Origin of the sequence: Acidovorax sp. Root267, assembly GCF_001429215.1 — a bacterium.
GTDB classification, from domain to species: domain Bacteria; phylum Pseudomonadota; class Gammaproteobacteria; order Burkholderiales; family Burkholderiaceae_C; genus Acidovorax; species Acidovorax radicis.
Genome location: NZ_LMJC01000031.1, coordinates 280171 through 335321 on the forward strand (window position 1 = coordinate 280171; position 55151 = coordinate 335321).

At 67.1% G+C, this 55151-nt stretch carries 53 protein-coding genes and 1 pseudogene (2 of these 54 only partly in view); 34 read left to right on the forward strand and 20 right to left on the reverse strand.

Features of this window, described 5'->3' with window-relative positions:
- The 15 genes from ASE39_RS21695 to cobT form a co-directional block, all read left to right on the forward strand.
- Positions 1-698, forward strand: the 3' portion of a protein-coding gene (locus ASE39_RS21695) for an ABC transporter substrate-binding protein (RefSeq protein ID WP_057272483.1). Its footprint begins 205 nt before the window's first position; only the last 698 of its 903 coding nucleotides appear in the window; its start codon lies beyond the left edge, outside the window; the stop codon is at positions 696-698.
- Positions 699-913: 215 nt separating this feature from the next.
- Positions 914-1939: an iron ABC transporter permease gene (locus tag ASE39_RS21700; protein ID WP_057272484.1), complete on the forward strand. Its 1026-nt coding sequence runs from the start codon at positions 914-916 to the stop codon at positions 1937-1939.
- Positions 1936-2754: an ABC transporter ATP-binding protein gene (locus ASE39_RS21705; RefSeq protein ID WP_057272485.1), complete on the forward strand. Its 819-nt coding sequence runs from the start codon at positions 1936-1938 to the stop codon at positions 2752-2754. Before ASE39_RS21700 ends, ASE39_RS21705 begins: the two co-directional genes overlap by 4 nt.
- On the forward strand, positions 2751-3218 hold the full coding sequence (locus ASE39_RS21710) for a hypothetical protein (protein WP_008906167.1): 468 nt from the start codon (positions 2751-2753) through the stop codon (positions 3216-3218). Before ASE39_RS21705 ends, ASE39_RS21710 begins: the two co-directional genes overlap by 4 nt.
- Complete coding sequence (locus ASE39_RS21715) at positions 3215-3601, forward strand: DUF2149 domain-containing protein (protein ID WP_057272486.1); 387 nt, start codon at positions 3215-3217, stop codon at positions 3599-3601. The genes ASE39_RS21710 and ASE39_RS21715 overlap by 4 nt, the downstream gene beginning before the upstream one ends.
- Positions 3598-7821 (forward strand): cobaltochelatase subunit CobN, encoded by a 4224-nt coding sequence (gene cobN / locus ASE39_RS21720; protein ID WP_057272487.1) that lies wholly within the window; start codon positions 3598-3600, stop codon positions 7819-7821. The genes ASE39_RS21715 and cobN overlap by 4 nt, the downstream gene beginning before the upstream one ends.
- A 28-nt stretch (positions 7822-7849) precedes the next feature.
- The gene (gene cobO, locus ASE39_RS21725; RefSeq protein WP_057272488.1) at positions 7850-8419 is read left to right on the forward strand and encodes a cob(I)yrinic acid a,c-diamide adenosyltransferase; all 570 of its coding nucleotides are present in this window, start codon (positions 7850-7852) and stop codon (positions 8417-8419) included.
- A gap of 72 nt (positions 8420-8491) precedes the next feature.
- On the forward strand, positions 8492-10609 hold the full coding sequence (locus tag ASE39_RS21730) for a TonB-dependent siderophore receptor (protein ID WP_057272489.1): 2118 nt from the start codon (positions 8492-8494) through the stop codon (positions 10607-10609).
- Between the two features lie 27 nt (positions 10610-10636).
- On the forward strand, positions 10637-12184 hold the full coding sequence (locus ASE39_RS21735) for a PepSY domain-containing protein (protein WP_057272490.1): 1548 nt from the start codon (positions 10637-10639) through the stop codon (positions 12182-12184).
- Positions 12172-13173 carry an adenosylcobinamide-phosphate synthase CbiB gene (gene cbiB / locus ASE39_RS21740; protein WP_199864319.1) on the forward strand — a complete coding sequence of 334 codons (1002 nt, stop codon included), beginning with the start codon at positions 12172-12174 and terminating at the stop codon, positions 13171-13173. The genes ASE39_RS21735 and cbiB overlap by 13 nt, the downstream gene beginning before the upstream one ends.
- A gap of 65 nt (positions 13174-13238) precedes the next feature.
- Positions 13239-14255: an aminotransferase class I/II-fold pyridoxal phosphate-dependent enzyme gene (locus ASE39_RS21745; RefSeq protein ID WP_082615543.1), complete on the forward strand. Its 1017-nt coding sequence runs from the start codon at positions 13239-13241 to the stop codon at positions 14253-14255.
- Complete coding sequence (locus ASE39_RS21750; protein WP_057272492.1) at positions 14252-15046, forward strand: HipA family kinase; 795 nt, start codon at positions 14252-14254, stop codon at positions 15044-15046. Before ASE39_RS21745 ends, ASE39_RS21750 begins: the two co-directional genes overlap by 4 nt.
- On the forward strand, positions 15033-15425 hold the full coding sequence (locus ASE39_RS21755; RefSeq protein ID WP_057272493.1) for a DUF3037 domain-containing protein: 393 nt from the start codon (positions 15033-15035) through the stop codon (positions 15423-15425). Before ASE39_RS21750 ends, ASE39_RS21755 begins: the two co-directional genes overlap by 14 nt.
- A gap of 35 nt (positions 15426-15460) precedes the next feature.
- A complete protein-coding gene (locus ASE39_RS21760; protein ID WP_057272494.1) occupies positions 15461-16942 on the forward strand; it encodes a cobyric acid synthase in 1482 nt (493 codons plus the stop codon).
- 63 nt (positions 16943-17005) lie between these two features.
- A complete protein-coding gene (gene cobT, locus ASE39_RS21765) occupies positions 17006-18076 on the forward strand; it encodes a nicotinate-nucleotide--dimethylbenzimidazole phosphoribosyltransferase (RefSeq protein WP_057272495.1) in 1071 nt (356 codons plus the stop codon).
- A gap of 23 nt (positions 18077-18099) precedes the next feature.
- Here cobT and ASE39_RS21770 read toward each other — a convergent pair whose 3' ends face one another.
- A complete protein-coding gene (locus ASE39_RS21770; protein WP_035197279.1) occupies positions 18100-19230 on the reverse strand; it encodes a GGDEF domain-containing protein in 1131 nt (376 codons plus the stop codon).
- Between the two features lie 246 nt (positions 19231-19476).
- Between ASE39_RS21770 and ASE39_RS21775 the strand changes: the two genes are divergently transcribed.
- The 6 genes from ASE39_RS21775 (at position 19477) to ASE39_RS21800 (ending at position 25516) form a co-directional block, all read left to right on the forward strand.
- Positions 19477-20577 (forward strand): ABC transporter ATP-binding protein, encoded by a 1101-nt coding sequence (locus ASE39_RS21775; protein WP_057272547.1) that lies wholly within the window; start codon positions 19477-19479, stop codon positions 20575-20577.
- Positions 20578-20647: 70 nt separating this feature from the next.
- A complete protein-coding gene (locus tag ASE39_RS21780; protein ID WP_057223381.1) occupies positions 20648-21940 on the forward strand; it encodes an extracellular solute-binding protein in 1293 nt (430 codons plus the stop codon).
- Positions 21941-22138: 198 nt separating this feature from the next.
- Entirely contained in the window at positions 22139-23053 is a 915-nt protein-coding gene (locus tag ASE39_RS21785) for an ABC transporter permease (RefSeq protein ID WP_057272496.1), read from the forward strand.
- Between the two features lie 31 nt (positions 23054-23084).
- Positions 23085-23978 carry an ABC transporter permease gene (locus ASE39_RS21790; protein WP_057272497.1) on the forward strand — a complete coding sequence of 298 codons (894 nt, stop codon included), beginning with the start codon at positions 23085-23087 and terminating at the stop codon, positions 23976-23978.
- Between the two features lie 13 nt (positions 23979-23991).
- The gene (locus ASE39_RS21795) at positions 23992-24753 is read left to right on the forward strand and encodes a GntR family transcriptional regulator (RefSeq protein ID WP_010460732.1); all 762 of its coding nucleotides are present in this window, start codon (positions 23992-23994) and stop codon (positions 24751-24753) included.
- Between the two features lie 16 nt (positions 24754-24769).
- Positions 24770-25516 carry an aspartate/glutamate racemase family protein gene (locus tag ASE39_RS21800; protein ID WP_057272498.1) on the forward strand — a complete coding sequence of 249 codons (747 nt, stop codon included), beginning with the start codon at positions 24770-24772 and terminating at the stop codon, positions 25514-25516.
- A 130-nt stretch (positions 25517-25646) separates the two neighbouring features.
- On the opposite strand, the gene nth (ASE39_RS21805) is transcribed toward ASE39_RS21800, so the two are convergent.
- The gene (gene nth, locus ASE39_RS21805) at positions 25647-26285 is read right to left on the reverse strand and encodes an endonuclease III (protein ID WP_057272499.1); all 639 of its coding nucleotides are present in this window, start codon (positions 26283-26285) and stop codon (positions 25647-25649) included.
- Entirely contained in the window at positions 26282-27244 is a 963-nt protein-coding gene (locus ASE39_RS21810) for a LysR family transcriptional regulator (RefSeq protein ID WP_057272548.1), read from the reverse strand. Before ASE39_RS21810 ends, nth (ASE39_RS21805) begins: the two co-directional genes overlap by 4 nt.
- Positions 27245-27340: 96 nt before the next feature.
- Between ASE39_RS21810 and ASE39_RS21815 the strand changes: the two genes are divergently transcribed.
- Together ASE39_RS21815 and ASE39_RS21820 are read left to right on the forward strand one after the other, a co-directional pair.
- Positions 27341-28840 (forward strand): amidase, encoded by a 1500-nt coding sequence (locus ASE39_RS21815; protein ID WP_242421530.1) that lies wholly within the window; start codon positions 27341-27343, stop codon positions 28838-28840.
- A gap of 67 nt (positions 28841-28907) precedes the next feature.
- Positions 28908-29894 carry a tripartite tricarboxylate transporter substrate binding protein gene (locus ASE39_RS21820; RefSeq protein ID WP_057272500.1) on the forward strand — a complete coding sequence of 329 codons (987 nt, stop codon included), beginning with the start codon at positions 28908-28910 and terminating at the stop codon, positions 29892-29894.
- Between the two features lie 69 nt (positions 29895-29963).
- On the opposite strand, the pseudogene nth (ASE39_RS21825) reads toward ASE39_RS21820, so the two are convergent.
- The 4 genes and pseudogenes from nth (ASE39_RS21825) to ASE39_RS21840 form a co-directional block, all read right to left on the reverse strand.
- Positions 29964-30409 (reverse strand): annotated as a pseudogene (nth, locus tag ASE39_RS21825) (endonuclease III); the annotation flags it as partial.
- 222 nt (positions 30410-30631) lie between these two features.
- Entirely contained in the window at positions 30632-32209 is a 1578-nt protein-coding gene (locus ASE39_RS21830; RefSeq protein ID WP_057272501.1) for a tannase/feruloyl esterase family alpha/beta hydrolase, read from the reverse strand.
- A 326-nt stretch (positions 32210-32535) separates the two neighbouring features.
- The gene (locus ASE39_RS21835; RefSeq protein WP_082615540.1) at positions 32536-33237 is read right to left on the reverse strand and encodes a Crp/Fnr family transcriptional regulator; all 702 of its coding nucleotides are present in this window, start codon (positions 33235-33237) and stop codon (positions 32536-32538) included.
- Positions 33238-33438: 201 nt separating this feature from the next.
- Positions 33439-33915 (reverse strand): GyrI-like domain-containing protein, encoded by a 477-nt coding sequence (locus ASE39_RS21840; protein ID WP_057272503.1) that lies wholly within the window; start codon positions 33913-33915, stop codon positions 33439-33441.
- A 122-nt stretch (positions 33916-34037) separates the two neighbouring features.
- On the opposite strand from ASE39_RS21840, the gene ASE39_RS21845 reads away from it, so the two are divergent.
- A complete protein-coding gene (locus ASE39_RS21845; protein WP_057272504.1) occupies positions 34038-35228 on the forward strand; it encodes a PLP-dependent aminotransferase family protein in 1191 nt (396 codons plus the stop codon).
- Positions 35229-35235: 7 nt separating this feature from the next.
- The gene (locus ASE39_RS21850) at positions 35236-35463 is read left to right on the forward strand and encodes a SlyX family protein (protein WP_057223410.1); all 228 of its coding nucleotides are present in this window, start codon (positions 35236-35238) and stop codon (positions 35461-35463) included.
- 14 nt (positions 35464-35477) lie between these two features.
- Here the strand turns inward: ASE39_RS21850 and ASE39_RS21855 are convergent, their stop codons facing one another.
- A complete protein-coding gene (locus tag ASE39_RS21855) occupies positions 35478-36113 on the reverse strand; it encodes a TetR/AcrR family transcriptional regulator (RefSeq protein WP_010460744.1) in 636 nt (211 codons plus the stop codon).
- 98 nt (positions 36114-36211) lie between these two features.
- Between ASE39_RS21855 and ASE39_RS21860 the strand changes: the two genes are divergently transcribed.
- On the forward strand, positions 36212-38275 hold the full coding sequence (locus ASE39_RS21860) for an NADPH-dependent 2,4-dienoyl-CoA reductase (protein WP_057272505.1): 2064 nt from the start codon (positions 36212-36214) through the stop codon (positions 38273-38275).
- 66 nt (positions 38276-38341) lie between these two features.
- Here the strand turns inward: ASE39_RS21860 and ASE39_RS21865 are convergent, their stop codons facing one another.
- The 3 genes from ASE39_RS21865 to pstS all read right to left on the reverse strand — a co-directional run bounded on the left by ASE39_RS21865 (position 38342) and on the right by pstS (position 41814).
- Positions 38342-39025 carry a 3'-5' exonuclease gene (locus ASE39_RS21865; RefSeq protein ID WP_057272506.1) on the reverse strand — a complete coding sequence of 228 codons (684 nt, stop codon included), beginning with the start codon at positions 39023-39025 and terminating at the stop codon, positions 38342-38344.
- An 83-nt stretch (positions 39026-39108) separates the two neighbouring features.
- On the reverse strand, positions 39109-40644 hold the full coding sequence (locus tag ASE39_RS21870) for a CYTH and CHAD domain-containing protein (protein WP_057272507.1): 1536 nt from the start codon (positions 40642-40644) through the stop codon (positions 39109-39111).
- A 99-nt stretch (positions 40645-40743) separates the two neighbouring features.
- Positions 40744-41814: a phosphate ABC transporter substrate-binding protein PstS gene (gene pstS, locus ASE39_RS21875; protein WP_057272508.1), complete on the reverse strand. Its 1071-nt coding sequence runs from the start codon at positions 41812-41814 to the stop codon at positions 40744-40746.
- Between the two features lie 295 nt (positions 41815-42109).
- Here pstS and ASE39_RS21880 point away from each other — a divergent pair, with 295 nt between their 5' ends.
- The gene (locus tag ASE39_RS21880; protein ID WP_057272509.1) at positions 42110-43762 is read left to right on the forward strand and encodes a methyl-accepting chemotaxis protein; all 1653 of its coding nucleotides are present in this window, start codon (positions 42110-42112) and stop codon (positions 43760-43762) included.
- 63 nt (positions 43763-43825) lie between these two features.
- A complete protein-coding gene (locus tag ASE39_RS21885; protein ID WP_057223430.1) occupies positions 43826-44029 on the forward strand; it encodes a hypothetical protein in 204 nt (67 codons plus the stop codon).
- Positions 44030-44039: 10 nt separating this feature from the next.
- On the opposite strand, the gene ASE39_RS21890 is transcribed toward ASE39_RS21885, so the two are convergent.
- Entirely contained in the window at positions 44040-45302 is a 1263-nt protein-coding gene (locus ASE39_RS21890; protein WP_057272510.1) for a sensor domain-containing diguanylate cyclase, read from the reverse strand.
- Positions 45303-45393: 91 nt separating this feature from the next.
- Here ASE39_RS21890 and ASE39_RS21895 point away from each other — a divergent pair, with 91 nt between their 5' ends.
- Positions 45394-45738, forward strand: a complete 345-nt coding sequence (locus ASE39_RS21895; protein ID WP_010460762.1) for a DUF6172 family protein — start codon at positions 45394-45396, stop codon at positions 45736-45738.
- Positions 45739-45789: 51 nt separating this feature from the next.
- Here the strand turns inward: ASE39_RS21895 and ASE39_RS21900 are convergent, their stop codons facing one another.
- Entirely contained in the window at positions 45790-47079 is a 1290-nt protein-coding gene (locus tag ASE39_RS21900; protein WP_057272511.1) for a DEAD/DEAH box helicase, read from the reverse strand.
- 234 nt (positions 47080-47313) lie between these two features.
- On the opposite strand from ASE39_RS21900, the gene ASE39_RS21905 reads away from it, so the two are divergent.
- The 3 genes from ASE39_RS21905 to ASE39_RS21915 are packed head-to-tail and all read left to right on the forward strand — an operon-like array spanning position 47314 to position 48411.
- Positions 47314-47784 (forward strand): DUF2721 domain-containing protein, encoded by a 471-nt coding sequence (locus ASE39_RS21905; protein ID WP_010460766.1) that lies wholly within the window; start codon positions 47314-47316, stop codon positions 47782-47784.
- A complete protein-coding gene (locus ASE39_RS21910; protein ID WP_010460769.1) occupies positions 47781-48143 on the forward strand; it encodes a translation initiation factor Sui1 in 363 nt (120 codons plus the stop codon). The genes ASE39_RS21905 and ASE39_RS21910 overlap by 4 nt, the downstream gene beginning before the upstream one ends.
- Before the next feature lie 40 nt (positions 48144-48183).
- Positions 48184-48411: a DUF3820 family protein gene (locus ASE39_RS21915; RefSeq protein WP_010460770.1), complete on the forward strand. Its 228-nt coding sequence runs from the start codon at positions 48184-48186 to the stop codon at positions 48409-48411.
- Between the two features lie 144 nt (positions 48412-48555).
- Here the strand turns inward: ASE39_RS21915 and ASE39_RS21920 are convergent, their stop codons facing one another.
- Positions 48556-48762: a hypothetical protein gene (locus ASE39_RS21920; RefSeq protein ID WP_010460772.1), complete on the reverse strand. Its 207-nt coding sequence runs from the start codon at positions 48760-48762 to the stop codon at positions 48556-48558.
- A gap of 191 nt (positions 48763-48953) precedes the next feature.
- Between ASE39_RS21920 and ASE39_RS26945 the strand changes: the two genes are divergently transcribed.
- Complete coding sequence (locus ASE39_RS26945; protein ID WP_010460774.1) at positions 48954-49127, forward strand: DUF5668 domain-containing protein; 174 nt, start codon at positions 48954-48956, stop codon at positions 49125-49127.
- A 49-nt stretch (positions 49128-49176) separates the two neighbouring features.
- Here the strand turns inward: ASE39_RS26945 and ASE39_RS21925 are convergent, their stop codons facing one another.
- Both ASE39_RS21925 and ytfE read right to left on the reverse strand, forming a co-directional pair.
- On the reverse strand, positions 49177-49638 hold the full coding sequence (locus ASE39_RS21925) for a group III truncated hemoglobin (RefSeq protein WP_057272512.1): 462 nt from the start codon (positions 49636-49638) through the stop codon (positions 49177-49179).
- On the reverse strand, positions 49635-50402 hold the full coding sequence (gene ytfE / locus ASE39_RS21930; RefSeq protein ID WP_057272513.1) for an iron-sulfur cluster repair protein YtfE: 768 nt from the start codon (positions 50400-50402) through the stop codon (positions 49635-49637). Before ytfE ends, ASE39_RS21925 begins: the two co-directional genes overlap by 4 nt.
- Before the next feature lie 90 nt (positions 50403-50492).
- Here ytfE and ASE39_RS21935 point away from each other — a divergent pair, with 90 nt between their 5' ends.
- Positions 50493-51035, forward strand: coding sequence for an Rrf2 family transcriptional regulator (locus tag ASE39_RS21935; RefSeq protein ID WP_057223453.1), 543 nt, complete (start codon positions 50493-50495; stop codon positions 51033-51035).
- A 52-nt stretch (positions 51036-51087) separates the two neighbouring features.
- Here ASE39_RS21935 and ASE39_RS21940 read toward each other — a convergent pair whose 3' ends face one another.
- From ASE39_RS21940 to ASE39_RS21955, 4 genes are all read right to left on the reverse strand, one after another.
- The gene (locus ASE39_RS21940; RefSeq protein WP_241776897.1) at positions 51088-52116 is read right to left on the reverse strand and encodes a helix-turn-helix transcriptional regulator; all 1029 of its coding nucleotides are present in this window, start codon (positions 52114-52116) and stop codon (positions 51088-51090) included.
- A 31-nt stretch (positions 52117-52147) separates the two neighbouring features.
- Entirely contained in the window at positions 52148-54256 is a 2109-nt protein-coding gene (locus ASE39_RS21945) for a molybdopterin cofactor-binding domain-containing protein (RefSeq protein ID WP_057272514.1), read from the reverse strand.
- On the reverse strand, positions 54253-54717 hold the full coding sequence (locus ASE39_RS21950) for a (2Fe-2S)-binding protein (protein ID WP_057223459.1): 465 nt from the start codon (positions 54715-54717) through the stop codon (positions 54253-54255). The genes ASE39_RS21945 and ASE39_RS21950 overlap by 4 nt, the downstream gene beginning before the upstream one ends.
- Positions 54718-54883: 166 nt before the next feature.
- Positions 54884-55151: the final stretch of a redoxin domain-containing protein gene (locus ASE39_RS21955; protein WP_057223460.1), read on the reverse strand. The gene runs 317 nt beyond the window's last position; only the last 268 of its 585 coding nucleotides appear in the window; its start codon lies beyond the right edge, outside the window; it ends in the stop codon at positions 54884-54886.

The window sequence follows — 55151 nt, forward strand, 5'->3', positions numbered from 1 at the left end:
ACCGGCTGGTGGGGGTGGACCGCTATTCCAACTGGCCCGAGGCCGTGATTGGCAAGCTGCCCAAGGTGGGAGGCGGTATCGACCCGAGCATCGAGGCCATCGTGGCGCTCAAGCCGGACCTGGTGCTCATGTCCGTCAGCTCGCGCGCCAGCGACCGGCTGGAGGCGCTGGGCCTCACGGTGGTGCAACTGGAGCCCAAGACCCATGCCGATGTGCGCCGCGTGCTGGGCACCGTGAGCGACCTGCTGGGCGTGCCCCGTGCGCAGGGCTCCGACCGCCTCTGGCGCGTGATCGATGCGGGTGTGTTGGCGGCGGCACAGTCCCTGCCACCCAAGGCCAAAAATGCGCGCGTGTACTTCGAGGTGAGCCGGGGGCCTTACGCGGCGGGCGAGGCGTCGTTCATCGGCGAATCGCTCACCCGGCTGGGGGTGCGCAACGTGGTGCCGGCGTCGCTGGGCCCGTTTCCGCGCCTGAACCCCGAGTTCGTGGTGCGCGCCAACCCCGACATCATCATGATCGGCAACCGCAGCATGCAGGCCATGGTGCCGTACCCCGGCTGGGCCAGCATGCGCGCCATCCGCGACAACCGGCTGTGCGTGTTCGGCCCCGGCGATTCCGACGTGGTGGTGCGCCCCGGCCCCCGCATGGCCGAAGCCGCCCGCATCATGGCGCGCTGCCTGGTGGAGAAAGCTCCATGAAGCAACCTGAGTCGCATGGCGCCTCCGTGCAGCCGCCGCAGACGGCAGCTCTTCGGGCCGTCCAAGCCTGCGCGGGCAGGCTTGGAGCCGCGGCCCTCAGCCCCTCTCCCTGCGGGAGGGGGACGCACCCAGTGGCCTGGCAAAGCCAGTTCCCCGGGTGCCCTGGCCTCGGCCGTGCCTGTCGCAGCCGCTGCCAACGTTGGAAATAGCGGCAAGTGAATTCATCCACCAATTACGTCGAGCAAAGCCGCCGCGCGGCATGGTGTGCCGCCTGGCTACTGCTTGCGAGTGTGATCCTGGCCGTGTGTGGCGCCAGCGTGGGCAGCACGGGTTTTGACAGCGTGCTGCGCATGCACGGCGACCCTGTCGCCTGGCAGATCGTATGGGACATCCGCCTGCCGCGCACGCTGGGTGCGTGGCTGGCGGGCGCGCTGCTGGGCCTGTCAGGCGCGGTGGCACAGGGGCTGTTTCGCAACCCGCTGGCCGATCCGTACCTGCTGGGCAGCGCCTCGGGCGCAGCGCTGGGCGGGGCTGTCGCCATGGCGCTGTTCGGGGTGTCGCCGGTGGCGGCGCAGTGGCTGGCCCGCATCGGCATCACGGGCATGGCTTTTCTGGGCGCGGCGGGGGCGGTGGTGCTCACGCTGCTGCTCGCCAAGGGCGTGCAGCACACGCTGCGCCTGCTGCTGGCGGGGGTGATTGTGGGCGTGGTGCTGGGCGCGCTGCGCGACCTGGTGGAGCTGGCGTCACCCGACATCCTGCAGGCCATGCAGGCGTTCACGCTGGGCAGCACGGCCTTCGTGGGCTGGATGGCGTGTGTGCTCATGGCCGTGGCCTGGGGGCTGTGCTCGGTGGTCGCCTGGATGCTGGCACGCGCGCTGGACGGCCTCACGCTGGGCGAGGCTACGGCTGCCAGCCTGGGCCTGCCGCTCATGCCCATGCGCGTCGGTCTGGTGGCCGCCATGGCGCTGGCCACGGGCACGGCCGTGGCGCAAACGGGGCTCATCGCGTTTGTGGGGCTTGCCGCGCCGCACCTGGTGCGCTCTATCGTGCGCGTGACGCACGAGCGGCACATCGTGCTCGCAAGCCTGATGGGCGCCGTGCTGCTGCTGGCGGCCGACATCCTGGCGCGCTGGCTGCTGGCGCCGCAGGAGCTGCCCGTGGGCGTGCTCACGGCGGCGCTGGGTGGGACCTACCTGCTGTGGCTCATGCACCGGCGTACGTCTCAAGGCGGTGCGCTATGAATTCAATAGCTATCAGCGCTTGCCAGGTAAGCGCCAGCATCGGAAATCACTTGATATTGCAGGGCATTGACCTGCAGTTGCCCGCCGGGCGCTGGACCAGCATCGTCGGCCCCAACGGTGCGGGCAAGTCCACTTTGCTCAAGGTGTTGGCCGGCCTGCTGCCGCGCGCTGCGGTGCAGGGCGATGTGTTGCTGCTGGGCCGCCCGCTGGCGCAAATCCCGGCGCGCGAACGCGCCCGGCAACTCGCCTGGCTGGGCCAGAACGAAGGCTCGGCCGACGACCTCACAAGCTACGACGTGGCCATGCTGGGCCGCCTGCCGCACCAGGCCTGGATGGCGCCGCCGGGCGCTGCCGACCACGCGGCGGTCGAGCAGGCGCTGCGCACCACGCAGGCCTGGGACTGGCGCCACCGCCCGCTGTCGCAGCTGTCGGGTGGCGAGCGCCAGCGCGTGCTGCTGGCCCGCGCCCTGGCCGTGCAGGCGCAGGTGCTGCTGATGGACGAGCCCCTGGCCAACCTCGACCCGCCCCACCAGACCGACTGGCTGCACACCATGCGCGCGCTGGTGGACGCGGGCGGCACGGTGGTCAGCGTGCTGCACGAGGTGTCGCTGGCGCTGCAGGCCGACGACATGGTGGTGATGGCACAGGGCCGCGTGCTGCACCAGGGCGCTTGTGATGCGCCCGATACCCACGCCGCGCTGGAAAGCGTGTTTGACCACCGCATCCATGTGCGGCATCTGGACGGCATGTGGATGGCGCTGCCGTCGCTGCAACGCAAGAACAACCACCAAGGAATGAAGGAAGTGCAAGCATGAACATCGAATCGGGTTTTTCGCAGGTCGCGCAGTCGTTGCTGTGGCCGGTGCTGGTGCTGGTGGGGCTGGCGTTTGTCTACGCGCTGTGGTCGGGCGGCGCCACGCTCATGGAGGCGTGGCAACGCTGGCGCCAGCCGCAGTACCGCTCGCTGCGCGTGGCCCCTGGCTTGTCGATGGAAGAGCTGGAGCTGCAACTGGTGCGCCAGGTGGAGCCCGTGCGCCTGCTCAGCCGCCTGTCGCCCATGCTGGGGCTGATCGCCACGATGATCCCGCTCGGCCCCGCGCTGCAGAGCGTGGCCGCGGGCAACGGCCAGCAGGCCCTCGCCGTTTTCAGCGGCGCGTTTGCAGGCGTGGTGCTGGCGCTGGCCGCCGCATCGGTGGGTCTGGTGGTGTACTCGGTGCGCCGCCGCTGGCTGCTGGCCGAGCTGCTGGTGGTTCGCAAGGAGCGCGGGGTGGCGCAATGAGCTTGAAGCACCTGAATGTGCTGGCCGAGGACGACGACGATCCGATGCTGTCGGCCGTGAACCTGGTGGATGTGTTCCTGGTGCTCGTGGTGGCGCTGCTCACGGCCGTGGCCGTGCAGACCCAGACCAGTGCTCATGAGAGCGTCACCATCATCCGCAACCCCGGCCAGCCTGACATGGAGGTGGTGGTGCGCGAGCAGGGCAAGGAAGTGCGCTTCAAAGGCGCTGGCAGCGCAGCGCAAGGGCAGGGCGTGCGTGCGGGCGTTGCCTACAAGCTCGAAGACGGCAATATCGTCTACATCCCTGAAACGGGCGCTGCTCCAGCTGGCGCTTCGGCCGGTGGCGCGGGTGGCGCAGCCACACCGGTACCTGCCAAGCCATGAAGGCGCTGATCCTGCGTGCGGCACTGTGGTGCCTGCTGCTGGCTGCGCCGCTGGTGCATGCCGTCCAGGCTGAGAAGACCCAAACAGCGGGCGGCGCCGATAAAACAGCGCCCGTGCTGCTGTGGCTCACCTCCGATATCACCACGGCCACACGCACGGCCATGGTGCAGCGCCTGGCCACCGAGGCGGGCCTGGGCTTTGCGCACATCGACTATCCGCTCGCCGGGCCGGCGGTGCTCGACACAGCACAGGCCCAGAAGCTGGAGCGCGCGCTGGCGGGCGCTGCGCTGGTGTGGGTGGATGCGCCGCATGCCAGCGTGGAGGCTCGCCTGCGCCGCATGGCGGGGGCGCAGCTCGATGCCCGTGCCACACGTTTCCCCGGCCGCGTGGTCTGGGTGCCTGCGGGCACCCCCGCCGCCGACCTGACCGCGCTCGATGCGCCCGCCCGCATGGTGGCCTACCTGCAGGCCGGCGGCCCGCGCAATCTGAAGAGCGCCATCGCCCTGGCGCGTGCCACCGTGGCGGGTGTTGCCATGCCCGTTTTGCCCGCGCCGGAGATCCTGCCCACCCGGGGTATCTACCACCCCGACGCGCCCCGCCTGCTGCCCAACGCCGCAGCGCTGGAGGCCTGGCGCCAGGGCCAGCCCGCGCTGCGGAGCCTGCCCGCAGTGGCCGTGCTGGTGCACCGCCACCATTTTGTCGATGGCAGCACCGAATGGCTCGATGCCTGGCTGCGCACCTTCCGCCAGCAAGGCCTGTTCGCCTATGCGGCCTTTGGCCAGCAGGTCACGGCGCAGACGCTGGCCGAGGTGCTGGAGCTGCCCCCCGAGAGCGGCACCGGACCCGGCCGCCTGCACGCCTCTGTCCTGGTGCTGCACCAGCTTGTGCCCCAGGCCGCTGCGCTGCAGCCGCTGCTGGCCCGCTGGGGCGCACCCTTGCTGGGCACGCAGCCTTACCGTGCGGGCGATGTCGCCGCGTGGGAGGCCAGCGACACGGGCTTGTCGCTGTCCGATGTGCCGTTCTATCTGGCGCAGCCTGAGGCGGCGGGTGCCATCGACCCGGTCCTGGTCGCGGCCCACGGCGCCGAGGGCCGGGACTTTCGCCTCATCGAGCGCCAGGCCCAGGCCGTGGCGGCCAAGGCGCGGCGCCTGATCGCGCTGCAGACGAAGCCTGCTGCCGACAAGCGCCTAGTGGCCATGGTCTACAACTACCCGCCGGGCGGCACCAACTTCGGCGCCTCGTTCCTCAACGTGCCGCGCAGCCTGGAGCAGGTCTCTGGCGGCCTGGCCCAGGCGGGCTACCGTACCGAGCGTGTGCCCGAGCAGGGCTGGATCGATGGGCTCAAACCGCTGCTGGCCGCCTACTACCCCGGCGCCGATGTGCGCGCGCTGCTGCAAAACGGCCAAGCCGCCGCGCTGCCGCTGGCGCGCTACGAGCAGCACCTGGCCACGCTGCCGAAGGCCGTGCGCGAGCGCATGAACGCGCACTGGGGCGCGCCCGAAAAGAGTCGCTACGTGGTCGAATGGCAGGGCGAAAAAGTGTTCGCCATCCCGCGTCTGCAGGTGGGCAAGCTCTCGGTATTGCCCCAGCCCCCGCGCGAAGAAACGCTGCGCCTGGGCCAGAACCCGTTCATGCACAAGTCCAAGGCGCCGCTGTCGCACCATTACCTGGCCGTGTACCTGTGGGCGCAGCTGGAGGCCGATGCGCTCATCCACTTCGGCACCCACGGCACGCAGGAATGGGCCGGTGGCAAGGCGCGTGCGCTGGATGTGCACGACGACGCGCTGCTGCCCCTGGGCGACCTGCCCGTGGTCTATCCCTACATCGTGGACAACCTGGGCGAGGCCCTCACGGCCAAGCGCCGGGGCCGCGCCGTGCTGGTGAGCCACCGCACGCCGGTGTTTGCCCCGGCGGGCTTCGAGGCGCGCATGGCCCACATGCACGAGGTGATGCACGAATGGGAAACCGTGGACGAAGGCCCCACGCGCCGCGCGCTCGAAAAGCAGCTGGTGGCGCAGTTTGTGGAGCACCAGCTGCACCGCGACCTGGGCTGGAGCGCCGCGCGCATTGCGGCCGACTTCAGCGGATTTCTTGAAATCCTGCACCCCTACCTGGACCAGCTCGCGCAAAGCTCGCAGCCCAAGGGCCTGGCCGTGTTCGGCCGCGTGCCCGCGCCCGAGCAGCGGCGCGAGACCATTCTGCAGGCGCTGCGCAAGCCGCTGATCGAGGCGCTGGGCGAGGACATCGATGAGGCTTTTCTCATCAAGCACGATGCGGTGCTGGCAGCGCGCCCCGCGCGCTGGCTGGAAGTGGCGCTGACCGACGCGCAGGCCGCCAGCGTGTTGGACCTGCGCCCCGTGCTGCCAGCGCAGGCTGCAACGCCGGGTGCAGCGGGTGCCTCCGACGTGGTGCGCGCCGAAGACCATGTGCCCAACCGCGCCGCGCGCAAACCCATCGACACGCCCGCGCTGCTGCAGCTGGCCCAGCGCGCGCAGGAGCTAGAGCGCCTCTTGGCCACCGAAGGCGAAATGCCCGGCCTGCTCGCGGGGCTGGAGGGCCGGTTTCTCACCGCTGCGTACGGTGGCGACCCCATCCGCAACCCCGAGAGCCTGCCCACGGGCCGCAACCTCACGGGGCTGGACCCGAGCCGCCTGCCCACGCGCCAGGCCTATGCCGTGGCACAGACGCTGTTCAACGACTGGTTCAAGGACTATCAGGCGCGCCATGGCGGCCAGGCGCCGCAGCGCATGGCGCTGTCGTTGTGGGCGGGCGAAACGCTGCGCCACCAGGGCATCATGGAAGCGCAGGCGCTCGTGGCGCTGGGCATGCGCCCGGTGTGGGACGACTCGGGCCGCCCGGTGCGCGTGGAGACCATTGCCGCCGATGAGCTCAAGCGCCCACGCGTCGATGTGCTCATGAGCATCACTGGCTCGTACCGCGACCAGTTCCCCGCGCTGATGGCGCTGCTCGACCGCGCGGTGGCCCAGGCCGCCACGGCCGAGTCCGGCAATGTGATTGCGCGCAATACCGAGCAGATCGGCCAGGAGCTGCGCAAGCAGGGCGTGCCCCGCGCACAGGCTGAGCAACTGGCACGCGTGCGCGCGTTCGGCAATGCGGTGGGCGACTACGGCACTGGCCTGTCCGACGCGGTGCAAAGCGACGGCCTGCAAACCAACGATGCGCGCCTGGGCCAGATGTTCCTCGAGCGGATGAGCCAGCCTTATCTGGAGGGCGAGCCGGTGACGGGGGTTGCGGGCGGCACGGCGGCGAAGGCGCTGGGAGCGCACCTGCGCCGCACCGACGCAGCCATCCTGTCGCGCAGCTCGAACCTGTACGCCATGGTCAGCTCGGACGACCCGTTCCAGTACCTGGGTGGCCTGTCGGCCGCAGCCCGTGTGGCCGGCCGGCCGCAGGGGCTGGAGCTGCATGTGGCCCAGCTGCAGGATGTGAGCGAGCCCACCACCGAAACTGCACAGCGCGCCATTGCGCTGGAGATGCAGTCGCGCTACCTGCACCCGGGCTGGCTCAAGGCGCAGAAGGCCGAGGGCTATTCGGGCACGCTGCAGGTGCTCAAGGCCGTGCAGTTCGCCTGGGGCTGGCAGGCCGTGGCGCCCGACACGGTGCGCAGCGACCATTGGCAAAGCTTTTATGACGTGCTGGTGCGCGACAAGCACCAGCTGGGCCTGCCCGAGTGGCTCAAAGAGCATCCGCAGGCCTATGCCCAGTCGCTGGAGCGCCTGGTGCAGGCGCAGCGCCAGGGTTATTGGCAGGCCGACGCCGATACGCAAAAACAGCTCGCGCAGATGTACCAGGAGCTCACGCGCGCCGCGCCGCTGGCGGCCGAGCTGCCCAGCGTACGCCGCTGGGTGGAGCAGGCTGCGCAGGGCACCGCCCCTGCGTCTACCGGCATGGCCGTGGCCACGCCACAGTTGACAGCGGCCCCGGCGCCGCAGCCCGCACCGCCTGCTGCCGACCTGCCTGCACCGCCCGCCCAAGCGGAGGCACCGCCCGCCGCACCCACTGTGCCCGCCATGGGCGTGCTGCTGGAGCGCCAGCCCGAGCGCGAAGCCCCTGACACCGCCCAAGAGCCCAGCCCCGTGGAGCGCATGGCCGGCATCGTGGCCCTGCTAGTGATGGCCCTGGTGGTGCTGGCGGGCGCTGCGTGGCAGGCGCGTCGTCCGTTCTCAATCTCCGCTGCGCCCGGCCTGGCCCGCGCGTGAACCGACCCTTCTTGAAAGCACCCACACCATGCAGATCGAAACCCCACCCACCGAGAAGCGCTACGAAAAGCCCGAGGGCGAGCGCCGCGGCATCGTCATCGTCAACACCGGCGACGGCAAGGGCAAGAGCACGGCGGCCTTTGGGCTGGCGCTGCGCGCCCACGGCCGGGGCAAGGCCGTCAAGATTTACCAGTTCATGAAGGTGCCCACCGCGCGTTTTGGCGAGCACCGCATGTTCGAGCAGATCGGCCTGCCCATCGAGGGCCTGGGCGATGGCTTCAGCTGGAAGAGCAAGGACCTGGAGCACTCGGCGCAGCTGGCGCGCGACGGCTGGGAGAAGGCGCGCGCTGCCATCCTGTCGGGCGAACATTTTCTGGTGGTGCTCGACGAGATCACCTATCCGCTGATCTACGGCTGGCTCCCGCTGGAGGGCGTGCTGCAGACACTGCGCGACCGTCCCAAGGAGGTGCATGTGTGCCTCACCGGCCGCCGCTGCCCGCCAGAAATCATCGAGCTGGCCGACACGGTGACCGAGATGCAGATGGTCAAGCACGCGTTCAAGGCGGGCATTCCCGCGCAGCGCGGCATCGAGGACTGAAACCTGTAATTCCCGCAGCTGCTTTGGGGGCCCATCCCTTCCGCCCCTGTTTTTCTTTCGTTCGTCCTCTTCATGCGCAAACACCTCACCCCCCTGTCGCTGGCCGTGCTCGCCTGCACCACGCAGACCGCCATGGCCCAGGCCACCGCCGAGTTGCCGGCCGTCCAGGTCACGGACACGTTGTCCGCGCCCGGCAGCACGCTCTCGCTTGATGCGCCCAGCGCCACGGGCTCGCGCCTGGGCCTCACCGCGCGGGAGACCCCGGCCAGCGTCAGCAGCCTGGGTGCGGGCGACATCGCAGAGCGCAGCCTGACCCGCGCGCAGGACGTGGCGGTGCGCATGCCTGGCGTCACCGAGGCTCCGGCCCCTGGCAATGGCGGCACCAGTCTGGTGGCACGCGGCTTTGCGGGCCACAACTCGGTGGCGCAGATGGTCGATGGCACGCGCCTCATCGTCGCTTCGGGCACCATCACCTACCCGTTCTCGACCTGGCCCATGGAGTCGGTCGAGGTGCTGCGCGGCCCGGCTTCGGTGCTCTATGGTGATGGCGCCATTGGCGCGGCCGTGAACTATGTGACCAAACGCCCGATCTTCGGTGCCCCGCAGCGCGAAGCGTTTTTGAGCGTGGGCTCCTTCGGCACGGTGCAGGGCGGCGTGGGCCTGCGCGGCCCCATCAATGACGTGCTGGCCTACTCGGTCTATCTCGATGCGGAAAAAAGCGACGGCTACCGCCAGTTCATGGATACGCAGCGCCACAACTACGCACTGGCCCTGGCCGTGCGGCCGGGCCGCGACCTGAACATCACCCTGTCGCTCGACGGCGGCGTGAACGACGACGCGCGTTACTTTGGCACGCCGCTGCGCAATGGGATGCTGGACGACCGCCTGCGCCGCACCAACTTCAACGTGGCCGACTCGGTGGTCAAGTACGACGACCGCATCCTGCGCGCCAAGGTCGACTGGCAGGCTGCTGCGGGCGTGCACCTGCGCAACGAGACCTACCACCTGACCACCGACCGCCATTGGCGCAATGCAGAGGCCTACAGCTTCAACGCCGCCGGCACGGCCGTGAACCGCAGCGATTACCTGGAGATCCTGCACGACCAGGCGCAGACCGGCAACCGCTTCGACGCCACGTTCGACGGCCACCTCTCCGGCATGAAGAACCGCTTCATCGTGGGCCTGGACTGGTACCGCACAGAGCTGGTGCACACCAACAATTCGCCCTACGGCGGCGCGAGCACGGTGGACCCGTTCAACTTCACGCCCGGCGGCTTCATCAGCCCTGTGCCCACCATCCCTGGCCGGCGCTCCAGGCTGCAGGCCACGGCCCTGTTTGCTGAGAACGCCCTCGACATCACGCCGGAGTGGAAGCTGGTGGCGGGCCTGCGCAGCGACCGCATGGAGCTGGACAACACCGACCTGCGCACTGGCGTGAACCTGGTCAAGCAATATTCACCCGTCACCGGCCGCCTGGGCGCCGTGTGGTCGCCCAGCGATGCGCTGTCGCTCTATGGCCAGTTCGGCACCGGCACCGATCCGCTGAGTGGTGCGCTGTCGCTGCCCGGCGGCGGCAACACCCTCGATTTGACCAAGGGCCGGCAGGTGGAAATCGGCGCCAAGGGCGCCGTGCCTGCAGTGCGCGGCGAGTGGACGGTGGCGCTGTACCAGATCGAAAAGCGCAACCTGCTCTCGCGCGATGCCAGCAACCCCAACATCACCCAGCAGATCGGCAGGCAATCGTCTACCGGCATCGAGCTGGCCTTTGCGGCCGAGCCCGTGCGCGGCTGGACCATCGACGCCAACGCTGCTTTCCTGCAGGCGCGCTACGACGATTTCAAGGAACTGGTCTCGGGCAGCGTGGTCTCGCGTGACGGCAACACGCCCACGGGCGTGCCCCAGCGCACGGCCAGTGTCTGGACGGCCTACCGTTTCCTGCCCCAATGGCAGGCTGGTTTTGGCGCACGCTATGTGGGAGAGCGCCAGGGCAACACGGCCAACACCGCTCAGCTGCCGTCGTATGTGGTGCTGGATGCCTCGCTGGCCTACGACTATTCGCGCAACCTCAAGCTCGGCTTGGCCCTGAAGAACCTGGCCGACCGCGACTACGCACTGGCCGGCACGGCCAACGTGCGCTGGCTGCTGGGCGCGCCGCGCACCGTGCAGCTGACCGCGCGCGCCACGTTCTGATCTGGTGAATCGAGCGAGGAACGGCGCATGGTGAAGAAGCTCGTCATCTTTGTGCACAAGTGGCTGGGCGTGGTGCTGGCGCTGTTCTTCCTCATGTGGTTCGTGAGCGGGGTGGTGCTGTATTTCGTGCCGTTCCCCAGCCTGACGCAGGCCGAGCGGCTGGCGGCCTTGCCGCCGCTTCAGCTGCCTGCCGATTGCTGTCTGGCCGCGCCCGATGCCGCTCAGCGCGCGGGCTTGCGCCCGACTGGTGGCGGCGAGGCGCGGCTGGGCATGCTGGCCGATGCGCCTGTGTGGCGGATGCTGGCGGCGTCAGAGGCGGGCGCGGCCCCGCGCTGGCACACGGTGGACGCCCGCACCGGGGCCGTGGTGCCACCACTCAGCGATGCGCAGGCCGCCACCGTGGCCGAGGCCTTCAGCGGGCGCCGTGCCATGGGCACCGACTGGGTGGAGCGGGATCAGTGGACGGTGCCCCAGGGCCTGGATGTGCACCGTCCCCTGGTCAAGGTGCTGCTCGACGGCGACGACGGGCTGGAGCTGTATGTGTCGCCCGGCGCGGCCGAGGTGGTGCGCGACACGCACCGCGCCGAACGCTTCTGGAACTGGCTGGGCGCTGTGCCGCACTGGATCTACCCCACGGTGCTGCGCCAGTTCCCCAAGGCCTGGCACCACGTGGTGGTATGGCTCTCGATCCCCGGTGTGCTGCTGGCCGCGACGGGCATTGCGCTGGGTATCTGGCAGCTGTTCCTGAACCGGCGGCGCTGGATTCCCTATCAGAAGTTCTGGATGCGCTGGCACCACATCCTGGGCCTGGTGGCAGCGGTGTTCACGCTCACCTGGATGTTCTCGGGGCTGATGTCGATGAACCCGTTTGGCGTGTTTACCGGCCGCGCGGTCGACCCACAGGCGCGCACGCAATGGGCGGGGGAGGCTCCGCGCATGGTGCGCGGCCCGGCCGAGGCCGTGGCGCTGGCGGCGGCCGAGGGGGTGGTGCCGCTGGAGGTGGACACCTTGCGCATTGCCGGCCAGGCCTGGTACCGGGTGCGCGGCCACGGGGAGGGCGTGGTGCAACGCCTGGTGCGTGCCGACGGGCCCGAGGCCACCGTGGCGCAGGCCGTGCCCGATGCAGCGGTACTGGCTGCCCTGCAGGGCCTGCGCCCGGGCATGCAAGCGCCGAGCATTGAACAAGTCACCCAGTACGACGGCCTGTACTATGCGCGCCACCATGACGCATCCACTTCCTTCCACCGTCCGCTGCCCGTCTGGCGTGCCCACTGGGCTGAGGACGAAGTGACGGTGTACGCCGACGCTGCCTCCGCCCGCATCGTGATGCGTGCCGACGCCTCCACGCCCTGGCAGCGGTTGCTCTACAACGGACTGCACAGTCTCGACTTCGCGCCGCTGCTGGCGCGCCCGGCACTGCGTACCGGGCTGATCGTGGGGCTGTCGCTGCTGGGGGTGGCGCTGTGTATCACCTCCTGTGTGGTGGCCTGGCGTGTGCTGGTGCCGCGTCAGCGGCGGGCTGCACGGTCGTCATCGGCCACCATGCGGACGGCGGAGGGCGCATGGACAGCCTGAGGTCCGTGCTTCTCCCCGGCACAGGTGCGGCGCTGTTCCACGTGCTCCTGTGGTGCCCGTTGCTGGCGCTGGCGGTGGACTGGTGGCTGGGCGAACCACCGGCAGCTTGGCACCCCGTGGTGTGGATGGGCAAGGCGCTGCAGTGGTGGGGTGACCGGCTGGCGCCCACGGCGCCTGTGGCCCGTGATATCAAGCTTTTTTGGCGCTCAGCGCTTATCTGGTGTGCGTTAGCAGCTATTGTTTTGATAGTTTCGTGGGTGGCGCAGCATCTGGTGCTGATGTTCCACGAGTTCCTGGCAGTGGCATTGCTGGCGTTGCTCCTCAAGCCGCTGCTGGCCTGGCGAATGTTGCACGACGAGGTGCTGGCGGTGGAGGTGGCACTGGGCCAGTCGCTGCCCGCCGGGCGCGCGCAGCTGGCCCGCTTGGTGAGCCGTGATGTGAGTGCCCTCACCGCCGTTCAGGTGCGCGAGTCGGCCATCGAGTCGCTGGCCGAGAACCTCAACGATTCGGTGGTGGCGCCGCTGTTCTGGTTTGCGCTGCTGGGTCTTCCGGGCGCCGCGCTGTACCGGTTTGCCAACACGGCCGATGCCATGTGGGGCTACCCCGGCATGCGCGGTGGGCGCTATTGGCAATGGGCGGGCAAGTGGGCTGCGCGGGCGGACGATGTGTTGTCATGGGTGCCCGCGCGCATCACGGCCTTGCTGCTGGCGGTGGTGGCCCAGGGCCTGCCGTTTTCAGCACTGGCGCGACAGGCGCGCAAGACGCCATCCCCCAACAGCGGCTGGCCCATGGCGGCCATGGCACTGGCGTTGGGCGTGCGCCTGGCCAAGCCGGGTGTGTACACGCTGCACAGCAACGGCCGCCGGGCCGGGCCGCTCGATACGCGGCGCGCGGCGCGCCTGGGCACCCAGGTGGTTCTGGCCATGGTGCCGGTGGTGGTGGCCATCCAGCTCCTGGTGCTGGTGGCTTTTGCATGGGTGCACGCATGACATCCCCGGGTTCTTTTCCCGTGTCGGTGCCTTTGCACGGTGGGCCGGACGCTGCAGGCATCCCGGTGTTTGATTTTTCGACCAACAGCAATGCGTGCGGGCCCTGCCCTGAGGCACTGCAGGCCGTGCAGGTGGCCGACGCCACGCGGTACCCCGACCCGGCTTATACGGCGCTGCGCGAGGCCCTGGGTGCTTTTCACGGCGTGGCGCCGGGCCGCATCGTGCTGGCGGCCAGTGCCAGCGAGTTCATTCACCGCATCACCGCGCTGGCCGCACAGCAGGGCGCGGCGCAGGTGGCCGTGCCGCCGCACAGTTATGGCGACTATGCCCAGGCTGCACAGGTGCGTGGGCTGGATGTGCTGCGGGGCGGTGGCGCTGCGGTGGGGTTGCAATGGGCGTGCGAGCCGTCCAGCCCTTTGGGGCTGGAAGATCCCGCAGTACGCGGTTGGCGAGAAGGCGAAGAAGGTGAAGTTGTCAGTGCTTTGCGCGTGCTCGATTGCGCGTATGTGCCTCTGCGGCTTGACGCTGAAGGCGCGTGGACCGGTGCACCGTCTCCGCGCCTGCCATCAGTCAGCTGGCAGCTCTGGACCCCCAACAAGGCCCTGGGGCTGACGGGCGTGCGTGCGGCCTATGCCGTCGCACCGACGGGTGGTGAGGACGCAGTGCAGGCGTTGACGGCCCTGGCGCCTTCCTGGCCCGTGGGTGCCCATGGCGTAGCCTTGCTGCAGGCGTGGACAAGTCCAATGGTGCAGCAGTGGCTGGTGCACAGCCTGGGTACCCTGCGCGACTGGAAGGCAGGCCAGCAGGCCCTGTGTACCGACCTTGGCTGGGCCGTGCAGGCAGGCAGCCTGGCCAACTATTTCTGCGCGCAGCCCGCCACAGCCACACTGCAGGGCGATCTGGCGGCGCTGCGCGCCAGTGGCATCAAGCTGCGGGATGCGACCTCGTTCGGGCTGCCCGGTACCGTGCGCCTGGGGGTGCTGCCACCTGATGCACAAGATGCGCTGCAGGCCGCATGGCACGCGCTGCAGGGCCGTACCATCCCGAACGGAGTTTTAACCGGTTCAGGGGAGACCTCGTGAGAACCATCACTGTCAACCGCTACGTCACGCCGCTGCGTGAAGGTGGCTCCATGCCTGCCATCGTCGAGGGCGACGACCTGGGCACCTATGTGCTCAAGTTCCGTGGCGCAGGGCAGGGCGTGCGCGCGCTGCTGGCCGAAATCATCGCGGGCGGCATTGCCCACGCGCTGGGTCTGCCCGTGCCCGAGATCGTGCTGGCGCAGCTCGACACAGCCCTGGCGCAAACTGAGCCTGACCCCGAGATCCAGGACCTGGTCCGCGCCAGCGGTGGCCTGAACGTGGGGCTGGACTACCTCTCGGGCGCGCTCAACTTCGACCCTGCGGTGGATGTTGTGTCGGATGACTTTGCCTCGCGCCTTGTGTGGTTCGATGCGCTGGTGGGCAATGTGGACCGAACCGCGCGCAACACCAACCTGCTGATGTGGCACCGCAAACCCTGGCTCATCGACCACGGCGCTGCGCTGACCTTTCACCATGCCTGGAACGGCGTGGTGGCCCAGCCTGCAAAACCCTTCGCCCCGATTGCCGACCATGTGCTGCTGGCCCAGGCCACGGCGTTGGCGCAGGTGGATGCCGAGCTGGCGGCGCGCCTTACACCCGAGGTGGTCACGGGCATCCTGGCCGAAGTGCCTGATGAGTTTCTGGCGTTGGCCGGGGCCGAGCATGCCGAAGGCCCGCTGTCGGCGCCCGCAAGCCACCGCCAGGCCTATGTGGACTACTTCTGCGCGCGCCTGGCCGGGCGTGAAACATGGGTGAATGCGGTGAAGGGAGCCTTCGATGCATGCGCCTGAGGTGTATGACTACGCCATCGTGCGCGTGGTGCCGCGCGTGGAGCGCGAGGAGTTCATCAACGCGGGGGTGATCCTCTCGTGCCAGCGCACCGGCTTTCTGCAGGCCGCCATCGCGCTCGACGAGGCGCGCCTGCTGGCCATGGACCCGCACGCCGATATCGACACCGTGCGCCGCCATCTGGCGGCCATTGTGGCCATCTGCGCGGGTGATGAAGGCTGTGGCCCGATTGCGCGCCTGCCGTACCGCCAGCGCTTCCACTGGCTCACCGCCCGGCGCAGCGCCATCATCCAGACATCCCCCGTGCACACCGGCCGCTGCACCGATGCGGCGGCAGCGCTCGAACACATCATGGACCGCATGGTCCGCCCACTGCCTTGACTGAATACTCTGCTTCCAAACTGGCCCGCTGCGTGATGGTGCTGGGCACCACCAGCGGAGCGGGCAAAAGCTGGCTCACCACCGCGCTGTGCCGCTACTACAGCAACCTGGGCCTCAAGGTTGCGCCGTTCAAGGCGCAGAACATGAGCAACAACGCGCGCGTGGTATCGGGCCCGGGCGGCAGTCTGGGAGAGATCGGCAGCGCCCAGTATTTCCAGGCGCTTGCGGCCCGCGCCGAGCCCGAGGTGCGCATGAACCCGCTGCTGCTCAAGCCCGAGGCCGACACCCACAGCCAGGTCGTGCTGATGGGGCAGGTGAGTGCCGAGCTGACCGCCATGCCCTGGCGCGGCCGCAGCGAAAAGGTGTGGCCGCAGATTGCCGCTGCGCTGGATGCGCTGCGCGCTGAAAACGATGTGGTCGTGATCGAAGGGGCGGGCTCGCCCGCCGAGATCAATCTGCACGCGAGCGACATCGTCAACACGCGCGTGGCCCGCCATGCCGATGCGCGCTGCCTGCTCGTGACCGACATCGACCGGGGCGGCGCGTTCGCCCACCTGTACGGGACCTGGGCGCTGTTGCCCGAGGACGAGCGCGTGCTGATCCATGGCTTTGTGCTGAATAAGTTTCGGGGCGATGCCAGCCTGCTGGCGCCTGCGCCGCAGATGCTGCAGGACCTCACCGGCGTGCCCACCGTGGCCACTATCCCCATGCAATGGCGCCATGGTCTGCCCGAAGAGGATGGCGTGTTTGACGACCGCACGCTGTCGGTGGGCGCGGTGCACACCACGGTGGCCGTGGTGGCCTACCCGCGCATCAGCAACCTCGACGAATTCCAGCCCCTCAAGAACGTGCCCGGCGTGCGCCTGCTGTGGGCGCGCAGCGCGGCCGACCTGGGGGGGCTGAAACCCTCCGACTGGGTGGTGCTGCCGGGCTCCAAATCCACCGCCGCCGACCTGGCCTGGCTGCGCGCGCAAGGGCTGGACCAGGCCATTGCCCAGCACGCGGGGCAGGGTGGCACGGTGCTGGGCGTGTGTGGCGGCCTGCAGATGCTGGGCGAGGCGCTCATCGACACCGCAGGCATCGACGGCAATGCGCCGGGCCTGGGCCTGTTGCCCCTGGTCACCACCTTCGAGGTCGCCAAGACCGTGCAGCGCACCCAGGCGCAGTTTGGTGGGGTGCAAGGGGCCTGGGCCGCGCTGGCGGGTGTGCCTGTCACCGGTTACGAAATCCACCACGGCCAGACGGCCCAGCACCCGGCCATGGCCGCCAAGGGTGATGTGGCGCGCGAGGTCATCCCCAGCATTGCGTGGCAAAACCCGGCTGGCAATGTGCTGGGCGTGTATCTGCATGGCCTGCTCGAAGACCCCGCCGCGTTGCAGGCCCTGTTTGGCCGTGCGGGCGCGGCGCCCGTGCCCACGCTCGATGTGGTGTTTGAAGGCCTGGCCCGCATGGCGGAAGCCAGCTTTGCCCCCGGTGCGCTGCAGGCGTTGATCGCGCCAGGTCCGGCCACTGCCTGAGCGCTGGTGCCTTCGGCCTTCAGTCCTTCCCGTTTCTTTTTTCTTTTCGCTATCTCACACACCATGCAATCACTGGCCCAGTTCACCGTCCCCGCCATCGCTGACATCACCGATGCTCCCCTGACCGCCCGTTTGCAGCACCTGCTGGACAACAAGACCAAACCACTCGGTTCGCTGGGGCGGCTGGAAGCGCTGGCCCTGCGCATCGGCCAAGTGCTGGGCACTGAGGCCCCCGTGCTCACGCAACCGCAGATGCTGGTGTGTGCGGGCGACCACGGCCTGGCGGCCAAGGGTGTCTCGGCCTTCCCCAGCGACGTGACCTGGCAGATGGTGGAGAACTTTCTGGCCGGTGGTGCCGCAGTGAGCGTGCTGGCCCGCCAGCACGGGCTGCAGCTCACGGTGGTGGACTGTGGTGTGGCGCGCACCATTGCCGCGCGCGATACGGCACCCGGCGCCCCGCGCCTGCTGGTGCGCAATGTGGCGCCAGGCACCCAGGATGCTTCGGTCGGCCCTGCCATGGCGCCTGAGCAATGTGCACAGGCCTTGCTCAACGGCATGGAGGTGGTGCGCGGCCTGCCGGGCAATGCGCTACTGCTGGGCGAGATGGGCATTGGCAACACCTCGGTGGCCTCGCTGTTGCTGGCGCGGTTGGCCGGGCTGCCCCTGGCCGAGGTGACCGGTGCCGGCACGGGCCTGGATGCGGCCGGTATCGAGCGCAAACGCGCCGTGCTGCAGCAGGCGCTGGACGCGAATGCCGACGCCACCACACCGCTGGCCGCACTGGCCGCGTTGGGTGGCTATGAGGTGGCGACCTTGGTGGGCGCGGTGCTGCAGGCTGCCACGGAGCGCCGTGTGATTGTGGTGGACGGCTTCATCACCAGCGCCGCCGTGCTGGTGGCCAGCCGCTTGCAGCCTGCGGTGCTGCAGCGCTGCGTGTTTGCCCACCGCTCGGGCGAGCGGGGGCACACCCTGATGCTGGCACAGCTGCAAGCCGAACCACTGCTGGACCTGGGGCTGCGCCTGGGTGAAGGCTCGGGTGCTGCGCTGGCTTGGCCGCTGCTGCAATCGGCCTGTGCGGTGCTGGCCGAGATGGCGAGTTTTGAATCGGCTGGTGTGGCCACTCAGACAGTCTGACCCTACCGGGCATCGCCGCGCTTTTAGGCCACGCTGGTTTGGTTGCGGCCCTGTGCCTTGGCGCGGTACAGCGCCGCATCGGCACGCGACAGCATGGCATCCAGCGTTTCGTGCGATCCCGTCCAGCTGGTGAGCCCAATGCTCACCTGGCAGTCCAGCGCATGTCCGGTGGCCAGCGTGGCGTGGATGCGCTGGGCCACGCCCATGGCAGCTGCCGTGTCCGCGCCTGGCAGCAGCACCAGAAACTCCTCACCCCCGTACCGCCCCAGCCGGTCTGCGCGGCGCAGCACCTGCCGGGTGCACTCTGCAAAGTGCACCAGCACGGCGTCACCGTGCTGGTGGCCTCGGGTGTCGTTCACGGCCTTGAAGTTGTCCAGGTCCACCATCATGAGGGACGGGCCATTGCCGTAGCGCTGCGCCCGCTCCAGCTCGTCCTCGCAGCGTTGCAGCAGGGCACGGCGGTTCAGCGTGTTGGTCAGGGAGTCGTGGGTGGCCAGGTGTTCAAGCTCGGTGCGCAGGCGGTCGGTGGCCATGAGCACCGCCCCGATGGACAGCATGAGCACTGTGATCACATAGGCCCCGATATACAGCGTCTGGAACAGTGAGGGCTCCATCAGGTCTGCGCCGGCATTCCCGGTCACGATCGAGACCAGCCGCATGGCCAGCACCACCATGTGCAAGGCCAGCACCACCTCCACCAGCCGCACCGGAAAGTTGCGCCCCCCGTGGCGCAGCATGAAGCGCATCTGTGCGAAGTAGATCATCCCCATGACCACCGTGAAGAAACCGACCCGCAGCGCATAGTGGGGCACCCAGTAGGTGAGCACAATGAACACAAGGGTGGTGCCCACCATCAGCCAGTTCCAGTGGCGCCACGTGGTTGGCTGCCCCATGAAGCTTCGCGTGCCCATGTAGTAGGTCACCGTGCCCAACACCAACAACTGGTTGGCCAGCACCAGGCTGAGCCAGTCCGGGATGGCGCCACGTGCACCGAACAACACGGTGGACGCGAGCCACAGCAGCGGCGCTGCAGCCCAAGCCCCCACGCCCCGGATCGACGGCGGGTAATAGCGCCGCATGAAAAGCAGCACGATGGCCATGATGGCGGACATGAAGCCCGCCATGGCGATCATGGAGCGTGGGTCGAGGTTCATGCGGCGGAAAAGGGGGGTGGCGCGCCTACGTAAGAAATTGTTTCTTGGGCCCAAGGCCAGTATAGCCACGCACCTGCTCCCGGCGGTACGGTGATTTACTGCACCACAAAGACTGCTGTGCGGACCCTTGGGGCGCAGGCGCATCGTCCTGTTGGTGCAGTCGTGCACGGTACTGGTGCATTTTGTATGCAAATCGGTAAATACATTGTGTACAAAATTGGCATGGGGTTTGCGTACATCCTCCCCATGCAAGCCCCAACCCCTGCGCAGACCCCTGCCGCCATCGAGATCATTGCGCTGACCAAACGCTATGCCCACGGCAAACCGGCGGTCGATGCCATCAACCTGCGCATTGCCAGCGGCAGCTACTGCTGCCTGCTGGGCCCTTCGGGCTGCGGCAAGAGCACGACCTTGCGCATGATCGCCGGGCACGAGTCGGTGACCAGCGGCGACGTCCTGCTGGAGAACCGCAACATCACCGACCTGCCCGCCGCGGCGCGCGGCACGGCCATGATGTTCCAGAGCTTCGCGCTGTTCCCGCACCTCTCGGCCCTGGACAACGTGGCCTTCAGCCTGAAGATGAAGGGCGTGGCCAAGGCCGAGCGCCAGGCCAAGGCCCGGGATCTGCTCGAGCGCGTGGCCATGGGCCACCTGGCCGAGCGCAAGCCGGCCGAGCTGTCGGGCGGGCAGCAGCAGCGCGTGGCGCTGGCGCGCGCCCTGATCACCCAGCCGCGCGTGCTGCTTCTCGACGAACCCCTTTCGGCGCTCGATCCGTTCCTGCGCATCCAGATGCGCGCCGAGCTGCGCCGCTGGCAAAAGGAGCTGGGCCTGACTTTCATCCACGTGACCCACTCGCAGGAGGAGGCCATGGCCCTGGCCGACACCATGGTGGTGATGAACCACGGCGTGATCGAGCAGGTGGGTTCGCCGCACGAGATCTACAACCGCCCGGCCAGCGAATTCGTGGCGCGCTTCATGGGCGGCCACAACGTGATCGACACGCCCGAAGGCAAGGTCGGCGTGCGCACCGACCACCTGCAGGTGCTGCCGCAGGGCGCGCCTTTGCCCTGGGGGGCCCAGCACATGCAGGCCGTGGTGACTGACGTGGAGTACCAGGGCACCTATGTGCTGCTGGGCCTGCAAAAGCAGGGCGTGGCACTGTCGGCCAATGCCACGGCAGCCTACTCGGTGATGGTCTCCGAAGCCGCCTTTGCTGCGCAGCCCTACACGGTGGGCCAGGGTGTGCAGCTGCACTGGACGCCGGAGCAGGCCCATCCTCTCTCCCTGCAGGCGGTACCTGTGTCCGCGCCCATGGCGACGGCCACTGCCCAGGCCGTGCCGGCCTGAGTTTTCCTCTTTCTTTCGTTGTCCGCTGTCTGTTTCCACCCCTCCACTTTGCAAACCAAGGAGCTTTCCCATGTCCGACGACTCTCGTGCCGATTCCCCCGCTGTTGCCTCTGACACCACCGGCGTGCAGCGCCGCTCGCTGCTCAAGGGCACGGCGGGTATCCTGGCCGCCGGCGTGTTCCCGGCCGTGCACTCGCAGGAAAAGATCGTGCTGCGCTACCTGGGCACGGCAGTGAACCAGGACAAGGCGATTGCCGAGAAGTTCAAGGCCGACACCGGCATCGAGATCCAGTACGTGGCCGTGACCACCGACGACGTGACCAAGCGCGCCGTGACCGCGCCCAACAGCTTCGATCTGATCGACACGGAGTACTTCTCGCTCAAGAAGATCGTGCCCACGGGCAACCTCAAGGGCATCGACACCAAGCGCATCAAGAACGCCGACAAGATCACCACGCTGTTCACCAACGGCATGGTGGCCGGCAAGGCCGTGGGCGACCAGGGCACCGCGCCCAAGAAGGTGATCTACCTGGAAGGCGAGAAGTCCAAGAAGTTCGCGACCGCGCCCACGCAGTTCATGTCGCTGATCCCCACCGTGTACAACGCCGACACACTGGGCATCCGCCCCGACCTGATCAAGCGCCCCATCAACTCCTGGGCCGAGTTGCTCAACCCCGAGTTCAAGGGCAAGACCGCGATCCTGAACATCCCCTCCATCGGCATCATGGACGCCGCCATGGTGGTCGAGGCCATGGGCATCTACAAGTACCCCGACAAGGGCAACATGACCAAGAAGGAGATCGACCTCACGATCAAGACCCTGATCGAAGCCAAGAAGCAGGGCCAGTTCCGCGCGCTGTGGAAGGACTTCAACGAGTCGGTCAACCTGATGGCGTCGGGCGAAGTGGTGATCCAGTCGATGTGGAGCCCGGCCGTGACCGCCGTGCGCACCAAGGGCATCGCCTGCAACTTCCAGCCCCTGAAGGAAGGCTACCGCGCCTGGGCTGCCGGCTTTGGCCTGCCGGCCACCCTGTCGGGCAGGAAGCTCGATGGTGCCTATGAGTTCATCAACTGGTTCCTGGACGGCTGGGCCGGTGCCTACCTGAACCGCCAGGGCTACTACAGCGCCGTGCTGGAGACCGCCAAGTCCAAGATGGAAGCCTACGAGTGGGCCTACTGGATGGAAGGCAAGCCCGCCACGCAGGACATCAAGAGCCCCAATGGCGACGTGCTGGCCAAGTCCGGCGCGGTGCGCGACGGCGGCAGCTACGAGTCACGCATGGGCGGCATCGCCTGCTGGAACGCGCTGATGGACGAGAACAACTACATGGTCCAGAAGTGGAACGAGTTCGTCGCGGCATAGGAAGCACCCCCTGAGGCGCTGCGCGCCTTCACCCCTCTCTCGAACCGCTGCGCAGTTCGGGAGGGGGACGCTCCCAGCGCACGCAAGCGAAGCGCTGCATTCGCAGCTTGGCGGCCCTTGCGCGGGAGCACTGGTCTTCGGCAGCGCCAGTTTCGACGGCCGTTGACCGATGCGATGGATATCTGATTTGCAAACACCATGAGCACTACCCACACATCGACCTTGCCTGCAGCTGCCGTTCCCGGGCGCGGCATTGCCGCCTGGTGGCAGGCCGCGCCGTTCACGCTGGTGTTCGCGCTGTTCTTCCTGGTTCCACTGGCGCTGATCGTGATGGTCAGCTTCTGGGACTTCAACGAGTACGAGCTGCTGCCGGGCTTCACGTTCAAGAACTACGTGTCGATCTTCGCGGGCTGTGGCGATGCGTCGGAGGGGCTGTGCGTCACGCTCAAGACCTACTACTCGACGCTCAAGTTCAGTTTTCTCGTGTGGCTGATCACGCTGGTGATCGGCTTCACCGTGGCCTATTTCCTGGCCTTCCACGTGCGCTCCTCGGGCATGCAGACGCTGCTGTTCGTGCTGTGCACCATCCCCTTCTGGACCTCCAACGTGATCCGCATGATCTCCTGGGTGCCGCTGCTGGGGCGCAACGGCCTGGTGAACCAGAGCCTGGTGGGCATGGGGATGGTCGAGCAGCCGGTGGAGTGGCTGCTGTTCTCGGACTTCTCGGTGGTGCTGGCCTTCGTGCACCTGTACACCATGTTCATGATCGTGCCCATCTTCAACAGCATGATGCGCATCGACCGCAGCCTCATCGAGGCCGCCAGCGACAGCGGTGCCAGCGGCTGGCAGACGCTGTGGAACGTGATCATCCCGCTGTCGCGTACCGGCATCATCATCGGCTCCATCTTCGTGATCACCATCGTCATGGGCGACTTCGTGACCATCGGAGTGATGGGCGGGCAGCAGATCGCCTCCATCGGCAAGATCATCCAGGTGCAGACCTCGTACCTGCAGTTCCCGCTGGCGGCGGCCAATGCCGTGATCCTGCTCGCGGTGGTGCTGATGATCATCTGGGGACTCACACGCCTGGTCGACATCCGCAAAGAGCTGTGAACCGCGCCACCAACACCGACAGGACACCCGCATGAAAGCCCGCATCCGCGAATCCCGCCCGGCCAGCTTCTGGCTGCTGGCCATCGTGTTCAGCCTGTTCGTGCTGTTCATGTACGGGCCCATGTTCGTCATCTTCATCCTGAGCTTCCAGGGCCCCGAGGGCGGGCTCACTTTCCCCATGCGCGGTGTATCGCTGCACTGGTTCTACGAGCTGGCCGAAGGCCTGGGCGTGGTGGACATCGGCGCGGCACTGTGGCGCTCGCTCGGCCTGGGCCTGGCGGTGATGCTGTGCACGGTGCTGCTGTCGGTGCTGGCCGGCCTGGCCTTTCGCAAGCGGCTGGCAGGCGGCAACACGCTGTTCTTCATCGTCGTGGCCAGCCTGATCATGCCGTCGATCATCGTCTCGCTGGGCATCGGGCTGGAGTTCCGGCTCATCGACAACGGCATCAAGGCGGCCCTCGAATGGCTGGGCATGGAGAGCACGCTCGAGGGCTACGGCACCTCGCTGGGCCTGTTCACCTCGGCCCTGGGCGCGCACCTGACCTGGACGCTGCCATTCGGCCTGCTGATCATGTTCGCGGTGTTCAACCGCTTCAACCCCGCGTACGAAGAGGCGGCGCGCGACCTGGGCGCCACGCCCTGGCAGGGCTTTGCCCATGTCGTGCTGCCGCTGATCGCGCCCTCGGTCGTGGGCATCGGCATGTTCGGTTTCACGCTCAGCTGGGACGAGATCGCCCGCACCTCGCAGGCCATTGGCGACGTGAACACGCTGCCGCTGGAGCTGCAGGGCCTGACCAGCACGGTGACCACGCCGTCTATCTACGCACTGGGCACGCTGACCACGGTGGTGTCGTTCATCGTTATGGGCATCACGCTGGCGCTGGTGTGGGCTTTGGGCCGCAGGCGCAAAGGTCGTTCGGGGTAAAAACGGCACCCCTATGACGACCACCATTCCCAAGCCCCGGCGCGCACGCGCTGCGGCTGCCGAACCGACCGCCCAGCCCGAGGCCCCAGGCCAGCTCAGCGACAACGATATGTACGACCGCATGGTGTCGGCCATCCTCGACCACCGGCTACCCCCCGGCACCAAGCTGGTGGAGGACAAGCTGGCGGCGGCCTTTGGCGTGTCGCGCACGCGCGTACGGCCCGTGCTGGTGCGGCTGGCCAATGAGCAAGTGGTCACGCTCACGCCCAACCGGGGCGCATCCATTGCCCAGCCTACGCCGCAGGAGGCGCTGGAAGTGTTCGAGGCCCGCCGCCTGCTGGAGCCGCGCCTGGTGGAGCTGTTCATCGCCAACGCCACCGATGCTGATATCGCCGCGCTGCGCACCTGCATCGACGACGAAGAGGCCGCGCGCGCCAGTGGCGACATGCGGCGTGCCATCCGCCTGTCGGGCGACTTTCACCTACACATCGCGCAGGCCGCCGGGCACCAGACGCTCGGGCGCATCCTGCGCGAGCTGGTGTCGCGCACCTCGCTCATCCTCATGACCTACAGCCCCAGCCACGCACAGACCCGCGAAGAGGCCACGGCCTGCGGCTGCCGCGAGCACCGCGCGCTGATCGACGCCATCCGCCTGCGCGACGCGCGCGAGGCGCCCCGCCTCATGCTGGCGCATCTGGCGCGCATCGAAACGCAGCTGGAGTTCACCCCGCCGGCCAGCGATGTGCCCGATCTCGCGCAACTGCTGGGCGCCTGAATCCCGACACGTCGCCATGCGCCAGCTGCTCGTCATCAACCCCAACACCTCGGCCAGCGTCAGCGCCTTGCTCCAGCGGCATGTGCAGGCAGCCGCAGGCTCGCATGTGGCGGTGCGCACGGCCACGGCGCGTTTTGGCGCCCCCTACATCGCGTGCGAGGCCAGCTACGCGGTGGCGGCGCATGCGGCGCTCGATGCCTGGGCGCACGACCTGGCGCAGCCCCATTCCCGGCCCGATGCGGTGCTGATCGGCTGCTTTGGCGACCCGGGCCTGATGGCGCTGCGTGAAAGCAGCCCGGTGCTCGTGACCGGCCTGGCCGAAGCGTCTTTTATCGAAGCGGCGCGCCATGGCCGCTTTGCCATCGTGACCGGCGGCGAGCGCTGGGGGCCCATGCTGCAGCGCCTCGCGCAGGCGCTGGGCCACGCGCATGGGCTCGCGGGCATCCACACGGTGGCCCCGACAGGCGCCCAGCTGGCTGCAGACCCAGAGGCCGCGCGCGCGTTGCTGACCCAGGCCTGCCGCGACGTGGTGCGGCAGATGGGCGTGCAGGCTGTCATCCTGGGCGGGGCAGGACTTGCCGGCATGGCTGCTGCGGTGCAGCCCCAGGTGGCCGTGCCGGTGATCGACAGTGTGGTGGCCGGTGCCACCTGGGCCCTGCGGGCTCACCCCGTCCCGCCAGAGCGCAAAGTGCCCGGCTTCGATGTGGCATGGGCGGGGGTGTCGGGGGAGATGGCGGCCTTGGGCACAGCCGGGGTTGTTTGACACTGCTGGGCAGACCACTTGGTCTACGACGGCGCTGGGAGGGCCGTTGGCTCTCAAGTTATACGTATTTTTGGCATCTGGCGCTTATCCAGTAAGCGCGAGTAGCTATAAAAATAGAAGCAGCCTGCGTTCAAGGCGCCAGCGTCTTCGGCTGGTAGTCGCAATACTCACTCACCACACACTCCCAGCAACGCGGCTTGCGTGCCTGGCACACATAGCGGCCCTGCAGGATGAGCCAGTGGTGCGAATCCACTGCGTAGGCTGCAGGCACGCGCTTCATCAGCTGCATCTCCACCGCCAGCGGGTTCTTGCCCGGCGCCAGGCCTGTGCGGTTGCTCACGCGGAAGATGTGAGTGTCCACCGCCATGGTGGGCTCGCCGAAGGCCACATTCAGCACCACATTGGCCGTCTTGCGGCCCACGCCGGGCAGGGCCTCCAGCGCCTCGCGCGTGCGGGGCACCACACTGCCGTGCTGCTCCACCAGGATGCGGCAGGTCTCCATCAGGTTCTTGGCCTTGGTGCGGTACAGGCCGATGGTTTTGATGTAGCCCTCCAGCCCGTCAATCCCCAGGTCCAGGATGGCCTGCGGCGTGCCCGCTACGGGGAAGAGTTTGCGTGTGGCCTTGTTCACGCCCACGTCGGTGGCTTGGGCCGACAGCAGCACGGCGGCCAGCAGTTCGAACGGGGTGGTGTACTCCAGCTCCGTGTTGGGCAGGGGGTTGGCCGCCTTGAGGGTGGCGAAGAAGGGCTCGATGTCGGAGGTCTTCATCTGGATTTGGGTGGGGATGTCTTTTTTCTGGAAGGCACGGGTGGTGCCGCTGCATTGTCCCGCAGCTGGCCGCGCAGGAATTCGAGGAACATGCGCACGGCGGCCGGCAGGGTGCGGCCGTGCAAGGTCTGCAGCTCGGTATAGCGCGCGCCCATGCCGGGCTCGCGGATCTGTGCGGCGTGCAGTTCGCCGCGCTGCACGCGGTCGCGCACCGTGACCTCGCCCGAGATGGACAGCCCCCCGCCGTGCAGCACGAAGTGCATCAGGGTCTCGAAGTGGTTGCACACCAGCGCGGGCTCGAACACCAGGCCGCGCTGGCTGCAGCCGATGTCGAACAGCTGTCGCACGGTGTTGTCGCGCTCGGGCAGGGCGATGGGGTAGCCATGCATCTGCGCCAGCGTGACCGACGCGAAACGCGCCAGCGTGTGGTCCTTGCGCATGATGGCGATGACGGGTGATGCCTGCCGGTGCTGCACGGTGATGTCGCGCTCGGCCGAGCGGCTGTAGGTCAGCCCGATGTCGGCATCGCCGTTGAGCACGGCGGTGGTCACGGCCGCCGGGCTGACCACCCGCAGGTGGAACTGGATGCCCGGGTACTGCGTGCGGAAATGCGCCATCACCCGCGGCAAAAATTCGATGGCAAAGCCGGCCGAGCTGCACACGCGCACCAGCCCGGTGTGCAGGCCCTGCAGCGCCTGAATATCCGAGACCACGCGGTCCGCCTCCAGCGCGCCGCGCCGGGCGTAGGCCGCCAGCAGCTCGCCGGCGGCGCTGGGCGCCATGCCGCGCGGGCGCCGCTCGAACAGCGGCACGGAGAGCAGGTCTTCGAGCGCGGCCACCTGCCGGCTCACGGCCGAGGGCGACACGTTCAGGCGCGTGGCGGCCTCGCTGACCGAGCCGCTGCGCACGACCTCCAGAAAGTAGCGCAGTGCCGTGTCCTGAAGCCGGGTCGAAAGCATGGGGCCGCCTTGGGGTGTGGGTTGCATAAAACGCAACGATAACCTCAGAAATCGTCGATTGTCGAAACGCAAGGGGCTGCTTATGCTGACTTGCAAATGACACAATCCTCCAGCTCCGCCACATCGACCACGCCCGCGCAGCCTGCCCAGGGCAGGACACCGGGCGGCATCGTCGGCCACACGGCCACCAGCCTGTCGCGCGCCATCCACGCCCGCGACGTGTCGTGCGCCGAGGTGCTCGACGCCTACCTGGCCCAGGTCGACCGGCTGAACCCCGTGGTCAATGCGCTGGTGGCCCTGGCAGACCGTGACGTGCTGCGTGCGCAGGCCGCCGAGCGCGATGCGCAGCTGGCGCGCGGCGAGAGCCTGGGGCCGCTGCACGGCTTTCCGCAGGCACCCAAGGACATCATGCCCGCGGCCGGCATGGTCACCACGCGCGGCTCACCCATCTTTGCGGGGCAGGTGTCCACCACCGACGCCGTGGTGTTCGAGCGCATGCGCGCGGGCGGCGCGCTGTTCATCGGCCGCAGCAACTCGCCCGAGTTCGGCCTGGGCGGGCACACCTACAACCCGGTGTACGGCACCACGCGCAATGCGTTCGACCCGGCTGTGTCGGCCGGTGGCAGCAGCGGCGGGGCAGCGGTGGCCGTGGCGCTGCACATGCTGCCGGTGGCCGACGGCTCGGACATGATGGGGTCGCTGCGCACGCCGGCGGCGTTCAACAACGTGTACGGGCTGCGCACCTCGTTCGGCCTGGTGCCGCACGGGCCGACCGAAGAGGTGTTCTTCCAGCAGTTCAGCGTGGCCGGGCCCATGGCGCGCAACATCCCGGACCTGGCACTGCTGCTGTCGGTGCAGGCGGGCTTCGATGCTCGGCTGCCGCTCACGCGCCGGCACGAGGACGTGGCCTTGCTGGGGCAGCCGCTGGAGCGCGACTTCCGCGGTGCGCGCATCGGCTGGCTGGGCGACCTGGGAGGGCACCTGCCCACCGAGCCCGGCGTGCTGGCCACCTGTGAGCGGGCGCTCGCGCACTTTCGCACGGTGGGCTGCACGGTGGAATCCGTGGTGCCTGCGTTCGACATGGCCCAGCTGTGGAACGCCTGGATCGACCTGCGCAGCTTCAGCGTGGCGGGGGCCAATGCGGCCCTGTACCGCAACCCCGACACACACGCACTGCTGAAGGCCGAGGCGGTGTGGGAGATCGAGCGCGGCATGCGCCTGTCGGCCCTGCAGATATACGACGCGGCCCGTGTGCGCAGTGCCTGGTACCAGGTGCTGCGCGGCCTGTTCGAGCAGTTCGACTTTTTGGTGCTGCCGGCCGCGCAGGTCTTCCCGTTCAATGCCGACCTGGACTGGCCGCATGCGGTGGGTGGCCGCACCATGGACACCTACCACCGCTGGATGGAGGCCGTGGTGCCTGCCACCATGGCCGGCCTGCCCGCACTGGCTGCGCCTGCGGGCTTCGGGCCCGGGGGCTTGCCTGCAGGGCTGCAGATCATCGGTCCGGCGCAGTCCGATGCGGCCGTGCTGCAGGTCGGGCACGCGTACGACCAGGCCAGCGGCCATGCCCGTGTGCCGAGCCCGTTGCTGGGTTGATGCGCGCTGTTTTCCCCACCGTTTCGCCATCCCGCCCTTACCGCACTTTTTGACCGGAGAACTCCCCATGTCCTTGCCGCGCTCCCGCTTCGTATCGTGTCTCCTGGCCAGCGCATTCGTGCTGGCAGCGCCCGCCGTGTCCTGGGCGCAGCAGATCTATCCCGACCGGCCGGTGAAGCTGGTCGTCCCGTTCGCGCCCGGCGGCGCCACGGACATCCTGGGGCGCCTGCTGGCCACGGCGATGGGCGAGCGGCTGGGCCAGCCGATGGTGGTCGAAAACAGGCCGGGCGCGGGCACGGTGGTGGCCGCATCGCTGGTGGCCAAGGCACCGGCCGACGGCTACACCCTGCTGCTGGGCGCCAACACCACGCTCACCATGAACCCCGCCATCCGCACCAACCTGCCGTACGACCCGGTGCGCAGCTTCACGCCCATTGGCATGGTGGCCGACATGGGGCTGCTGCTGGTGGCCCACAACGATGTGCAGGGCAGCACGCTCAAGGACATCGTGGCGCAGGCCAAGGCCGCGCCGGACAAGTTCTCGTACGGGTCCTACGGGACCGGCTCGTCGGTGCACTTCGGCGCCGAGATGCTCAAGGCCACCGCGGGCTTTCCGATGCTGCACGTGCCCTTCAACGGCAGCTCTCCCAACCTGACTGCGCTGATGGGCGGGCAGGTGCAGCTGGCGGTGGACACGGTGGTGGCCTCCACCCCGCTCATCAAGGCCGGCAAGATCAAGCCCATCGCCGTGCTGAGCCCGCAGCGCCTGGCGTTGTTGCCCAACGTGCCCACGGTGGCCGAGAGCGGCTACCCGGGCTTCGACATGGGCTCGTGGTTTGCGTTCGTCGCACCCGCAGGCCTGCCCGCACCGGTGCAGAAAAAGCTGGAGAAGACCCTGGCCGACACCATGGCGTCCGCCGAATTCAAGAAGAAGCTGGTGGACATTGGCATGACCCCGGCCTGGGGCAACGGCGACGCGCTGCGCGCCCGCATCGAGCGTGAGCTGCCGCTGATGCGCGCCGTGGCGGCGCGGGCGGACATCCGCGTCGATTGATCAAGAAGGCAGCGCGGGGCTCGCTCAGGCCGTGCGCTGCACCGCCAGGCACAGCCAGCAGGCAAACGCGCCCGTGCGGTTGCTCACGCGGAAGATGTGCGTGTCCACAGCCATGGCGGGCTCGCCGAAGGCCACATTCAGCACCACATTGGCTGTCTTACGGCCCACGCCGGGCAGGGCTTCAGTGTCTCGCGGGTGCGCGGCACCACGCTGCCGTGCTGCTCCACCAGGATCTGGCAGGTCTGCAAAAGGTGCCTGGCCTTGCTTTTGTACAAACCAATCGTCTTGATGTAGCGCTCCAGCCCCTCAAGCCCCAAGTCGAGGATGGCCTGCGGCGTGCCCGCCACGGGAAAGAGCTTGCGCGTGGCCTTGTTCACGCCCACATCTGTGGCCTGGGCAGACAGCAGCACGGCGGCCAGCAGCTCGAACGGGGTGGTGTACTCCAGCTCCGTGTTGGGCATGGGGTTGGCCGCCTTGAGGGTGGCAAAGAAGGGCTCGATCTGCGCGGCTTGCATGGGGCGGGGTATTTTTGCGGGTAGGTGCCGCATTGTCCCGCAGTGGGGCTGTGTCTCTGCGGAGTTGGATCTTCGTGGCTACCATTGCGCAGACATTGTTCAGGCCATGCCCGTTTTAGCGGAGGGTGGATTCGTTGGCCGCAAGGCGAGCCGGGGTACCGTGCCAAACGCGCTGATGACGCCTCTGGCACGGCAGCCAACCCCATTGGCTCACGGATTGCGTTAGCTACATGCGTAGTTCGACGCCAGTTTTGCCGCGTTCGCGTCGTTGGCGGGACCGGTGTAGCGCGGGTACTTCGGGTACTGGCAAAGCGGTCTTTCGAACTGCACCGCCCCATTTGCCGGGTCCAGTTTTTGAGCGGTCAGGGTGCCAGGCGCAGCTTTGTCGGTGACCCAATTGTCGAGCGCGGTCAGCAGGTCGGCCGTGTCGGCACCGGGGCCGCCAGCGCAGTGATCAACACCCGGCGCAATGTAAAAACGCATGAAGGCGTCTGCGGCACTTTGCCCTCCTACTTTGGAAACCACATTGTTGTAGTACTGGGCAGTGTTGTTCTTGCTCAATGCGGCATCATTGCCCCCGTGCCACAGAATCAACTTCGCACCGCGGTCAACGAATGGCTGGATGTTGCTGTTCGTTGCGTCATTCAGGGCAGCCATCGCACTGAGCGCGCTCTGGTTCTGATCCCACGGTGAGTAGGCTAAGGAGTTGGCGCTGGGATCGCGCGCCAAATAGTTCTTCACGGTTGTGTCCTGGAAGAGGTATTGCAACGCGGTGGTCACGTTGCCGTTGCCCGTGACCCAGAGGCCCATGGCTGTGGGGCTGTCCTCGTTCCCGGTAAGGCTCCAGCCGGCGTTGCGGAACGTAGGGCTGCCGGCAAACACGGCGTCGGTGGTCCACGAGGAGACCACGGCCAGCTGCGCATCGGACAAACAGGTGTCGCCCGTATCTGCGCCCCCAGCGCAGCGCAAGCTGGCAGGGTTGAATGCGGCAGAAGTGCAGGCTGACTGATTGGAAACAACGCCGTCGACCACACCATCCAGGCCGTCGCACGCGTCGCGCACGGACTTTGCCAGCAACGAAGTCTTGGCGGAAGTGAACGCGCCACCGGGCGCCGCCAGCGCCTTGGCGGTGCGATTGAAGGCCCCCATGAAACCAACCCAGTTGTATGCAGGCGCACGTGCAATCACGCCGTCAAACAGTTTGGGATAGCGCTGCACGTTCATCAACCCTTCCCGGCCACCGTTTGAGCACCCTTCGTAGTACGACTTCGATGGCAACTGCCCGTACGCTGCCGTGACAGCTTCGATGGCTGTTGCCATGACCGTGGGGACCGACAGGCTCCCGAATAGTTGTGCCGCAGTAGGGTCTGTGAGTGCGAAAGACGCATCGAGCAAGCTGCCTTGATGGCCGGAATCGCTGGAAGCGGTGGCATAGCCTTGCTTGAGGGCGGACGCTGACAGCGCAACGTCCGGGATGGCGCCGTTGTAGCCTCCTCCGCCCGCGTAGTGGAGTTTTCCGTTCCACGAATCCGGCAGGCGAATCTCGAAATTGAGTTTGGGGGCCAGCGTGCCGTTGACCTTGCAATAGGTCGGAGCCGGACCGCTGGCGGGGACCACTGCCGCCGTGAGCGCCGCGCCGCCGATTGTCTTGCCCGAGAGTGTTGCGCACGCCTGCTGCGCGGTAGAGGATGCCCTGACAGCGTCGTTGTCGTTGCTGCCGCCACAAGCGGACAGGGAAATTATGGAGGCCGTGACTACGGCAGATCCGACGCTGGCTGAACGAGAGCGAGTGGGTTTCATGTCCTATTTCCTTGTTGAGAAAACAAGGCGATTTGATTCCTACAGCCAGTTCGACACTGTCCCTGGGCGTACATTTGTGATAGGGGGTTACGCTAATGCGGCGGGGGAATTTCGCTGCGTTGGGCGCCTCTCTTACGAGCGATATCAAGGGCTCCGCGTCTGGTGAAAGAGGTGCTTTTGAAGCCTCGGGCGTATGCAATATTTCTTGATTTGGGGCTGCGGTAGTGGTGAAAGCACCTCCGCAGTGGGTGGGCAGAATGCCTCGCCCTTGAGGCTTGGCGACCTGCACGGCTGCAAGCCGGCACGTTCCGGCCGTGGCCAGAGCCTTATCCGGCGTTGCGCGCGAAACTGCCGAGTGCTTTCAAATCCAAAATCTGCAAGTTACCGTAGTTGGCGCGCACGAGCCCTGCGGTTTCCAACGCCTTGATCGCGGCATTGGTGCGCTGGCGTGACAGGCCAGCAAGCTCGCCCAACTCTTCTTGCGAAACGAAGAGCGCAGAACCCATCCCGGGGTACAGCACCGGGTTGAACAGGCTCAGGATTGCGCGCGCCAGCTTGAGCATCGGATCGTCGATGCGGTCGGTTTCCACCATACCCATGAACTGGCCGAGCCGCTCGTTAAGGTGGTCCAGCACAAAATGGTTGAAGGAGAGACTGGTGTCCAACAACCAGCGGAATGTCGCCCGCGGAATGTGCACTGTCATGCTTTGCTGCATGGCCACGATGTCGTAGTGCCGGGGCGCAAATTTCATTACCGAGCCCTCGCCGATCCAGCTCCCCGCAGGAATTCCGCTATAGATCAGCGATTTTCCGCTGCGAAAGTCTTCGCTTGCCTTGAGCAGCCCCTCCACCACACCAATCCAGGAATTCGCGGGTTCGCCTTTGCGGGCTACGAATGCCTTGTCCGCGTGCCGTTCTGCGTACGCGTCCTCCAGCACGCGGTGGCGGGCTTCTGACGACAGCAACTGCATCCACTTGGTTTCTTCAAGCCACGCGGCGATGGGTTTTGATGATCCGGATTTGCGCATTCAGGGATCTCCGAGGGCAGGCATTCGCAACTATTTTCACGCGGCGTGATGCGTCTTCAGTCGCTAGGCGCTTGCGTATGCACCGCAAACGCCTTGTATGCGTGCGAGTTCTGCGGTCCAGAGCTTGTGCGAAAAAAAGTCCGATTGAAGCCGTGACCGTGACCGTGGCTGCGGCCCCTTGCTCCTTGCTGATGTGGGTGCTCAGGGCGCACGCTGCACCGCCAGGCACAGCCAGCACGGAAAGGCGCCGGTGAGCGGGTTCACCGCGAAGTGCTCGTCATACACCTCGATCGCAGGTCGCGCGGCCAGTTCCCAGCCCGCAGGGATTTGTCCCGGTGCGGTCATGCCAGCCCAGGCCACGCCCATCTCGGGCCCGGTGCCTGTGAATTGGATGCAAGCGTAGTCGCCCCCCGCAAAGTCCTGCACCAGGGCCTCGGTGCCCGTGCGCAGCCCGACGCCCACCTGCACGCAGGCGTCATAGCGGCATTGCTCGGGCGGCGTGCACGCGGGGTTGTCGTGGCTGATGCCGTAGTACTTGGGGCGTGGCTCGCTTAGGCCGCGATCACTGCACCACTGGCCAAAGCGCTCCCAAAGCTGCGTGAGGGCCGGGCCGTAAGGACCGGTCTGGCGCATGTAGGCGAGGCGCATGGCGGGCAACTGGCGGATTTCTAGGGGCATGGTGGTTTGCCTGAGAAGGATTGGGGGACGGTGGGGACAGGGCTACAAGTCTAAGCCGCAGGAAACCTGCACGCCAATTAGCGACAATGCGAAATTCCTAGTCTGCCAACCACACCGCCGCCATGCAATTTGCCGACCGCCTGAACAACGTAGAAACCTCCGCCATCCGTGAGCTCTTCAAACTGCTGGGCAAGCCCGGCATCATCAGCTTTGCGGGCGGCTTTCCGGACAGCGCCATGTTCGATGTGGAAGGCATCCGTGCCGCCAGCAACGCAGCGCTGGATGAAGAACCCGGCGGCGCGCTGCAATACGGAGCGACCGAGGGCTACAACCCGTTGCGTGAGCAACTTGCCGCCTTCATGGCCAGCAAGGGCGCGCAAGATGTGGCGGCCGACAACCTCATCGTGACCACCGGCAGCCAGCAGGCGCTGGATCTTTTGGGCAAGACGCTCATCAGCCCCGGCGACAAGGTCATCGTGGAAGGCCCGACCTTCCTGGCCACCATCCAGTGTTTCCGCCTGTATGGCGCAGAACTGATCAGCGCCCCCATCGACGGCAACGGCGTGAAGACCGACGAGCTGGAAAAGCTGATCGTCGAGCACAAGCCCAAATTCGTCTACCTGATCCCCACCTTCGGCAACCCCAGTGGCGCCATGCTGAGCGCCGAGCGCCGAAAGGCCGTGCTGGAGATGGCCGTCAAGCACAACACCCTGATCGTCGAGGACGACCCCTACGGCGACCTGTACTTCGGTGACGCGCCACCCCCCAGCCTGCTCAACCTGTCGGCCAGTGTGCCCGGCAGCCGCGAGCTGCTGGTGCACTGCGGCAGTTTGAGCAAGGTGCTGTCGCCCGGCCTGCGCGTGGGCTGGATGATTGCCCCGGCCGAACTGCTGGGCAAGGCCACCATGTGCAAGCAGTTCAGCGACGCGCACACCAGCACCTTTGCCCAGGCCACGGCGGCGCAGTACCTCAAGGCCGGCCGCATGCCAGCCACGCTGGCACGGGTGCGCAAGGTGTACGGTGAACGCGCCCAGACCATGGGCGACGCGCTGCGCAAGGAGCTGGGCGATGCCGTCGACTTTGTGCAGCCCCAGGGCGGCCTCTTTGTGTGGGCGCGCCTGACCGGCGCAAGCGGCAAGGTGGCCGACGGCAACGTGCTGGCCAAGCGCGCGATTGAAAAGGGCGTGGCCTTCGTGCCCGGCACGCCGTTCTTCTGCGCCAACCCCGACCACGCCACCTTCCGCCTGTCGTTTGCAACGGCCGATGTGGACAAGATCCGCGAAGGCGTGGCGCGGCTGGGCCAGGCGATCTGACGCATCAATGTCTGATACAAACGATCTTGCCAACGTTCTCCAGCGCCTCGAAAGCCTGGAGATCAAGGCCAGCTACACCGAAGACCTGCTGGACCAGCTCAACATGACGATCTACCAGCAGCAGCAACTGATCGACCGGTTGACGCACGAGGTCATCCAGCTGCGCCAGCAGGCGCCCGAAGGTGGCTCGAACGGCCCGCGCAATCTGCGCGACGAGCTACCGCCGCATTACTGATCTGATTTTTCGATCTAGGCCGTCACGGCCCGCCACGCCGCGTCCGCCAGCTCTGCGCGGTACGTGGTGGGCGAGGGTAGGCCACCACCCAGACCTGAACGTTCGGACAGCCACGCCCTGCAATAACTCTGCACCGGCCCCATCACCAGCGATGGCATCAGCTCGCAAGGCAGGTCACGCAGCGCGCCCGACTGGCGGTGGGGCTCGAACCAGGCCACCAGTGCCTGGTTGCGGCGCCGTGCCGCCTCGGCCAGGTCGGGCGTGCGTTGGCCGGCCGCCACGGCGCCGCGCGCCTGGAACAGAAAACGCGCCCGCTCAGGCTGCGCCACCACCCAGTCCAGATAGCCCGTAACCAGGGCCTGTACGCCCGCTTCGACGCCCTGGGCTGCGTCCAGCTGTGCCTGCACGCTGCGCGACTGGTCGTGAAAGATGTCGAAGAACAGCGCGGCCACGATGCCGTCGCGGTTGCCAAAGTGGTGATAAATGCTGCCAACGCTGGCCCCACAGCGGGCGCGCACACCGTCGATGGAAACGGCATCCACACCACCTTCGGCCGCGCAGGCGAGGGCGGCGTTCAGGATGTCCTGGCGGCGGTCGGTGCTGGCTTCGGCGGGAACGGCGGAGGGGCTGGGGGTGATTCGGCTTGCCATGGAACGGGATTCTAGAATAAAGTTCTAGAAAAACCTTCTACTCCCCACGCAACACCATGTATTCCTCCGCCACCACTGCGCCCGCACCTTCTGCACCCATGCCGCCCGCCCCGGGCGCCGCCTTGTATCCGCACCTGCTTGCCCCTTTGGACCTGGGCTTCACCACGATCAAGAACCGCGTGCTCATGGGCTCCATGCACACGGGGCTGGAGGACGGGCGCGACCTTTCGCGCATGGCGGCGTACTTCCGCGAGCGGGCCGAGGGCGATGTGGGATTGATCGTGACGGGCGGCTTTGCACCCAACATCGCGGGCTGGGCCAAGCCGTTTGCGGGCACCTTGTCCACCTCGGGCGCCGCCCGGCGCCACCGGGTGGTGACCGATGCGGTACACGGCGCGGGCGGCAAGATTGCGCTGCAGATCCTGCACACCGGCCGCTACGCCTACCACCCGCTGGCCGTGGCGCCCTCGCGCCTGCAGTCGCCCATCTCGCCCTTCACACCCTTTGCGCTGTCGGCACGTGGGGTGGAGCGCCAGATCCGCGCGTTCGTGAACTGCGCCGTGAAGGCGCGCGAGGCCGGCTACGACGGTGTGGAGGTGATGGGCTCGGAGGGCTATTTCATCAACCAGTTCCTGTCGCAAACCACCAACCTGCGCACCGACGCCTGGGGCGGCGACTACAGCCAGCGCATGCGGCTGCCAGTAGAGATCCTGGCGCGCATGCGCGAGGCCGTGGGGCCGGACTTCATCATCATCTACCGCCTGTCGATGATCGACCTGGTCCCCGGCGGCAGCGCCTGGGACGAGATCGTCACCCTGGGCAAGGCCGTGGCCACCGGTGGGGCCAACATCGTCAACACCGGCATCGGCTGGCATGAGGCGCGGGTGCCCACCATTGCCACCAGCGTGCCGCGCGCAGCGTTTGCCTGGGTCACGCAGAAGATGAAGGCCGAGTTCGCGGCCGCAGGCATTGCCACGCCGCTGGTCACGTCCAACCGCATCAACACGCCCGAGGTGGCCGAGCAGGTGCTGGCGGATGGCTGCGCCGACATGGTATCGATGGCGCGGCCGCTGCTGGCCGATGCTGCGTTTGTGAAGAAGGCTGTAGAGGGCCGGGCCGACCGCATCAATACCTGCATTGCTTGCAACCAGGCCTGCCTAGACCATGTGTTCCAGAACAAGACCAGCAGTTGCCTGGTGAACCCGCGTGCCTGCCATGAGACGGAGCTGGTCTACCGCCCGGTGTCGTCGCGCAAACGTGTGGCGGTGGTGGGCGCGGGGCCTGCGGGATTGACCGCTGCCACGGTCGCCGCCGAGCGCGGGCACGAGGTGCATCTGTTCGACGCGGCCCCGGCCATCGGCGGCCAGCTCAACATGGCCAAGGTGGTGCCGGGCAAGGAAGAGTTCCACGAAATGCTGCGCTACCTGGCCACGCGGGTGGAGGACACGGGCGTGCAACTGCACCTGAACCAGCGCGTGCAAGCCGCCGACCTGGCGGGCTTTGACGAGGTCATCGTCGCTACCGGCGTGGAGCCACGTGACCCGAAGATCCCTGGCCAGGACCACCCCAAGGTGCTGAGCTACATCGACGTGCTGCGCCACGGCAGGCCGGTGGGCGAGCGCGTGGCCATCATCGGCGCAGGTGGCATTGGCTTTGACGTGGCCGAATTCTTGACGCATGGTGACCATCCTTCCACCACGCTGGACCTCCCGGCCTGGAAGGCCGAATGGGGCATCACCGACCCGGCTGCGGCGCGCGGCGGCCTGGTACCCACGGGGCCACGCGCTACGCCACCCGCACGGCAGGTGACGCTGCTGCAGCGCAAGAAGGGCAAGCTTGGCGCGGGCCTGGGCAAGACCACGGGCTGGATCCACCGGACCACGCTGAAGATGAAAGAAGTGCAGATGGTGAGTGGCGTGAACTACGAGCGCATCGCCGACGAGGGGCTGCTGGTGTCATACGGCGACAAGCGCGAGGACCCCACCTGGATCGCTTGCGACACCGTGGTGTTGTGCGCTGGGCAGGTGCCCCTCTTCAGCCTGGCGCAGGATCTGGAGGCTGCGGGCCACAAGCCCCATCGGATTGGCGGCGCGCTGGAGGCCGGGGAGCTGGATGCCAAGCGCGCCATCGACCAGGCGGCGCGGTTGGCGGCGCGCCTGTGAGGTGAGTGCAGCGGGATCTGAAGAAAAATACGCCGCTAGCGCCTGATGGGTAAGCGCTAGTAGCTATTATTTTGATAGTGGGTAACTGGGGGCCACCGCACCCTGCTGCGGGGCAGAACTCTCCAGCGCGTTGAACACCCGCAGCGCCGCCCAGGCATCGTTGGCGGCGTAGACCAGCTGGGCTTCGGTCAGTCGGGCGTTGGCCCAGTTGGAGGTGGCGGCCTTTTTGGATTTGATGAAGCGCCTGTTGAACAGCACGGCCACCGCGCCCTTCACGCCCATGTCCTTGCGGTAGCCGCGTTGGCGGAACACGGTGTTGAGCTCCAGCACGTCGGCCGGTTGCACGCCCAGTTTGTGTTGGATGCGCTTGGTGTCATCCCCCAGGCCAAAGCCCGCCTTGGTCACGCCGTGCAAAGCCAGCAACTCGGCCACGCGGGCGCGGCAGCCGGGGTCGTGCAGCTGGAATACCCAGGCCGTGTCGAGCGTGGCCAACTGCACGATGTGGGGTCCATCGGACTCCTCGCCCTGCACGAAGGTGGGTTTGGATTCGGTATCAAATCCCCAGGCGCTGGCCGCCGCCAGGGCGTTGCAGGCCTTGTCGGCCTGCTCCGGGGTCGAGACGAGGGTGATGCGGTCCGTGCCCAGCCGCTCGAAAGGGTCCAGCAGGGCGATCTGGTCTTTGTCGGGGGTGGCGTGGTGGGCGGTGCGCGAAGGCGGGTGGGGGCGCCGGGGAGGGGGTGATGCCGTCATGGGCCCATTGTGCCGTCCCCGCTTGGGAGCCCTGCCGTGCCCCACGCCGGGGCAGGGGCGCATCCGCCTCTGTGGCAGCGCTCTCAACGCTGGGCGGTCTTGTGCAGGTGGGGCATGTCGGCAATGTGACCCAGGGCCTCTTGGCAGGCTGCTATGGTCAATGCCTGCCGTGCAGCCAGCCAGCCTACGCCAAACCAAGCCCTTGGGTCGGTGGCGGCAACCTGGCCATACAGCGTACAGGCCACACGTTCGTCGCCCAGCCGGCCCATGGCCGCCAATGCGGGCTGCAGGCTGGCGAGGAAAGCGTGCCCCTCTGCGTCCAGCGCAGGCTCCACAAATTCCGTGAGGTAGCGCAAACGCTTGAGTCGTTTGCGCAGGCGGTGTTGTTCCTCCGCCGGCAGCGCTTCAAAGCCCTGGGCGCCTTCGCGCACCTTGGCATGCAGGCTGTGCATTCTTTTTTGCAGCAGGCGGCGGGCGTCCTTGGCATCCAGGGCCTCTCCCCCGGTCGCGGACGGGGCATCGAGGCCCTGGGCTGTGAACGCCATGAGGGCGATCAACGCCGCTTGGAACGCTGGCGTGCGCACGATGGCAGCGGCGCAGGGGCCGGGGGCTTCTTTCATCGCCGCACGCACCTCCAGCGCGGGCGCGCCAGCATCGCGCATCTCGGCAACGATGGGCTGCAGGGCCTGGCCCCGATCGCGCAGCTGGCCCAGGCGCTGGAACACCTCCACCAGCGTCGGCTCCCAGGCGGGGTCGAGCGCGCCGGGGGCCAAAGGCGCCAACTCGCGCAAGGCCGTGCGCAGCCGGCGGATGCCGATGCGCAACTGGTGCACGTGCTCTTCATCGCCCCCGCCTTCCACGATCTCGCTGGCATTGCCCAATATTTGCTGGAGGCAGTGCGCCACCACAGTGCGCTGCAGTTCGCGCCCCTGCAGAAAGTGCTTTTGGGGTGCGCTGGCCTTCATCGGGGCGGCCTTGGTGGCGGGCCGGGCCCATTGCGGGGCCAGCAAGCGTTCGCCACGCTCTGCCTTGGACACCGTGCTCAGAAACAGCCCATGCCGTGTGGTCCACCGGGTGGCGAGGGCCGCCAGGCCTGCCAGCGGCCCGGCTTTGAGCTCCAGCTCCAGCTCGCAAATGCGCGCCTCTTTCTGCTGCGGTTTGCCGCGATGGGCAATAACCCGTCCGGTGTCCAGGGCCAGCTCCACCACCCCGCCCTTGAAGGCGATGTCCCGCCTCACGCGGTCCATCTCGGTGCCATAGGTTTCGGTCAGCGGGCCGGCGGCTGCCTGCAGCGCGTGAAGCAGCCGAGTGCCTGCCACGGTGCCGGCGTGGAGTTCAGGCTGCGGCTCCGGGGCAGGGCCGGTGGCGTGGGCTTGGCCCCGGTCCACGTTGTGCTCCTCGCGGTCCAGCGGGCCGTCGCCCAGGGCCTTGACGGTCTGCACCCACTGGTTGCCTTCGCGGCGCAGCCGAAAGGCAATGCCGCGCGACGACAGCGCTGCATCGGGCGTGTCGAAGTAGCGGGCCTCCATGCGGATTTGCGCATGTGTGCCCCGGCGCGCTGCGGCCTGCACTGCCGCCAGGCGCTCAGGGGGGATGCAGAACTTGAACTCGATTTCCATGAAGAATGCGCGCTGTGAGGGGGAGGGCAGAACCGGCCAGTGAAGGATTATAAATATTTCAAATGAATGGCCGGAATGGCGATATTCATGGGTATTGAATTATTGCTGCGAAGGTGCGGACGATGAAATCAGGCTCATCCCCAGCGGAGTGCCATTTTTATCGCGAACGGAGGTAATCGCCTTGAACGCCGATGCCTGAACCCGGTCTGGTAAGCGCACAAAGTTGTTTTCATGGACGAGGGTGTCGCCATTGAGAAACGACCAGATAATGAATTTGAGGGCCTGCGTGGTTTGCTCCGGGTTCTGGGTGATCTTGGGGAACACCACAAACGTGCCCATGGTGATGGGCCACACGGATTTGCCGGGCTTTTGCGTCAAGGTGTTGTTGAAGGTGCCAGTGGCCGGCCATTCGCTGTTGGCCAGCGCGGATTTGAACGCATCGATGGAGGGTTTCACAAAAACCCCCTCGGCATTCTTCATCTGCACCGATGCCAGGCCGTATTCGGCCACATACCCAAAATCCACATAGCCAATGGCGCCCACCGTGTCGCGCACGCCCTTGGCCACACCCTCACTGCCTTTGAACGCCAGAAATCCTTCGGGCCACTTGATGCTGGTTTTGGCCCCGTGGGCTGCCTTCCATTTCGGGCTGACCTTGCCCAGGTAATCGGTGAAGTTGTAGGTGGTGCCCGAGCCGTCGGCGCGCACCACCACCTTGATGGGCATGTCGGGCAGTGGCGTCTCGGGATTCAGCGCGGTGATCTCCGGGGCATTCCAGCGGCTGATCTCGCCCATAAAGATGCGGCTCAGCACTTCGCCAGTCAGTCGCAGCTGCGTGTTGTGCACCTTGGGCAGGTTGACGATGGGGCTGATACCGGTGATGGCCACGGGCAGGGCGAGCAAACCATGTTCGATGAGGTCCTTTTCGGGCGGGTAGACATCGGTGGCGCCGAAGCCCACGGCCTGCTGTTGGATTTTTTTCATGCCTGCGCTGGAGCCCACTGGGTCGTAGTCCACGCTGGAACCCGTGGCCTTGGCGTAGGCCTTGGCCCAGCTGCGGTAGATGGGCGCTGCGGCCGATGAGCCAGCGCCTGTCACGGCCTGTGCGCTGGCCTGGCCCAGTTGTAAAAGCGAAAGAGCCAGGGTGAATATGGCATAAATATATTTCATGTTTTTGGTGTATTGATTTTTATGAATAAAGATATATCAAGGAAGTTTCAATCCCGGGCTGGTGCCGGTCAGAGCCAATCTGGGCGATTTCCGGTGCGAAGCATATCAAAGCGGAGGTGATTTTAACTATGGCAATACGGGGGCAAGGTTTCTGCAATCGTCATTATTTTGTCATTTGAAACAATTAGTATCTTTCGTGGTGGGGGTAGAACCTGGCGGGCAAGGCACAACCACCAACCCTTGTTGTGGCGTAGGCCCCAGTCGCCCACCCTGTGGACCTTCACGAGAGATTCAGATGCTTCAAAAAATCAAGATTGGCACCCGGCTTTTCCTGGCGTTTGCAGTGCTTTTGCTGCTGATTTCTGCCTTGGCCGCCGGGGGCATCAGCGGCGCCAAGCGCCTCACGGAGCGCAGTGCGGCGCTGTATGGCGACCGGACGGTGCCCTTGGGCGTGTTGGCGGAGATCAGCCACCTCACGCAGCGCAACCGGGTTCTGGTGATGGACATGCTGATGGACCCGGGCACCAGCAACCTGCAGGCCAGCCACGCCGCGTTGACCGCCAACGTTGAGCGCATCCACACGCTGTGGACGGCCTACTCCGGCAAGGCGCTGGGCACCGAGGAGCAAGGCCTGGCGCAGGCCTTTGCCGATGCCAATGCCAACTACCTGGACAAGGGGTTGATCCCTGCGGCCTCCGCACTGCTGGCCGGCAAGTACGACGATGGCTCGGAGCTCTACATCAACCAGATTCGGCCCAATGCGGCCAAGGTGCAGGACGCGATCGAGCAACTGGTGGCACTGCAGATCAACGTGGCGGCGGCGGAGTTTGCGGGCGCGCGGGAGATGAGCAACACCATTCACTGGTGGATGCTGGCGGCCACCGGCCTGGCCCTGGTGGTGGGGGCTGCGATGGCCTGGGTCATCACCCGCTCTATCTCGCGCCCCTTGCGCCAGGCGGTGGTGCTGGCCCGCACCGTGGCGGGCGGAGATCTGAGCGCGCAGATCGATGTGCGCGGCACGGATGAAACTGCGGAATTGCTGGGCGCCCTGCGGGAGATGAACCACCAGCTGGTGCGTGTGATCACCGAGGTGCGGACCAGCACCGAGACGGTGGCGCAGGATGCTGTGCTGATTGCGGGGGGCACGGAAGACCTTGCGCGCCGCACCGAGGTGCAGGCGGCCAACTTGCAGGAGACGGCGGCTTCGATGGAGCAGCTCACCATCACCGTGCAGCACAACACCGACAATGCCCACCGCGCCACCGAGCTGGCCCAAGAGGCTGCCAAGGTGGCGAATGAGGGTGGCAGCGTGATGCGCGACGTGATTGCGACCATGCAGGAGATCAGCATGCAGTCGCAGAAGATCACGGACATCATCAAGGTGATCGACGACATCGCGTTCCAGACGAACCTGCTGGCCCTCAATGCGGCGGTGGAGGCGGCCCGTGCGGGCGAGCAAGGGCGCGGCTTTGCCGTGGTGGCGGGGGAGGTTCGTGGGCTGTCCCAGCGCAGCAGCACAGCCGCCCGTGAGATCCGGGGCCTGATTGGCGCCAGTGCGCGCGGTGTCGAGCGCGGGTCCCTCTTGGTAGGCCAGGCCGGCGAACGTGTAGCCCGCACCGTGCAACGGGTGGACCAGGTGATGGAGCTGATCAGCGAGATCAAGGATGCAGGGCAGGAGCAGGCCCGTGGCATCGCGCAGATCGGCGAGGCCGTGCGGCAACTGGACGCCGCCACGCAGAAAAATGCCGTGTTGGTGGATGACAGCTCGTCGGCATCCGCTGGCATGAAGAACCAGGTCCGGCGCCTGCTGGAAGTGATCCACCAGTTCAGGTTGGCGCCCGACGGCTCTGGGGGGGCCGCGGCATTGCCGCACCGGAGTGGGCGGCAACTGCCTGCTCTGCAAGCGGGGGTGACATCCCCGAAGCAACTTTCCATGGCTGCGCGTTAGCGTGAAACACTGCACTGGCACGGCGCAGGTCACCAGACGTCTTCGTGGTGGAGCCACCATCCCATGAACCGCACGGATGTACTGATCGCCATTGCCGAGGTAGCGCGGACGGGTGGTGCTTCCGCGCCCGAAGACGCCATCTCGCAACTGGCCGTGATCATCGATGGCCTGGAGCTGTCGAGCCGTGGCTCCGAACAGGTGATGGAGATGCTGCTGCGAATTGGTGCCTGCCTGTGGAACCTTCAGCAGGACCGCATGCGCTTGTGACACGCCACCGCTATTCGCCCAGGGGTTCCAGCGAAGCGATCTGGTTGCGCCCCTGGTGCTTGGCCAGGTACAGCGCCTGGTCAGCGCGGTCGAGCATGTCGCGCAGGCTGCGGTCCGCCTGGCGGAAGGTGCTCAGGCCCAGGCTGGCCGTGATGCCGTAGGTGTGGCCTGTGTCATCGCCGAGCTGCAGGGCGCGAACGCCGAGCAGGATGCGCCTTGCCACTTCCAGGCCCTCGTCCATGCTGGTCAGCGGCAGCAACACGCCAAACTCTTCGCCGCCCAGGCGCCCCACGGCGTCGCTGGCGCGCAGCTGGCTTTTGACGGCATGGGAAAAGGCCACCAGGGCGCGGTCGCCTTCCAGATGGCCAAAGCGGTCGTTGATGGATTTGAAGTGGTCAAGGTCCATCATCAGCAGCGCGAGTGGCTCGCCATTGCTGCGTGAGTGTTCATACACCGACTCGGCGCATTCCAGAAACGCGCGGCGGTTGGCCATGCCGGTGAGCATGTCGGTCGTGGCCAGGCGGTGCAGCTCGCGCTCCAGGTTCTTGCGCTGCGTCACGTCACGGTAGATGCCCTCGACCCCCGCAAAATTTCCGGTATGGTCGTACAGGGCATGGCTGCTGATGGAGATATCGATCACGGTGCCGTCACGCCGCACCATCTGGCCCGGAAAGTCCGATACCTCGCCGTTTTCCAGGATGGCGGCCTTGAAGGCGTCGCGGTCGGAGCTCTGCGGGTAATAGGACTCGGCCGTGCGGCCTTCGATCTCGTGGGGCTCGTAGCCCAGTACCCGCCGCACGCCAGGGCCTACATGCTGCACCACGCCTTGGGCATTGGTGCGGTAGTAGACGTCCTGCAGGTTCTCGAACAGGCGGCGGAAGTTCTGCTCGCTCTCACGCAGCTGGGCCTCGATCTCGCTCTGGTGGGTCATGTCCAGGCCGCACATCAGCACGGCGGGGGCTCCCTCCCACTCAATGGCCACGCTGGTGATCAGCACCATGCGCAGATTGCCATGCACCGTGCGAATGCGGAACTCCGACGGCTTGTTGGGCTGGCCGGCCTGCGGGGGCTCGGCCACCTGCTGAACGCGGTTGCTGGAGCGTTGCAAGTCCACGGGGTGTACGAATTCGCCATACGGTCGCCCGATGAGGATGTCGGTGCTGTGGGCCTCCAGCAGCTGCGCACTGGCCACATTGGCAAAGCGGATGGTGCCCTCCTGCGTGACAAGCACAGCCGCTGGCAGCATTTGCAGCAGACGGAGGTCGTGGAACATCGGGCTTGGCGGTAACCAAAAGTAATGCTCCATTGTGGCACTTGGGTGCCTGGATTGGAATCCATGTCTGCGGCAGGCGGTACCATCGCCCATGAGAAAAACTTTCCAACTCCACGTTGAAGGCAAGAACCGCGACCGCGTTCTGGATGCCGTCAAGCACGAAATCCGCAAGTACATCAAGCGCGAACGGCGCCGCGACCTCCCCGAAGGCGCCGACTTCTGGGACTTTGACTGCCAGTTTGGCCGCACCAAAGAAGAGGCTGTGGTGGCACACCTGTCGGCCCTCACCGGCCTCATCAATGAGGTGGCGGCCGAAGGCGGTGCTCAGTTCTATGTCGAAGTCCTGGCCAAGCCCGCCAAGCGCAAGCCACGGCTGCCGGGCGAGGCGCAAGGCGCTGAGGGGGATGGCATGGACGAAGGCGACGAAGCGGCCTGAACCTGCCGGCACCTTGGCGGCCGCCCTGCACCGTTCTTCCAAAGGCTCCTTTCAGGAGCCTTTTTTGTGGGCGGTGGGGGCGGATTCCGCCGTGGCTGCTGCTGCGGCCGTTGCGGCGCGCAGCTTGTCTTTCTTGCTGGGCCGTTTGCCTTTGATGCCGCCGGTGCCCTGGGGATCGGTGGCCGATGCGGGCGGAGGGGCCTCGGTGGGTTCAAAGCCTGCAATCTGTTCGCGCGGCAGGCTCAGATGCTGGCGCTTTTCGATCAGGCGGAAATGCGCTTCGGCATCGGCCGTCACAAAGCTCACGGCCATACCACTCTCACCCGCGCGGCCCGTGCGGCCGATGCGGTGCACGTAGTCCACTGCCGAACGGGGCAGGTCGTAGTTGACCACGGCAGGCAGCTGCGCAATGTCGATGCCGCGTGCCGCCAGGTCGGTGGTCACCACCACCTGCCAGCGTTCGTCCTTGAACTCCTGCAGCACCTGTTTGCGCGCGCCCTGGCTCAGGCCTCCGTGAAAAGGCGTGGCAAAGATGCCCGCCTTGTAGAGCTTTTCGGCCACGTGCTCGGCCGCGTATTGCGTGGCCACAAACACCAGCACGCGCGACCAGCTGTGTTCCTTGACCAGGTGCCGCAGCAGCTGGGTGCGGCGCACCGCGTCCACCGCAATGGCGCGTTGCTCGATGGCGGGCTCGTTGCCTGGGGTGTGGGGCACCTCCACGCGCACCGGGTTTTTCAGCAGGCCATCCGCCAGCGCCTGCACTGCGGCGGGAAAGGTGGCTGAAAAGAACAGGTTCTGCCGCTGGGCGGGCAGTAGCGCCAGCACACGCGTCAACTCTTCGGCGAAGCCCAGGTCCAGCAGGCGGTCGGCTTCGTCGAGCACCAGGTGTGCCACTGCGGACAGCCGCAGCGCGTTGTGCTCCACCAGGTCCAACAGGCGGCCGGGGGTGGCCACCACGATGTCGGCGCCGCCGCGCAGGCCGAGCATCTGCGGGTTGATCGACACCCCGCCGAACACGATGGCCACCTTCAGCGGCTGCTGCAGGTGCTGGGCCAGGCTTCGCAGCACCTCGCCCACCTGGGCGGCCAGTTCGCGCGTGGGCACCAGCACCAGGGAGCGCACGCGGCGCGGGCCGCTGGTGGCGCCCAGCTGTAGTTGCTGCAGAAGGGGCAGCGCGAAAGCGGCGGTTTTGCCCGAACCCGTTTGTGCTGCGCCCAGCAGGTCAGCCCCTTGCAGGATGGCCGGGATGGCCCCCGCCTGGATGGGCGTGGGCGCTAAAAAGCCCGCTTTTTCGGCAGCGTGGACAAGGGCAGGGGACAGACCGAGGGAGGCAAAGGGCATGGGGGCGGCGCTGGAGCGGCGTTGAAAAGGCAACGCACGACAGCGCGAACGGGAAAAGATGGAGAGATTGTCGCCGCAGTTGCCACTGTGGCCTGCGCATGGGGCCAGCAGTTGCCGCGCCGCTGGCGCATCGCGGGGCGTTGGGCTCACTGGGATTGGTTTTCGTCCTGTGCGGTCGCCACCGATAATCGAGCCACCGGCGGTTCGCCGACCTTTCCCCATTTTTCTACACCCATGGCTCTGACCCTCGACTCCTCTGCCATCACCCACGGCATCCAGCTGGCGGTGGCCCCTGTGTTTTTGCTCACGGCCGTGTCCGGCATGATCGGTGCCGTTGCGGGCCGGCTGGCCCGCATCATCGACCGGGCCCGCGTGGTGGAAGACCGCGCCCGCGCCAACACCGAGCCCGAGTTTCTGGCCCGCGCCTACAACGAGCTGGCCGACCTGCGGCTGCGCGGGCGGTTGGCAAACGGCTGTATCGGGTTGCTCACGTTCTGCGCGTTCCTGATTGGCACCACCATCATCCTGCTGTTTCTGGGGGAAACGACCGACTTTCAGTCCAGCCGGTTCGCCGTGGGGGGCTTTCTGGCAGGCGTAGCGTCGTTTTTGCTGGCGCTGGTGTGTTTTCTGACCGAGACGCTGCTGGCCACCCGGTTGCTCAACTTTCACATGTTGCAGCAAGAGGTGGAAGGGAAAAAGCCATGAAGTCGTTTGCCGACCTGGGCGGCCTGGTGTATTCCACCGAGTCGGGCCGCATGTGCCCAGGCTGCCGCCAACCCGTGGCGCAGTGCACCTGCCAGCAGAACCAACCCCTGCCCACGGGCGATGGCATTGTGCGTATCTCGCGCGAAACCAAGGGCCGTGGCGGCAAGGCCGTGACCTTGGTCAAGGGCGTGCTGGTGGACGGGGCCGCGCTGGAGCAACTGGGCAAGCAGCTCAAGGCCGCCTGTGGCAGCGGCGGCACGGTGAAGGACGGCGTGATCGAAGTCCAGGGCGACCATGTGGAGCGCGTGATGGCCGCCCTGCAGAAGCTGGGCCACAAGGTCAAGCGCGCGGGCGGCTGATGCGCGGGCTGCGTGAGAAGGCCCGCAAGGAGGCACCGTGATGGACACCGAAAAACTCCAGCGTCTGGTCACCCTGCAGATGCCCTATGGCAAATACAAAGGCACGGTGTTGGCCGATTTGCCGGGCAACTACCTGAACTGGTTTGCGCGCGAGGGTTTTCCCAAAGGCGAGCTGGGCCAGTTGCTGGCGCTGATGCATGAGATTGACCACAATGGTTTGTCAGACCTGCTTAAACCGTTGCGTGGGGCGCGCGGGCTGGAAAATTGATCGTTGGTTGCGCGGGGCGCGCGCCTGCGTGATGCACGATGCGCATCGGCCCGTGCCTTGGCCAGGGAACGCGGAGGATCTGCCAAGCCCGTGCAGGTCCTTGCACCAGCCACAGGCACCACGCGGGATGGGGCTGCGCGCCCGTCAGCCCTTTTGTTGGCCTGTGTTGCAGTACAAGCCAGCGTAGTTGATCGCAATGAGTTGCGCGATGGCGAGAATATCGGCGCGCGAGTGGTCGGCTCCGGGAAACAGATCCTTCGCCAGGCTCTGGGCTTCTATCACCTGTTTCGTGGCGAGTTCGCTGGCGCGATAGAGCTCCCGCGCAAGGACGATGTCCGCGTTTTGGGTCATGCTGTTCTCCTGATTTTTTGAGAGCCTCAGTATGAACTCTCACCCGCGTTCGGGGCGTGGAGGCATGCCATTGGCGCCGCCGGTGGCGCGCTGCTGCCAGCTTCACGGTCTTGAGCTTTCGGGCCTCCAGTGCAGTCTGCATGCCGCCATAATCGCATTCCATACCAACTCACCACTCCGAGGGAATACACATGAAGGGCAATATTGCTGCGATCGTTCTGGTCGTGCTGGGCGTGTTTTTTCTGCTGACCAATCTCGGGCTGATCAGCATCAGCCTGCGCGAACTGCTGCGGGTGTGGTGGCCTGTGGCGCTGATTGCGGTGGGCCTGGCGTTGTTTTTCACACCGGGGACCAAGGGCAAATAGACCTTGGCACAGGCGCGAAGATGTCGACGGGGTAAAGCCCCTTTGCCTTTCAGCCGTCCCGAGGCTGCGGCCCGTGCCCGTTGTCTTCGCTGCGGGTCGGCACAAACGCTGGATCGGTGCCAAAGTAGCCCCGGAACAGGTTGCGCGCAATCCCGTGTGCTGCCACTTGCAGGTCGCGCGCCACCTCGGGGGCAAACAGGCGGCTGGTGTGCTGCTGCCAGAGTCCCACCCAGGCGGCAAAGTGGGCGGGCGTCACACCCTCCAGCACCATGTGTTTGCCAAACACATCGCCTTTGAAGCTGCGCGTGCCCAGCGCTACCGTGCTCCAGAAGTCCACCAACCGCTGCAGGTGGGTGTCCCATTGGCCGTGCAGGGCTTTTTCAAACACAGGCCCCAGCAGCGGGTCCTGGCGCACATCGCTATAAAAACCATGCACCAGCCGCGTGATGCTTTCCACGCTGGGTGGTGCGTGTGTCCCAAGACCCTCGGGTGAAGTGGTTTGCAGGTTCATACCTGCAGTGTGCCCCCACCGCTGCAGGCGCAGCCTGACGGACCACAACCCTGCGAGGGGGCCTCGCTGGCTTCAAACTGGGGGAACAGCACGTTGTTTTCGAGGTGGATGTGGTTGATGAGGTCATCGCCCAGCTGGGCAATGCCCGCATACAGCGCGCGCCAGGTATTGCAGGCGCCTTGCGGGGGCGTGGCGTCGTTGGTCAAGGCGTTGAGCTTGTCCAGTGCTTCGCCGTGGTCCACATGTTCGGCGCGCATCATGCCAATGGGTTGGCCCACAAACGGGTTGCTGCCGACCTTGAGCATGGGGAACAGCACCTCTTCTTCCTTGAGCATGTGCGACAGCAGTTCTTCGTGCATTTCTTCGAGGTGGTCGGCCAGCCCGGCGGGCACATGCGGGTTGTCGCGGTGCACGGCTTCCACGCGGCGGGCCATGCGGATCAGCTCGGGCAGCTGCTGGCGGTGCACCTCGTGGTAGCGGACCAGGATGTGGTCGATGAGCGCGCTGGGCGATGCGGCTTCGGGCACAGCATCGCTGCGTTGCAGGGCCGCCAGTTCTGCCAGCACGGCGTTGGCATCCAGCCCCTTATCGGCAGCCGCCTTGGCCAGGCTGACCTGGCCGCCGCAGCAAAAGTCGAGCTTGAGCCGCCGGAACACGGCGGTGGCGCCCGGCAGTTGCACCGCGATCTGACCGATCTGCTGCTCGGTGCTGAGGGGGGCGGGGGCGAGAGGGGCGGCTTCCAGATGATCAACGCGGGCGTTCATGGTGGTCCTTTAAAGATTCATTTGATGTGAATATTTTATCCAATAAAATTCCAACGAGATGCATCTTTTAATTGACCTGGGGCAAATTCCATGCGCCTGACCCAATGGACGGACTACACGCTGCGCGTGCTCATGTACTGCGCGGCCACCGAAGGCCGCGAGCAGCCGGTGACCATCACCGAGGTGGCCGAGGGCTACGGCATTTCGCGCAGCCACCTGATGAAAATCGTGCAGCAGTTGTCTGCACAGGGCCTGCTGGAGACCACCCGCGGGCGGGGCGGCGGCATGCGGCTGATGCTGCCCGCTTCCGCCATCAACATCGGTGCGGTGGTGCGCGCCACCGAAACCGATTTCAACCTGGTGGAGTGTTTTGACCCTGCCACCAACCAATGCCGCCTGAGCAGCCATTGCCGCCTCAAAGGCGTGCTCTGGCAGGCCATGCAGGCCTATCTGGCGGTGCTGGATGGCGTGACGCTGGAGGATCTGATGGCCCCCCCTGCTGGGCCTGCATCGGCGGGCGGGGGCGCTGTGCGTGCCCTGCTGCCCGCCGTGGCGCTGCCACGCAACGGCGCCACGCCGCGCCGGCGCTTGCCGGTGGCGGGGTTGCCATCGGCAGCATCAGAAATTGAATAAAAATGGCTGCTAGCGCTTGATGGGTATGGGTTTTTAGCTATTCAATTTGTAGTTATCCACCGCCGGACGCGATGACTCCTGCAAAGGCCTGCCGATAGCGCGCGGGTGTCAGGCCCACGTGGCGGGCGAACTCGCGCGTGAAGTGGGGCTGGTCGGCAAAGCCGCAGGCGAACCCGATTTCTGCCAGGCCATGTGGACTGTCCAGCAGCCACTGGGCCGCCAGACGCGCGCGTGCCTCGGTCACGATGTGGCGGCAGCTCAGGCCGCGTTCGGTCAGCGCCCGCTGCAGGCTGCGGCGGGCCAGGCCCGTGTGCTGGGCCAGTGCATCCACCGTGTGCTGCGCTGCCGGGTCCTGCAGCACATGGCGCGCCAGCTGGTGCGCCAGCGGCGGCCAGGGCAGGGCGTCGCACAGGTGGGTGGCGGGCTGGGGCTCCAGGGCGGGGGCGACGGGGGCCTTGCCTTCGTCTGTGTGCACTTCCCAACGCAAGGTCCAATGGCCCATCTGCCCTTGCGCGGCCAGCGGTGCCAGTTGCGCGTGCAGCTCGGTTGGCGCCGTGGCAGGGACTCCAATCCGCAGGTTCACGCGTTGAGCAGGGGCCTCGGGTGCACCGAGGTCCACTTGCAGCCCCCGGACGCCCATGGCGTGGCTGGCGCCCATCAGCACGCCGAGCACGGCGAGGCTTTCCGTGGGCAGGGGCGTTTCAAGCACGCCGGGGCGGGCATGGTGGTGCAGCGCCAGGGTGCCGGGTGCGCTGGCCAGGATGCTGACCTGGTGGCGCGAATGTACGTACCGCTCCAGCCGTTGCCAGCGTGTCAGCAGCTCGGGCACGCAGGTCGCGCCCAGCAGGGCGCGGTGCACGGGGTCGCCCGCGAGCAGGTCCACCTGCTGTGCCAGCTGCAGCAGTGTGCCCAGGCCGCCCTGGTGCAGCACGGCTTCGACCACGCTGCGTTTGTAGGCCAGGGGCACGTGGCTCGCGGCCAGCCCGTCGGCACCCGGTGGGGGCGGTGGCGGCACCAGCCCGTGCGCAGCCACGGCGCGCACCAGCAGGCGGACCATGGCGGCGCTGGCAAAGTCTTGCATGGGCGGATTGTGCCGTTGCTTGTTGGGACGTTCAGCCGTGCGCGCCCAGGGCACGGAGTACATCCGCGCTGCGCACCGGCAGGCGGACAAAACGCACGCCTGTGGCGTCGCGCAGCGCGTTGGCGATCGCTCCGGCCCCGGCCACCATGGCGGTTTCTCCGGCACCGGTGGGCGGCGCGCTGCTGTCGATCAGGTGCACATGCAGCGGCGGAATGTCGCCCATGCGTGGCAGCGGGTAGTCGGCAAAGCTGGCCGCTGCCACGCCCGAGCGGGCTATGGGCAACTTCTCGTGCAGCACCATGCCCAGGCACCACACGAGGTTGCCCTCGGTCTGTGCGCGCACGCCGTCGGGCTGCAGCACCAGGCCACAGTCGTGCGCGCACCACAGCGCCACCACGCGCACCTGGCCGGTGGCGCGTTGCACTTCCACATCGGCCACGGCGGCGGCGTAGCTCACGCCCTTGTAGATGCCGCCCGCGATGCCGCGCCCGCGCAAGGTGCTGGCGTCGCTGGCGGGGCGCTCTGGCCAGTGGGCCTCAGCGGCGGCGCGGCGCAGCACCTGGGCCAGGCGTGCATCGGTGGTGTGCTGCAGGCGCCAGTCCAATGGGTCTGCCTCTGCGTGGCGCGCGCATTCGTCCATGGCGCTTTCCACCACCAGGGTGTTGGGCCCCGTACCCAGTCCGCGCCAGGGGCCGGTGTGCACGGGCAGGCGCTGGGCGGTGAACTCGATGCGCTGCTGGGGCACGTCGTACGGTATTTGCGCGCCGCGCGCCACGCCGCTGTCGCCCGCCAGGTCGGCCAGGGTCTGCATCCACACCGGCATGGCGGCGGGTGTGAACAGGATGTGGCTGCTGGCCAGCGCATGCCACCAGTGGGTGATGCGCCCGCCCTGCACCCGCGCCCGCACACGGTGGCTGGAGGGCGGGCGCTGGAAGCCCTGGGCAAACTCCTGCGCGCGGCTCCATTGCACCTTGACGGGCGCCCCCACGGCCTGGGCGAGCACGGCGGCCTCCAGCTCCACCGTGCACAGCGTGCGGCCGCCGAAGCCGCCGCCGATGCGGCAGGCCTGGACCTCGATGCGTTCGGCATCCAGGCCCAGCTGGCGAGCGAGCACGTCGCGCATGTAGAACAGGTCTTGGGTGCCCGCCCATACCTTCAGGGCGATGCCTTGGTCTGCGGCGGCCAGCCAGTGCGCCGTGGCGCTGCGCGGCTCGATGGGGGCGTGGGCGGCCAGGGGCACGTCCATGCGCAGGTCCAGCGTCCATGCTGTGTCTGCGGGCAGGTCGTCCTTGCGCAGGCGATGCTGCAGCGCGCCCCGGCGCAGGTGGGTGTCGATGTCGATGCGCTCGTCGATGGCCGCCTGCTCGAAGGCGCTGCCATCTTCCACCTGCCACTGCACGGCCAGGGCGGCCTCGATGCGGTCGAGCGCCGAGGGCGTGCGCGCCACGATGCCCAGCCCCAGGCTGCCCATCTGTGCGAGGCGTGGGTGCTGCACCACGGCCACGCAGGCCGGGTCGGCGCGGGCCGCCGCCGCGTCCCACGCCTGTGGGCGCGAGGTGATTTCGGCCGACACCGGTGCGCGCAGCACGCGGCCATAGAGCAGGCCGGGCAGGCGCGTGTCGCCCGCAAACAGCGGCTGGCCGGTGACGAGGGCGTGCAGCTGGCCCGGTGCCGCAGGCGTTGTTTTGGCCTCCCCGGTGCGCGGTCGCAGGCTGCGCAGCGCATTGGCCGGGAGGTCACGCGCGGCCAGCGTGCCCGTGGTCTGGCCTTGCGCCAGGGCCTCGCGCAGCGTGGCGCAGGCGCGGGCCAGGGGCAGGGCAAAGTCCTGCACGCTGGCGCTGCCCACGGTGGCGCGCACGCGGGCGATGTGGCGGGTGCTGGGCAGTTGAAGGTGTACTTGTGCAGGCGGCACGCCCAGCTCGGCAGCGGCCAGGCCCTGCATGGCGGCGCTGATCTGCTGGCCCATTTCGGCGCTGGGCAGCCACAGGGTGTAGCGGCCGTTTTCGTGCCGTATCCAGCCCAGCGCGTCATTGGCGGTGGAAGTGGGGCGCTTGGGGATCACCGGCACCAGGCTGCAGCCCGCGAGCGTGACGGTGAGTACCCCGGCGCCTGCCGCTGCCAAAAACTGGCGGCGCTTCATGGCTTCGCACCCTCAGCAGCCTGGTGGATGGCGGCGCGCACCCGGTGCTGGGTGCCGCAGCGGCACAGGTGGGCCGACATGGCGACGTCGATCTGTGCATCGCTCGGGCGGGGCGTGGCGCGCAGCAAGGCCACGGCGCCCATGATCTGGCCGCTCTGGCAGTAGCCGCACTGGGGCACGCGCAGGTTCAGCCAGGCCTGTTGTACGGGGTGCAGCGTGCCGTCGGGTGCCGCCAGGCCTTCGACGGTGGTGATGGAGCGCCCTTGCAGCCCGCGCGCCGTCTGCAGGCAGGCGCGCTGCGCCACGCCGTCGATGAGGACGGTGCAGGCGCCACATTGGCCCATGCCGCAGCCAAAGCGGGTGCCCGTGAGGCCTAGGGGCTCGCGCAGCAGCCAGAGCAGGGGTTCGTCCTCCCAGCCGGGAGGCACCGGCTGGGCTTGTTGGTTCAGGGTGATGTGCATGGGGCCTCCGTGGGTGTGACGGGGCCAGTGTGCAAAGGACGGGGGTGGCTGGTCTTGAAGATTTGCGCCACATGCAGCGCGGGGCGCATCAGGGCATAGGGCGCCCGGTGGAGCAAAAAATAGTGGTCAAAATGGCCGTCTGCGCGCGTCCATCAAGCGCAATCAGCTATTGTTTTGGAAGCAATACTTTCCACTGCGGCATGGTCTGCGCCCACCACAGCCGCAGGCGCATCGCCCATTCGGGCGTGTAGCCCGAGGTGGCAAACCGCACCTGGCCGTGCGCGTCGATCACCACCAGCGCGGGCACGGAGCGCACGCCCCAGCTGCGCGACAGGGTGGCCTGCGGGTCCACCGCCGTGGGCCACGGCATGCCGCGCTGGCGTTGCACCTGGGCCACCCGCTCGGCGTTGCCCGACTGCATGGCCACGCCCAGC

What these genes read in the sequence shown, in the direction of transcription:
- ASE39_RS21705 (WP_057272485.1), top strand. Translation starts at nt 1,936, where the DNA reads ATGAATTCAATAGCTATCAGCGCTTGCCAGGTAAGCGCCAGCATCGGA.
- ASE39_RS21710 (WP_008906167.1), top strand. Translation starts at nt 2,751, where the DNA reads ATGAACATCGAATCGGGTTTTTCGCAGGTCGCGCAGTCGTTGCTGTGG.
- ASE39_RS21715 (WP_057272486.1), top strand. Translation starts at nt 3,215, where the DNA reads ATGAGCTTGAAGCACCTGAATGTGCTGGCCGAGGACGACGACGATCCG.
- cobN (WP_057272487.1), top strand. Translation starts at nt 3,598, where the DNA reads ATGAAGGCGCTGATCCTGCGTGCGGCACTGTGGTGCCTGCTGCTGGCT.
- cobO (WP_057272488.1), top strand. Translation starts at nt 7,850, where the DNA reads ATGCAGATCGAAACCCCACCCACCGAGAAGCGCTACGAAAAGCCCGAG.
- ASE39_RS21730 (WP_057272489.1), top strand. Translation starts at nt 8,492, where the DNA reads ATGCGCAAACACCTCACCCCCCTGTCGCTGGCCGTGCTCGCCTGCACC.
- ASE39_RS21735 (WP_057272490.1), top strand. Translation starts at nt 10,637, where the DNA reads ATGGTGAAGAAGCTCGTCATCTTTGTGCACAAGTGGCTGGGCGTGGTG.
- cbiB (WP_199864319.1), top strand. Translation starts at nt 12,172, where the DNA reads ATGGACAGCCTGAGGTCCGTGCTTCTCCCCGGCACAGGTGCGGCGCTG.
- ASE39_RS21755 (WP_057272493.1), top strand. Translation starts at nt 15,033, where the DNA reads ATGCATGCGCCTGAGGTGTATGACTACGCCATCGTGCGCGTGGTGCCG.
- ASE39_RS21760 (WP_057272494.1), top strand. Translation starts at nt 15,461, where the DNA reads ATGGTGCTGGGCACCACCAGCGGAGCGGGCAAAAGCTGGCTCACCACC.
- cobT (WP_057272495.1), top strand. Translation starts at nt 17,006, where the DNA reads ATGCAATCACTGGCCCAGTTCACCGTCCCCGCCATCGCTGACATCACC.
- ASE39_RS21770 (WP_035197279.1), bottom strand. Translation starts at nt 19,230, where the DNA reads ATGAACCTCGACCCACGCTCCATGATCGCCATGGCGGGCTTCATGTCC.
- ASE39_RS21775 (WP_057272547.1), top strand. Translation starts at nt 19,477, where the DNA reads ATGCAAGCCCCAACCCCTGCGCAGACCCCTGCCGCCATCGAGATCATT.
- ASE39_RS21780 (WP_057223381.1), top strand. Translation starts at nt 20,648, where the DNA reads ATGTCCGACGACTCTCGTGCCGATTCCCCCGCTGTTGCCTCTGACACC.
- ASE39_RS21785 (WP_057272496.1), top strand. Translation starts at nt 22,139, where the DNA reads ATGAGCACTACCCACACATCGACCTTGCCTGCAGCTGCCGTTCCCGGG.
- ASE39_RS21790 (WP_057272497.1), top strand. Translation starts at nt 23,085, where the DNA reads ATGAAAGCCCGCATCCGCGAATCCCGCCCGGCCAGCTTCTGGCTGCTG.
- ASE39_RS21795 (WP_010460732.1), top strand. Translation starts at nt 23,992, where the DNA reads ATGACGACCACCATTCCCAAGCCCCGGCGCGCACGCGCTGCGGCTGCC.
- ASE39_RS21800 (WP_057272498.1), top strand. Translation starts at nt 24,770, where the DNA reads ATGCGCCAGCTGCTCGTCATCAACCCCAACACCTCGGCCAGCGTCAGC.
- nth (WP_057272499.1), bottom strand. Translation starts at nt 26,285, where the DNA reads ATGAAGACCTCCGACATCGAGCCCTTCTTCGCCACCCTCAAGGCGGCC.
- ASE39_RS21810 (WP_057272548.1), bottom strand. Translation starts at nt 27,244, where the DNA reads ATGCTTTCGACCCGGCTTCAGGACACGGCACTGCGCTACTTTCTGGAG.
- ASE39_RS21815 (WP_242421530.1), top strand. Translation starts at nt 27,341, where the DNA reads ATGACACAATCCTCCAGCTCCGCCACATCGACCACGCCCGCGCAGCCT.
- ASE39_RS21820 (WP_057272500.1), top strand. Translation starts at nt 28,908, where the DNA reads ATGTCCTTGCCGCGCTCCCGCTTCGTATCGTGTCTCCTGGCCAGCGCA.
- ASE39_RS21830 (WP_057272501.1), bottom strand. Translation starts at nt 32,209, where the DNA reads ATGAAACCCACTCGCTCTCGTTCAGCCAGCGTCGGATCTGCCGTAGTC.
- ASE39_RS21835 (WP_082615540.1), bottom strand. Translation starts at nt 33,237, where the DNA reads ATGCGCAAATCCGGATCATCAAAACCCATCGCCGCGTGGCTTGAAGAA.
- ASE39_RS21840 (WP_057272503.1), bottom strand. Translation starts at nt 33,915, where the DNA reads ATGCCCCTAGAAATCCGCCAGTTGCCCGCCATGCGCCTCGCCTACATG.
- ASE39_RS21845 (WP_057272504.1), top strand. Translation starts at nt 34,038, where the DNA reads ATGCAATTTGCCGACCGCCTGAACAACGTAGAAACCTCCGCCATCCGT.
- ASE39_RS21850 (WP_057223410.1), top strand. Translation starts at nt 35,236, where the DNA reads ATGTCTGATACAAACGATCTTGCCAACGTTCTCCAGCGCCTCGAAAGC.
- ASE39_RS21855 (WP_010460744.1), bottom strand. Translation starts at nt 36,113, where the DNA reads ATGGCAAGCCGAATCACCCCCAGCCCCTCCGCCGTTCCCGCCGAAGCC.
- ASE39_RS21860 (WP_057272505.1), top strand. Translation starts at nt 36,212, where the DNA reads ATGCCGCCCGCCCCGGGCGCCGCCTTGTATCCGCACCTGCTTGCCCCT.
- ASE39_RS21865 (WP_057272506.1), bottom strand. Translation starts at nt 39,025, where the DNA reads ATGACGGCATCACCCCCTCCCCGGCGCCCCCACCCGCCTTCGCGCACC.
- ASE39_RS21870 (WP_057272507.1), bottom strand. Translation starts at nt 40,644, where the DNA reads ATGGAAATCGAGTTCAAGTTCTGCATCCCCCCTGAGCGCCTGGCGGCA.
- pstS (WP_057272508.1), bottom strand. Translation starts at nt 41,814, where the DNA reads ATGAAATATATTTATGCCATATTCACCCTGGCTCTTTCGCTTTTACAA.
- ASE39_RS21880 (WP_057272509.1), top strand. Translation starts at nt 42,110, where the DNA reads ATGCTTCAAAAAATCAAGATTGGCACCCGGCTTTTCCTGGCGTTTGCA.
- ASE39_RS21885 (WP_057223430.1), top strand. Translation starts at nt 43,826, where the DNA reads ATGAACCGCACGGATGTACTGATCGCCATTGCCGAGGTAGCGCGGACG.
- ASE39_RS21890 (WP_057272510.1), bottom strand. Translation starts at nt 45,302, where the DNA reads ATGTTCCACGACCTCCGTCTGCTGCAAATGCTGCCAGCGGCTGTGCTT.
- ASE39_RS21895 (WP_010460762.1), top strand. Translation starts at nt 45,394, where the DNA reads ATGAGAAAAACTTTCCAACTCCACGTTGAAGGCAAGAACCGCGACCGC.
- ASE39_RS21900 (WP_057272511.1), bottom strand. Translation starts at nt 47,079, where the DNA reads ATGCCCTTTGCCTCCCTCGGTCTGTCCCCTGCCCTTGTCCACGCTGCC.
- ASE39_RS21905 (WP_010460766.1), top strand. Translation starts at nt 47,314, where the DNA reads ATGGCTCTGACCCTCGACTCCTCTGCCATCACCCACGGCATCCAGCTG.
- ASE39_RS21910 (WP_010460769.1), top strand. Translation starts at nt 47,781, where the DNA reads ATGAAGTCGTTTGCCGACCTGGGCGGCCTGGTGTATTCCACCGAGTCG.
- ASE39_RS21915 (WP_010460770.1), top strand. Translation starts at nt 48,184, where the DNA reads ATGGACACCGAAAAACTCCAGCGTCTGGTCACCCTGCAGATGCCCTAT.
- ASE39_RS21920 (WP_010460772.1), bottom strand. Translation starts at nt 48,762, where the DNA reads ATGACCCAAAACGCGGACATCGTCCTTGCGCGGGAGCTCTATCGCGCC.
- ASE39_RS26945 (WP_010460774.1), top strand. Translation starts at nt 48,954, where the DNA reads ATGAAGGGCAATATTGCTGCGATCGTTCTGGTCGTGCTGGGCGTGTTT.
- ASE39_RS21925 (WP_057272512.1), bottom strand. Translation starts at nt 49,638, where the DNA reads ATGAACCTGCAAACCACTTCACCCGAGGGTCTTGGGACACACGCACCA.
- ytfE (WP_057272513.1), bottom strand. Translation starts at nt 50,402, where the DNA reads ATGAACGCCCGCGTTGATCATCTGGAAGCCGCCCCTCTCGCCCCCGCC.
- ASE39_RS21935 (WP_057223453.1), top strand. Translation starts at nt 50,493, where the DNA reads ATGCGCCTGACCCAATGGACGGACTACACGCTGCGCGTGCTCATGTAC.
- ASE39_RS21940 (WP_241776897.1), bottom strand. Translation starts at nt 52,116, where the DNA reads ATGCAAGACTTTGCCAGCGCCGCCATGGTCCGCCTGCTGGTGCGCGCC.
- ASE39_RS21945 (WP_057272514.1), bottom strand. Translation starts at nt 54,256, where the DNA reads ATGAAGCGCCGCCAGTTTTTGGCAGCGGCAGGCGCCGGGGTACTCACC.
- ASE39_RS21950 (WP_057223459.1), bottom strand. Translation starts at nt 54,717, where the DNA reads ATGCACATCACCCTGAACCAACAAGCCCAGCCGGTGCCTCCCGGCTGG.